Source organism: Methylophilus sp. VKM B-3414, from assembly GCF_032248435.1.
In the GTDB taxonomy this organism is placed as follows: Bacteria; Pseudomonadota; Gammaproteobacteria; order Burkholderiales; family Methylophilaceae; genus Methylophilus; species Methylophilus glucosoxydans.
Map to the genome: position 1 here is coordinate 114,606 of NZ_JAVTLI010000008.1, position 43,365 is coordinate 157,970.

Genomic DNA, 43,365 nt, shown 5'->3' on the forward strand with positions numbered 1-43,365 from the left:
AATGACAATCTGCGTTACCAGTACCGCATCTGGTCTGATACTGAATATGGCTTGTTGCTCAAAATGAGCATGATGGATATGCAAGGGCATACCTTGGAGCAAATTGGGTTTAACCAGGTGTCTATGCTGCATACCAAAGATCTGGATTGGTTTCAGCCCAAGATTGATGCGACCAAGCCTTATGTGATGGATGACACCACCGAGCTTACGCATGTAGAAGACAATCTGGTGGTGCCGAATTTGCCGACGGGCTATAAAAAGGTTGACCAAATCAGTTTAAAAGTGCCCGGCAGGACTGCCCCCGTGCAGCAATGGATTTTTTCTGATGGATTGGCTTCGGTGTCACTGTTTGTCGAGCCGATGGTAAAAGGCATGCAGCCCCGCGTCGGTAAGAAAAATATGGGCTCTACCAATGTGTACGCCCATGTCCTCAATGGCTACCAGCTGGTGGTGGTGGGGGAAGTTCCGGCGCAAACCGTGGAACAGATTGCGCAGCAAGTGACCTTTAAAAAGTAATGGCTGCCTGTCTGTTTGTGCATGCCTTGGTCCCGCCTCCTTGAAATCATGCCGCAATATTTCATTGCTATCCTCTTCAATTCGCTGTTATGGTGTGTTTTGGCGCGTGTCAGTTGGCGCTTGTATTTCTCAGCAATGGCACCATTTACATGCAGTAGCAAACGCATGCTGGTCAGGGATGTTCGGCGTGTACAATCAACAACTTAATTTTTAATAATCATTAAATGATAGGAATAATCATGATGAGACGATGGATGTCTGGCCTCATGTTCGCGTGTGCCATCACATTGACCCAACCAATCTTGCATGCCCAGGCTAAGGACTTGCCTGATTTTACTGAACTGGCGGAAAAACAAGGTCCGGCAGTCGTGAATATCAGCATTACTTCGGTGGTGCATGGCGGCGGTACCATCGGTTTTCCAGGCATGCCCAACGATGAGAACTTGCAAGAATTTTTGCGCCGCTTCGGCATTCCAGGCATGCCCGGGATGCCAGGTCAGGAAGGTGGGCAGGATTATAAAACCCAGTCACTGGGCTCGGGCTTCATCCTGAGTAGCGATGGCTATATTTTAACCAACGCGCATGTGGTGAACGAGGCCGATGAAGTGCTGGTGAAGCTGTATGACAAGCGTGAATTCAAAGCCAAGATTATTGGTGCTGACAAGCGCACCGATGTGGCCTTGATTAAGATCGAGGCGACCGGCTTGCCCAAGGTGACTGTAGGGGACCCGAATGCGTTGAAAGTTGGGGAATGGGTGGCAGCGATTGGTTCGCCATTTGGTCTCGAAAACACAATGACGGCCGGTATTGTCAGTGCCAAGGGTCGCGCCTTACCGCAAGAAAACTATGTCCCGTTTATTCAAACCGATGTCGCCATCAACCCGGGTAACTCGGGGGGGCCATTGTTTAACTTGCGCGGTGAGGTGGTCGGCATCAACTCGCAAATCTACAGCAAGAATGGCGGTTCCATGGGCTTGTCATTCAGTATTCCGATTGATGTTGCCATTGATATTTCCAACCAGCTCAAGGCCAATGGCCGCATTTCACGCGGTTGGCTTGGGATTGGCATTCAGGAAGTGACCAAGGACCTGGCTGAGTCCTTTGGTCTCAAGCAAACCAGCGGTGCCTTGATTGCCGGCGTCGAGAAAAACAGCCCGGCCGACAAAGGTGGGCTGGAAGCCGGTGACATTATTCTCAAGTTTGACGGCAAGCCGATTACGACATCGAGTGATTTGCCTCGTGTGGTGGCAGCCACCAAACCGGGTAAAGTGGTGCTGGTAGAAATCCTGCGTAAAGGTGCCAGCAAAACCTTGCAACTGGGCGTTGGTGAAATGCCGAGCGAGCAACCTGAAGCTGCCGCAACCAGCAAAGAACCCACTAAGGCCGAGTCCAACAAGATAGGCTTGACCCTGCGTGAATTGACGCCACAGCAAAAGAAAAAGCTCAACGGCAAGAATGGCCTGCTTGTGATTGAAAGTGTGGGCGCGGCTGCACAGGCCGGGATCCGTCGCGGTGATGTCATTCTCGGTTTGAATAACAATGAAAGCCAGAGCGTGGATGCCTTTAACAAACAGATCAATGCGGTTGCCAGTGGCAAAACGATTGCTGTTCTGGTGCAGCGTGGAGATAGCACGCTGTATGTGCCGATTAAAGTAAAATAAGGCACGGCTGCTTGCAGTGAACAAAAAAAGACAGGGCGACCTGTCTTTTTTTGTTTTTGAGGTGGGGGATTTAGTAGGCGAGCATGGAAATATTGTCACTGCTGAGTTTTAATTGATTCAGCGCTTCAACCACACTGCGAATATTTTCATGGATGGCACCCTCGTTCGCAATTTTGATGCGAATAAAGCCAATCGCTGAGTCGCTAAACGTCGCAGTGTAGGGCGTAGAAATGATTTTTGAGTAAAGGACTTTTTGGGTTGCGCGTTCTGTCAGGGTGTACTCCACGGCAGCTGTCACTGTCATGTCCAGCCCGGCAACCGGTTGATCCAGGCTTAGTAATTTGGCGTCCAGTGTGTATTTGCTGCTTTGTCCTGAGTTGCTCAGTAACATTGCATTACGCAAAGACTCCTCAAGAGCCTGCTTGAATCCATCATTGCCCACCTTGGAAACCCACAGGGGATTGGTCGATTTCCCGCCAGAGACTGATTGAATGGTGACGTTTTCTTTAAGTTGCGCATTAGGCAAAGAGCTTTGAGTGGTCGGTTTGACTGTCATTTTGTCAATGGCGGCGGGTGAGGCACAACCAGCCAAGAGTGCTGAAGTGAGTACAAGCACGACTTTGTACATAAGATTTACTCCCTGAAATATGTTTTTAGTGAATGCAGCGTCCCCATAAGCGTGGACGTTTGCAAACTTTAATGCAGAACGGTCAGGCGAGCATGCTGTTCGCATTTAAAAAGGGATTAATCGGGAAATTTTCCTGGGTTTGGCTGTGCGCTTTATAGGGCCGCCCGCACTTGCCGCAAACAAAATAAATAACTGATATTCATGCATTTGCTGTAAAATACGCACGATTTGAAAGGCGCTTCAAGCGCCTTTCTTGCTTGTAAATAACGCATAACAGAACATGAAAAATATTCGTAATTTTTCGATCATTGCCCACATTGACCACGGCAAATCCACTTTGGCTGACCGCATTATCCAGTTGTGCGGTGGCCTGGAAGCACGCGAGATGGAAGCGCAAGTGCTCGATAGCATGGATATCGAGCGTGAACGCGGCATTACGATCAAGGCACAAACAGCGGCGTTGCAATACAAAGCCAATAATGGCGAAACCTATTTCCTCAACCTGATTGATACCCCTGGGCACGTTGACTTCAGCTATGAAGTCAGCCGCTCCTTATCGGCCTGTGAAGGTGCATTGCTGGTGGTGGATGCTTCGCAAGGCGTGGAAGCGCAAAGTGTGGCTAACTGCTATACCGCGATTGATCTCGGCGTGGAAGTGACGCCCGTCCTGAACAAGATCGACTTGCCATCGGCAGACCCTGCGCGCGTGTCACAGGAAATTGAAGATGTGATTGGGGTGGATGCCACTGATGCGGTGCGTTGCTCAGCCAAAACCGGCGAAGGTGTGCGAGACGTGCTGGAAGAAGTGGTTGCCAAAGTGCCACCGCCTAGAGGCGATGTGTCGGCTCCATTGAAAGCGCTGGTGATCGATGCCTGGTTTGATAACTATGTGGGTGTGGTCATGCTGGTGCGCGTGGTGGATGGTGTGTTGCGCGCCAAGGAAAAAATCCGCCTGATGGCCACCGGTGCCGAATACCTGTGTGAGCAGGTGGGGGTGTTTACGCCCAAGTCCTTGCAGCGTCAGCAACTGAGCGCGGGTGAGGTCGGCTTTATCATTGCCGGCATTAAAGAGCTGGCGGCGGCCAAGGTCGGTGATACGGTGACGCTTGCCGGGGCAGGGAAATCTGCCACTGAACCACTGCCAGGCTTTAAAGAAGTGAAGCCGCAAGTGTTTGCCGGGCTGTATCCGGTCGAATCCAACCAGTTTGAGTCCTTGCGTACTGCGCTGGAAAAATTGAGCCTGAATGACTCCAGCTTGCAGTTTGAGCCAGAAAATTCCACAGCACTGGGGTTTGGTTTCCGCTGCGGATTCCTCGGTTTGTTGCATATGGAAATCGTACAAGAGCGCCTGGAGCGTGAGTACGATATGGATCTGATTACGACCGCGCCCACCGTGATTTATGAGCTATTGCTCAAAAGCGGCGAGGTCATACAAATCGAGAACCCGTCACGTTTGCCTGAGCCTTCACGCATTGAAGAAATCCGTGAGCCCATGATTGTAGTCAATCTGCTCATGCCGCAAGACTATGTCGGGCCGGTGATGACCTTGTGTAATAACAAGCGCGGTGTCCAGCGTAATATGCAGTATATGGGCCGCCAGGTGATGTTGAGTTATGAAATGCCGCTGAATGAGGTGGTGCTCGATTTCTTTGATAAACTGAAGTCGGTTTCGCGTGGCTATGCCTCGATGGATTACGAGTTTCTCGAGTTCCGTGCGGCCGATCTGGTCAAGCTGGATATCATGGTGAACGGTGAGCGTGTGGATGCATTGAGCCTGATTGTGCACCGCGCCAACAGCATTTACCGTGGCCGCGAACTGGTTTCTAAAATGCGCGAGCTGATTCCACGGCAAATGTTTGATATTGCCATCCAGGCATCGATCGGCGCCAATATTATTGCGCGTGAAACTGTGAAGGCGATGCGTAAAAACGTGCTGGCTAAATGTTACGGCGGCGATATTACGCGTAAGCGCAAGTTGCTGGAAAAACAAAAAGAAGGTAAAAAGCGTATGAAGCAGGTGGGCAATGTGGAAATTCCACAAGAAGCCTTCCTGGCGATCTTGCGTGTAGAAGATAAATAATCACGATTCATCATCACCTCGCGTGATGGTGCTTACTCAGGAAACAAGCATGTATTTTGCAATTTTTATGTTGGTGATTTTGCTGGTGTCAGGGGTGATCTGGCTGCTGGATATCCTGGTGCTGCGCAAGCAGCGCCAAGCCGGTGCGCTCGGAGAGGTGCCTGATCCATGGTATGTGGAATACAGTAAAAGCTTTTTCCCGGTCATTCTGCTGGTATTTACCGTCCGCTCATTTATCGTCGAGCCATTCAAGATTCCTTCCGGCTCGATGATGCCGACGCTGTTGGCGGGTGACTATATTCTGGTCAATAAATTCACCTATGGCCTGCGTGTACCCATCCTCAATAATGTGTTTTACCCCATGGGTAAGCCGCAGCGTGGTGACGTATTTGTGTTTCATTATCCGCCAGACCCATCAATCGACTATATCAAGCGTGTGGTTGGTCTGCCCGGCGACAAGATTCAGTACCGTGACAAACAGCTGACTATTAACGGCAAGGTGATTAGCCTGGATTTTATCGCGCCTTACCAATATGCCTTGAGCGTTAACGACGAAAGCGGCAACGCCCGTGCGGTGGATGTCACCGCCTCACGCCTGAGCGAGCAACTGGGCGACGTCAAGCATGATGTACTGATTCATGACATCATGAACCAATATGGCCCAGGTAGTCTGGGTGACCGCTTCATGCAGGGCGAAACCATTACCGTGCCTGAAGGCGAATACTTTGCCATGGGCGATAACCGTGACAATAGTTCTGACAGCCGTGTCTGGGGCTTTGTCGCCGAAAAACATCTGGTGGGAAAAGCCTTCTTTATCTGGTTCAATTTTGACCAGTGGCGCCGTATCGGGCAACGTATCGGCTAATGCTGCGGTCAGCCGTGGCGAGACGTCTCTTTTTGAGGAAAGCATCTATGAAATACTCAAAGATTTCTGATCAACACGGGATCGGCTTTATCGGTTTTTTACTGGTACTGACGGCATTTGGCATTTTGGGCCTAGTCGCCTTGAAAGCCTTGCCTGCCTATATGGAGTATTTCTCGATTCAATCCACGATTAACCGGATTGCGCATGACCCGCTGTTGCAAAGCGAGCAGGACATGCGTACGGCGTTTGATCGTCAGATGCAGGTCGATAGTATTAAAGACGTTTCCAGCCGTGAGCTCGAAATCAGTGCAGGGGCGGTGGCCATGCGTTACCAGAAAAAGATACCGCTCACTGAGACCATGTCTCTGTTGATTGATTTTGATGCTGCCAGCAAACCCTAGTGGCAAAAGGGATCGTCATTCAATGAGCTTACTGCCTGTCTTACAAACCAGAATTGGTTACCAATTTTCGCAACCTGACTTGTTGCAGCAGGCGCTCACGCACCGCAGCTTTTCGGCCACTAATAATGAGCGGCTGGAGTTTTTAGGCGATAGCGTTTTAAACTTTATTATTGCGCACCAGCTGTTCAATTTGTTTCCTGATATCCCCGAAGGCGATTTAAGCCGACTGCGGGCCAAGCTGGTCAAAGAATCCAGCCTGGCCGAGATTGCCATCAGCCTGCATTTGGGCGATGCGCTCAAGTTGGGCGAGGGAGAGTTGAAAAGTGCTGGTTGGCGTCGCCCGTCTATTCTGGCCGATGCGCTGGAGGCGATTGTCGGTGCTGTCTATCTGGATGGCGGGTTTGACTCTGCGCAGCAGGTGGTGGCGTTGTTGTATCGCGACAAGCTGCAGACCATAGATCCAACATCGATCGACAAGGATGCCAAATCGCAGTTGCAAGAATACCTGCAAAGCAAAAAAATGGATTTGCCTGAATATCAGGTGGTGTCTATCGAAGGCGAAGCACATGCACAAACGTTTACCGTGCAATGTAAAATTAAAAAACTCAAGTTGACGACCACAGGTGTGGGCACCAGCCGCCGCGTGGCTGAGCAACAAGCGGCCAAATTGGCCATGGACAAGATACAATCATGACAGAACAGACAACAGCCTCAGACCATTTCCGTTGCGGCACCATTGCCATCGTAGGCAGGCCCAATGTGGGCAAATCGACCTTGCTCAACCATATTCTGGGCATGAAGCTGGCGATTACTTCGCGCAAGGCGCAGACTACCCGTCACCGTCTGCTCGGGATTCATACCACTGAAGACACGCAGTTTTTGTTTGTCGATACCCCGGGTTTTCAGCAAAAGCATATTAACGCGCTCAATAAGTCGCTTAATAAGACCGTCACCCAGGTATTGACCGAAGTCGATGTAGTGCTGTTTGTGATCGAGCCGATGAAACTGGGCGAGGCCGATGAGCTGGTGCTTAAACTGCTGCCTAAGAACAAACCGGTATTGCTGGTGGTGAATAAAGCCGACCTCATGGGCGACAAAGGCAACTTGCTACCCCTGATTCAGGACTTTGACTTGCTGTTTGACTTTGCGGGCATTATCCCGGTTAGTGCCAAAAAGAATCTTTATCTGGATGAGCTGTTAGCCGCGATTCGCGAGCATCTGCCCGAGCAAGCTGCCATGTATGCCGAAGATGAACTGACGGATAAAAACGAGCGCTTTCTGGCCGCTGAGCTGGTACGCGAAAAAGTGTTCCGCCTGTTGGGTGATGAAGTGCCTTACTCGGTGACGGTAGAAATTGAAAAGTTTGAAACGGTGAAAAACCTGCGCCGCATTTTTGCGGCGATCATTGTCGATAAAGAAAGCCAGAAGCCCATGATCATTGGCAAGGGTGGCGAGAAATTAAAACAGATTTCAACCGAAGCGCGCCAGGACATGGAAAAGCTGTTTGGCTCCAAAGTCTATCTTGAAACCTGGGTCAAGGTAAAAGGTGGTTGGGCAGACGATGCGCGCGCGCTAAAAAGCCTGGGTTTCTAGCCTGGCAGGTTCTTTTCTACTGGCATCCACATGGCAGTAAAACCTTCTGATTCAGGCAGTCACAAACAAAGTCTGCAACCGGTTTTCATTCTTCATACCTACCCCTTTAAAGAAACCAGCCTGGTCGTCGAAATGTTCAGTCGCGACCTGGGCCGCATTGCCGCCGTGGCTAAAGGCGCGCGCCGCCCGCTTTCAGCCATGCGTGGCATGCTGCAATCTTTTCAGCAACTGGCTGGCACCTGGTCGGGTAAAAATGAACTCAAAACCCTGCATGACTTGGAGTGGATGACCGGCCTCACCTTGCTCAGGGGCGATGCGCTGATGTGCGGCTTTTACATGAACGAGCTGTTGCTGCGGCTGCTGCCGCGCGACGATGCCCATGTGCAGCTATTTGAATATTACGCACAAACCGTACAGACACTGTCGGCCCTGCCGATGCCGGTAGATGGCACGCAACTGGCCATGGTCATGCGCAAGTTTGAACTCAAAATGTTGCAAGAACTCGGCTACGCCGTTCCGCTCACCCATGATGAACATGGTGAAATCATCCATGCCGATAGCACCTACCGTTTTGAGGCAGATTATGGCGCTTGTGATCCGTCTGCCACTAAAAACGGCCTGCTGATTCTGGGTAATACGCTCTTACAAATGGCGCGTGGCGACTACAGCGATAGCACCACTCAAGCGCAAAGCAAGCAGTTGATGCGTTATTTATTACAGCATTATCTGGGTGAAAAGCCCTTGCATACCCGGCAATTGCTGGTGGATTTACAAGGGTTCTGAGTCCGTCATTGGCGCGATCTCGCGTTCGACTGGGAATGATCTCGGGGGGTGCAAGGTGAGTGACAGATCAGCACTCACCTTGGCTTGGTGTCCAGTCATAAGCTGACCGGCAGCGCTAGATTCGGCCTTGCTTAATACGTCTCACAAAGCCGGCCTGAATTTAGGCGGCTTTCTGTTGGCGACGTGCCAGCAAGCCAAACACAGCCAAGCCAGCCAGGAGCATGGCGTTGGTTTCTGGCTCAGGAACGGCAGTTGCTTGCTGAACAAAACTGAAATAGCCCGAATTGCTGACCGTGGATAGTCCCTGTGCGGTGAACTCAGAGAAATAGCTATTATCAGGATACAACGTCAGGATAAACGTCGACGCGCCGTTATTGGCTGCAAACGTAAACCCCTGTTTGTCTATGCTAATGCTGGAATCGCTAGAGCGATAGCTGACGTTGTCCAAGGGGTCATTCAGGACAAAGTCCAGCACGCTGAAATTATAGTTTAATGAAAATGGCGCGCTGGTGGTCATGCTGCCAGAGAAGGTTGGGTCGCCATTCACATCATCGACCGCCACAATGTTGTAACGATAATCGGCCAGTGCTACACCGCTACCAGCAAAGGTGAGCGCCAGAAACACTACTAAATATTTAATCAATTGCATCACAAATCCTAAAAAAGTTAAATCAATCAAACGCCCGTCATGTGTCGATGAAGAGGCGCGTCTTGCGCCTCCTATTTCATCTTAACGAACGGAAACGAACACCGGGTTGGAGTAAAACCACAGGCTGCTGTAGTTGCGGTCGTTAATCGCGTTGACACGACCATTGTTATCCACGCCGCCCTGATTGTTCAGTACCCAGGTTTTCTGGTCTGCCAGCGGTTCGCCGTTGTAGCTGAACCCAGGCGCATCCACCGCCAGGTTAGTGCCGCGCAATCTGAAGTACTGGTTTTTGTTGGCGACCAGCTGCACAGTCACCGAGGCAAACCCATCTTTGCCTACTTTCCAGTCGGCTGCGGTGAATCGCTTCAGCACGCGTGTAGACGGGTTGGTGGCAACGTTGTAAGCCGCAGAGTCCGGGCTGGCTTTGGGCGTGACATCACCGACAATTAAGTCCACATGGTTGACCACAGGTTTCATGTTGGCGAGGGTGTTGCCATCAACCGGCTTCAGGTAATTGTTGAGATCCGGGCTCTTGAAGCGCATGGTCAATTTGATTTTTTCACCCGCACCAACCTTGATTTCCTGGCCCATAAATGCGGTGCCAGACGAACCAACGACGCGGAAGTCCAACGCATTGATCAAGTCACCAAACACGCCAAACATGCGGCCTTCACGCAGGCTGGCGATCAAGCCGGTGGCTGTGCCTTTGCCGCTTTCTGGCATCCACACGTAGTTCTTGGCATATTCGCCTGGATAGTAGCCGCTGCTATTGCTGGCTGCATCAATCTTGAAGTGTGAATCGGAGTCTGCGATGTTCCAAACGTGGCGACCTTCGCCTAACAGCGCATCCCATACGCCGCCCACTTTGGCAACAACGGCGTCCACGCCGCCATAGGTGCGGTTAGGCAGGTTCGCGTCAATATAGGCAGAGGTATAGCCGCCACGGTCAGGCTCCATCTGGTTACCGACCATGCCTTCAATCATAAACACGATATCCGGGGCCAAGTCATTCATTTGACGAAAGTCCTTGATCGTATATTTGTTTGGATTGCGAGACGGGTGGTTGATGGTGGCAAAGCTGGTGGTCGGATAATGGGTTTTTAACCAAGCGATCGCGGACAAGGCGTCTGCGCCGGTTTGGTTCGGGCGAATCGAACCATTCCTGTTTTTCCAGGCCGCGACATCCTGCGGGTTAAACAACGATTCAGACAGGGTGGTAAACAGATACTGGAATTCTTTGGCACCATCGGTGGACGTCTCCAGCGTCGATTCATTCTGGAACATGACTACATTGGCATGGTCATGGGTAGGCATATCCCATTCTGCAGCCGAGAGTATCATCTTGTCTGCGTAAGTGCCGCCTGCCTGCATGTCTTTCACGTGCGGAATCTCAATCGACTCCATCGCATAGGCAAATGGCACGGGTTTGGCCAGCAAATTGCCGTTCTGATCATATTTGGAAGAGCGTAAATGATTGCTGAGAATCATCCAGTCCAGTTTGTAAGTACCCAGCGCCTTGTCTAGCAAAAAGTCCAGGGTCTGCGTCGTACGAGAGTCATCAGACTCCACGGTATGGGTATGCAGGTCACCAGCCATCCAGGAACCTTTACCTTCTGTAGGGGCAGGCATAGGCTTGACTTCCAGGCCAGAGACTAACGACACGGCACCGAATGACAGGCCCGCGACAGCGGCCACCATGGCCGTTGATTTAAATACTTTTGATTTATTCACAATTATCCCGCTTGATTAACATCCCCAGGCTGGGGCATGGTAGTGTTGAAAGTGTTTACTACGCGGGCATGATGACGGACGCGGATTAATCTTTAATGACGGCCGAGATATATTCGCGTGACAGCGGCCTAGGCATGCACTGTGGTCCCATTTGCTGGTGATCTACACAGACTGCTCCGCAGATTGATGGTTGATGGCAGCGCTTAATGGTATGGTTTTACACTGTCAGCAGGTAAAATAGGGCTTTGTCCGTTCTCTTATCAGTTAACTATGTTAAAACTAGGCGTCAATATCGATCACGTGGCCACCATCCGTCAGGCGCGTGGCACCAAATACCCCAGCGTGGTGCAGGCTGCATTGCGTGCAGAACAATCCGGCGCTGACAGCATCACGCTACATTTGCGCGAGGATAGGCGCCACATGCAGGATGCGGATATTTTTGCCTTGCGGCCGTTACTGCAAACCAAAATGAACCTGGAATGTGCGGTGACCAGCGAGATGATTGATATCGCCATTCAGGTTAAACCACAGGATGTCTGCCTGGTGCCAGAGCGGCGTGAAGAACGCACGACGGAAGGCGGGCTGGATGTATTGACCCACTATGCCAAAGTCGAACACGCCGTTAAAAAACTGTCTGAGCAAGGTATCCGTGTCTCCTTGTTTATTGCACCCGATCTGGCGCAAATTGATGCCGCCGCCAAGATGGGCGCACCTGTGATTGAGTTGCATACCGGCACCTTTGCCGATGCGGAAACTGAAAAAGCGCAACTGGCCGAACTGGATAAAATTACCACCGCGCTAAACCATGCCAAAGCCGCCGGCTTGGTGGTGAATGCCGGGCATGGCCTGCATTATCACAATGTGCATCATATTGCGCGCTTGCCAGGCTTTGAAGAGCTGAATATCGGCCACGCGATTGTGGCGCATGCCTTGTTTGTGGGCTGGGACCATGCGGTCAGTGAAATGAAATCTCTGATGAAAGAGTTTGCGCCCAGATAATCGGATGGCACTGTAACTGAGGAGTGGCGATGATTTATGGGATAGGCACGGATATTGTCGAGGTCGAGCGGATTCAGTCTTCGCTTGAGCAGTTTGGTGACGCCTTTGCCAAGCGTATTCTGGCAGAGGTTGAGTGGCCGGATTATGAGGCCAGCCAGCTCAAAGCCCGCTTTCTGGCCAAACGGTTTGCGGCGAAAGAAGCCTTTGCCAAAGCCATCGGTACCGGCATTCGCGGTGAAGTCAGCTTCCATAACATCGCGGTGACGCATGATGCCTTGGGGCGTCCCTTGCTGCAATTATCTACCGCCTTGCAGGCTTTTCTCAAACAGCATCATATCCACCAGTCGCATATCAGCATCAGTGATGAGAAAAATCTTGCCCTGGCGTATGTGGTGCTGGAAACAAGCTAGGGGTAATGGATTTGGACTTGTCTGTCGATGTCGAGATGGCGCGCCGCTTTTCCGGCGTGCGCCGCTTGTATGGGGAGCCGGGCCTGGCGCGTTTGCAGCAAGCGCATGTCATGGTGATCGGCATCGGTGGCGTCGGCTCTTGGGCCGCCGAGGCACTGGCGCGCAATGCGGTGGGCAAGCTCACGCTGGTAGACCTGGATAATATTGCCGAATCGAACATGAATCGCCAGATTCATGCACTGTCAGGCAATCTGGGCAAGGCCAAGGTCACAGCCATGCAGGAGCGGATTGCCGAAATTAATCCCGTATGTGTCGTGAACGAGATTGAGGATTTTGTGACGCCGGACAATCTCGCGCAAATGCTGGCCGGGCAACCAGACCTGATTGTGGACTGCATGGATGATACCAAAGCCAAAATTGCGCTGGCTGCTTATTGCAAACAACACCGCTTGCCGCTGGTGATGGTCGGCAGCGCCGGGGGCAAGCTTGATGCGACGCGGTTGCGCCTGGCGGACCTCGCGCATGTGCAGGGTGACCGCATGCTGTCAAAAGTGCGTAATCAATTGCGCCGTGACCATGGCTTTCCCAAAGCCTCGGATCACAAAAAATCAAGCAAGTTTGGCCTGATAGCCGTGTATTCAGATGAGCCCGTGGAACGCCCGCAGGAGGCTTGCGAGACGCCTCAAGCGGGCCTGACTGGCCTGCATTGTGCGGGCTATGGTTCCAGTATCTGCGTGACGGCGAGTGCGGGTTTTATTGCCGCGCAGCAGGCGATTCAACAGCTACTTTCTGCAGTAGCTTCCACTCTGCCAACTTAACTATTCGCCGCTGCGACAGCATGGCTGTCATCAATTGGGTTGAACATTGTCAGTGTGAGGGCGTCTACCAGATAGCAGGCATAAACATTGCATGCAATTCTTTATAGCCTGTGCGGGATAACTGCACTGGATTTCAGTGCGTCATCGCTCTTTTAATGACGGCTATCAATGTTACAGTGTGACATGGCCTAACAATATTCAACCTGAAGGTGATTGCCATGCAATTAGAGGTGTTCTTAGAAAAAGTCTCTGTAAATCACGGCCTGAATGTACTGGTCTCTCATTTGGCCCAGGCGGGCATTGAGATTGCGGCGCTGATCCGCCAAGGGGCGCTGCAGGGCGTGACCGAAAAAATGACCAGCACCAACGTGCAGGGCGAAACGCAGATGAAGCTGGATATCCGCAGTCACGAATTGGCGATTGCGCAATTGCGTGCCTCTGCGGTGGTGGCGGGCGTCCTGTCTGAAGAAGAAGATCATCCGGTGCTGTTTGAGACGCTGGATGCACCATTTTTGGTCAGTATGGATCCGCTGGATGGCTCTTCTAACCTGGCGATTAACGGCGTGGTCGGCAGTATTTTTTCGGTGCTGCCGAATATTGGGGTCTCTACCCTCGGTGAGCAGGCCTTTTTACAACCTGGCCAGGACCAGCGTGCCGCAGCCTATCTCATGTATGGGCCGGCAACGTTGATGGTGCTGACGCTGGGGCAAGGCACCCATGTGTTTACGCTGGATCATGACAGCAATACCTTTATGTTGACCCAGCAAACGGTACAAATCGCCGAGGAGACCTCGGAATTTGCCATCAATGCCAGTAACCAGCGCTACTGGGCGCCTGCCATGCAGCGTTACATCAACGAATGCCTGCAAGGCGCCGATGGTCCGCGCGGTCGCGACTTCAATATGCGCTGGTGCGCCAGTATGGTCATGGATGTGCACCGGATTTTAACCCGAGGCGGCGTGTTTCTTTATCCACACGACCGTAAGCAACCTGTCAGGGCCGGGCGGTTAAGATTACTTTATGAAGCAAGCCCGATGAGCTTGCTGGTAAGCCAGGCCGGGGGCGAGAGCATAGACGGCAAGCAGCCGATTCTGGCTATCCAGCCGGACAGTTGTCATCAACGCGTGCCGGTACTGTTAGGCGCCAAACAGGAAATACAGCGCTTGCGCGAGTATCATTGGCAAGGCAGTGATCATCCGCAAGCTACCGACTAAAGGAGTGTGACATATGGCATTAATTTCGCTCAGACAATTATTGGACCACGCGGCCGAACACAGTTATGGACTGCCCGCCTTCAATATCAACAATATGGAACAGATTCTCTCCATCATGAAGGCGGCAGATGAAGTGGATAGCCCGGTGATTTTGCAGGCCTCTGCCGGTGCGCGCGGTTATGCGGGCGAGTCTTTTCTGCGCAAAATGGTGGAAGCAGCGATTGAGCAGTATCCGCATATTCCGGTGTGTATGCACCAGGACCATGGCGCTTCGCCCAAGGTCTGCCAGATGGCGATCCGTAGTGGTTTTTCCAGCGTGATGATGGATGGTTCGCTCAAAGAGGACGGCAAAACGCCGGCCAGTTATGAATACAACGTCGAGATGACCCGCCGAGTGGTTGAGTTTGCGCATGCGGTGGGTGTCTCGGTGGAAGGCGAGCTCGGGGTGTTGGGTTCGCTTGAAACCGGCATGGCTGGCGAGGAAGATGGCGTCGGCGCCGAAGGCAAGCTGGACGAGTCACAGCTGCTGACGGACCCCGATGAAGCGGCTGCCTTTGTCTCGGCCACCAAGGTCGATGCGCTGGCGATTGCCATTGGGACCAGCCATGGCGCCTATAAATTTACACGGCCGCCTTCAGCCGAAACCTTGTCGATTAAACGCATTCGCGAGATTCACGCCAAAATCCCCAATACGCATCTGGTGATGCATGGTTCCTCCAGCGTGCCACAGTCTTTACTGGAGCAGATCCGGCAATATGGTGGCAATATCAAGGAAACCTATGGCGTGCCAGTGTCTCAAATTGTCGAGGGCATTAAAAACGGGGTGCGCAAGGTCAATATTGATACCGATATCCGTCTGGCAATGACTGCGGCGATCCGCGCACATATGGCCGAGCATCCTGAAGAGTTCGATCCGCGCAAATACTTCAAGGAAGCGATTACCGCGGCGCAGCATTTGTGCAAAGAGCGGTTTGAGGCTTTTGGCAGTGCCGGTCAGGCCAGCAAAATCAAGGTGATTTCACTGGAGAAAATGGCGGCTATTTATTAACCGCCGGTGACACCGGGTTGAACGCATTATCAACGCAAGCAACAAGGTCAGTAAAACGACAAGACAAGTAAAAACATAAGTTGAGCACATCAACAATCCGCACGAGGGGGCATGAATAAAGGAAACATCATGCGACAAAAATTAGTGGTTGGTAACTGGAAGCTACACGGTGGGTTGCTCGAAAACCAGGGCTTACTCAACCGTCTCAAGCAAGAACTGCACGATCTGCAGGGCATGGATGCGGCGGTCTGCCTGCCCTATGTCTACCTGTTTCAGGCGCAAGCCCTGTTGCAGGATTCGGCCATTGCCTGGGGCGCGCAAAATGTCAGCCAGTATACAGAGGGCGCATTTACCTCCTGTATTTCGGCCAAAATGGTCGCCGAGTTTGGGTGCAGCTACACCATTATCGGGCATTCCGAGCGCCGTGCGCTCAAGCTGGAAAGCAACCAGGTTGCCACCAAGCGCATGCTCAATGCCCTGCATGCCGGGCTGACGCCGATTTTTTGTGTGGGTGAAACCCTGGATGAGCGCGATGGCGATATGGCCGAATTGATTGTGCGTAACCAGATGCTGAATGTGGTGTATGGTCTGGATGACGAAGCATTTGCACTGGCCAAAAAATTCAATATGGTGATCGCCTATGAGCCCGTGTGGGCGATAGGCACCGGCGAGCACGCCAGCCCGGATCAGGCACAACGGATGCATGCGTTTATCCGCATGATGATTGCCGAGCGCGATCGCGAATTTGCCGACCAAATCCGCATTGTGTATGGCGGCAGCATGACCCCGCAAAATGCCCACAGCCTGTTGAGCATGCCCGATATTGATGGCGGCTTGCTCGGGCGCGCGGCGCTGATGGCGGAAGACTTTATCGAAATCTGCAAGATTGCCAGCCGTTGCTATCAGCAAAAAAAGGTATTTAAGGAACCATCGGACGCCATTCCAGTCTTTGAGGCATGATTTCAGACTTCAAAGGCAACAAGACACAGCTACCAAGCAAGCTTTGCCAGCAATGTGGCAAGCCCATGACATGGCGCAAGGCCTGGGCTAAAAATTGGGAAAAGGTCAAATATTGTTCTGAACGTTGTCGCCGCCAGCCTCGCACAACACCGTCATGAGGCATCTGGTGATTATTTTGGGTGACCAGCTCACGCTGGATAACCCGGCCCTGCTGGATTTTGATCCTGCGCAAGATCATATTGTGATGGCCGAGGTCAGGCAAGAATCTACCCATGTCTGGTCCCACCGTCAGCGCATTACCCTGTTTCTTTCTGCCATGCGGCATTTTGCCGAGTGCTTGCGTGCACAATCCTTTCCGCTGACCTATTTTGCGCTGGATGATCACACTTATCCCGATTTGCCAGCCGTTTGGCAAGCGATGGTGCAGCAGCATCGGCCTCTCGCCCTCAAAGTATGTGAGCCCGGTGACTGGCGCATCTGGCAGCAATTACAGGCCTTAGCTGAGCAATGTGCTACGCCGCTGCAGGTGCTGCAAGACACCCATTTTATGTGCAGCATCGACCAGTTCAAGCGCTGGGCGGATCACTATGGTGAAAAAAATACTTCTTTGCGCATGGAGTTTTTTTACCGCAGCATGCGTAAAAAATACCAGATTCTGATGGCGGGGGATGCGCCCGAGGGCGGCGACTGGAACTATGACCAGGACAATCGTCAGTCTTTGGGCAAGCTGGGGCCACAAGACCTGCGGCCACCACCTACTTTTGCACCTGATGCTGTGACCCAGGCCGTGATGACCCTGGTCAATCAGAGCTTTCATGATCATCCGGGAGCCTTGAATGACTTTCAATGGGCGGTCACCCGTGAGCAAGCACTCACCTTGCTGGCACATTTTGTTGCAGAAAAGCTGGCGCGGTTTGGCCCATATCAAGATGCGATGTGGCAAGCAGAGCCATACTTGTGGCATTCACTGCTGGCCTCGGCCTTAAACCTCAAATTGCTCAATCCGCGCGAAGTGATTGCCGCCGCTGAGCAGGCTTATCGGCAGGGGCAAGCGCCTTTGGCCAGTGTAGAGGGATTTATCCGGCAGATTTTGGGCTGGCGCGAGTTTATCCGTGGCGTATATTGGCTGGAAATGCCCGCGCTGGAAAAGGCCAATTATTTTAACCATCAAGGGGCGCTGCCCGCCTGGTTCTGGACGGGGCAAACTGGCATGCATTGTTTAGCGCAGTGCATCGGGCAAACTTTGCAGCATGGTTACGCGCATCATATTCAGCGTCTGATGGTGCTCGGCTTGTTTGCCACGCTGGCAGAATTGTCCCCGCAACAGGTTTCGGACTGGTTTTTGGCGGTGTATGTTGATGCAGTGGCGTGGGTGGAGTTACCCAATGTCGCGGGTATGGCCCTGTTTGCCAACGGCGGCCGCTTTACCAGCAAGCCGTATGTGGCCAGTGGTGCATACATCCAGCGCATGAGCAATTATTGCCAGCACTGCAAATATGACCCTAAACAAAAAACGGGGGCGCAGGCTTGCCCGTTCACCACCTTGTATTGGGCATTTTTAATCAAGCATGAGGCATTGTTTGCACGCAATCCGCGGACCAGTTTGATGGTGAAACATGTGGCAAAACTTTCCGCGGCAGAAAAGAGCGAGATCACCACGGCTGCCCGGTTGCGATTGCAACACGTCGCGCAGCTATAAGCGGCTGGTGTGAATTAAGAAAGATGTAATTTCATAAAACTGTCACAATTGAAAGCATTGCAGCCGATACAATATCCGCCATGAAAAATAACACGCCCGCCCTGCTAGACAGAGACCAAAGTATCCTCAGTTTTAATGCCAGAGTGTTGTCTCTGGCTCAGCGAGAGGACTATCCCTTGCTGGAGCGTTTACGCTTTTTGTGTATCGTCACCAATAACCTTGACGAGTTTTTCGAAGTCCGCATGCCTTTGCAGATGGAGGCATATCAGCAAGGCGTGACCAGTGGCCCGGTGACTGCGTCGACCTGCGAGCAAGTAGCGACCATGGCGCATGCGCTGGTGGCCCAGCAATACCAGCTGTTTAACGATGCGCTGATGCCGGCGCTGGCAAAAGAGCACGTACATCTGGTCTCGGGTGGGGTCAGGACCCCAGAGCAAACCACCTGGGTGTCTAATTACTTCAAGCGTGAAGTGTTGCCGTTCTTGATGCCAGTGTCGCTGGACCCTTCGCATCCTTTTCCGCAAGTGGCTAATAAATCGCTCAACTTTATTGTGCGCATTGCCGTCGATGGTGAAGAGAAAATCGCCATTGTGCGTGCGCCGCGTGTGGTTCCGCGCCTGGTGCAATTGCCACCGTCTATCAGCAAGGGTGAACAGTGCTTTGTCTCACTGACCAGCATCATCCGCGCCAATCTGGAAGTTTTATTCCAAGGCGCCAGCATCCTGCATTTTTCCCAGTTCCGCGTCACCCGTAACAGTGACCTTGAGGTGGATGAAGATGATGTGATCAACTTGCGCACAGCGTTACGTGAAGAGCTGGCGCATCGGCAGTATGGTGAAGCGGTGCGGCTTGAGGTGACACAAGAATGCGACGACACGCTGGCTGAGTTTTTACTCAAGCAATTTAACCTGCCGCCACTGGCGTTATACCGCGTGAATGGTCCGGTGAATCTGGGCCGCCTGATTCAGCTGCCAGACATGGCCAAAGGGGATCATCTCAAGTTTGTGCCATTCCAGCCACACTGGCCGCAGCACATCAAAAAGAATGTTTCGCTGCTGACGCAAATGCGCGAAAAAGATTTGCTGATTCACCAGCCTTACGAGAGTTTCGAAGTGGTGATCCAGCTACTGGAAGAAGCGGTCAAGGATGAGCATGTACTCGCCATTCGCATGACCATTTACCGGACTGGGGCGGATCCACGCATGTTGCGCTTGCTGCAAGAGGCGGTGCGCCGTGGCAAGGAAGTGCTGGTGGTGGTTGAACTCAAGGCGCGTTTTGACGAAGAAGCCAACATCAACTGGGCAGAAGCATTGGAGTCGGTGGGCGCGCAGGTGGTGTATGGCGTGGTCGGCCTCAAAACACACGCCAAGATGCTGTTGATTATGCGCCGTGAGGGCAAGGTAATACACCGCTACGGGCATCTTTCCACCGGTAACTACAACCCGAAAACCACGCGTTTGTATACCGACTGGAGTATGCTGACCGCGGATGCCAATCTGACCAAGGAAATGGAAGCCGTCTTCCGTCACTTGACCAGTGAGTTACCGATCCCGACCATGCGTCATCTGCTGGTGGCGCCGTTTACCCTGCAAAACAGCATGATCCGGCAGCTGGAAAAGGCGCAGCGCCTGGCCAGACTGGGCAAGCCCGCCAAGGTGATTGCCAAAATGAATGCGCTGACCGATGTCCCGCTGGTCAATGCACTCATGAAGGCCGCCAGTGCCGGCGTTGAGATTGATTTGATTGTGCGTGGGGCCTGCATCTTGCCGGTCGATGCGCCGTCGGTCAAAGGCCGCATCCGGGTCAGATCCATTGTCGGTCGCCTGCTCGAGCATTCACGTGTGTTTTACTTTGAGCTGGATGGTCAGGTTCAGATGTGGCTGTCGAGCGCAGACTGGATGAGCCGCAACATGATCCGCCGCGTGGAATTGGCCTGGCCAATCAAAGACCCCGCCATGCAGCAACGCATTTACCGCGAAAGTCTGCAGCTTTACCTGCAAGATAATCAGGATGCCTGGCAATTGAGTGAGAATGGGCAATATCAACAGGCCGCGCGGACTGATGCTGCCGAGCCCTTGTCTTGCCAGCACCTGTTACTGCGCCAGTATCATTCTTTATAAAAGTGTGTGATGCCCGTTAAAAACCTGATTTTATGGCGACATGCAGAAGCAGAGGTGCTCATGCATGGGGCCTCTGACCTCGAGCGGCCGCTGACCGCCAAGGGACACAAACAAGCCAAGCAAATGTCCGCCTGGCTCAAAAAATACTTGCCCAAACAAACGTATGTGCTGGTGAGTCCTGCCGTGCGTACGCGTGAAACCGTGGATTACTGGGGAGAGGACTGGCAGGAAGATACGCGTCTGGCGCCGGAAAGGCCGCTAGAGCCGCTACTGCAAATCCTGGCGCAAAGCCCGTTTGAATCGATGATGCTGGTCGGACACCAGCCCTGGATAGGTGAATTGGTCGCGCATGCCTTGGGCTTGCCAGAAGGACAGGTCAGTATCAAGAAGGGCGCAGTCTGGTGGCTGCGCTTGCCCAAATCGGGGCCACCCTACAAGTTATATAGCGTGCAAAGCCCCGAGCTGATCAAGTAAGCGCGTAGTGGCCTGTCGCCACTGTATGCGCCGCGTGTGAACTAACTTATTTCTTTGGTCTGCCGGTTTTAATCACTGGAATGCTGGCCAGTGTCGCTTTCAATGCTGCATCATCCATGGCAGACAGCAGTTTCAGGCCAGCGCGTAACAATTCGCTTTTCTTGACGGGTTTATCCAGCGCTTCAAGGCGTTTTTTCAAAGTCGCGATTTGTGCGTACTCTTCTTTGGGCATGGTAAAGCTGTCACGTTCCATTTTTACCTTGTTGGTTTTTGGTTTGTCCTTGTCGGCCTTGTCTTTTTCAGGTGCCGTGGCGACTTTGTTCACGACCTTGATCGCTGGTGTGCCGCTCGCTTTTTTAGGCGCTGCAGCCGTTTTTAATACCGGTTTGGCTGCTGGCTTGGCTGCTACGGGTGCCACTGGCTTTGCAGCCGTTTTATTGGCAACAGGCGCTTTGGCGGTGGCAGCCGGTTTCGCTGGCGTCGTGGCCGGTTTGTTCTGGATCAAGGGTTTGTTATTTGGTTTGCTGGCCATGAGATTCTCCTGGTTGGGTTCAGTAAAAACAGTTTATACTGTTTTTGTTCAAAATCAATTGTCATAAAAATTTCATATTGATATGGTGTGATATCAGCTGGTTTTCATGACAAAATTCAACACCTTGAAACGGGGAGCGAAGCATGCGCAGGGTATTGGTGGCAAATACCAAAGGCGGCAGCGGTAAAACCACTTTAGCCACGAATCTTGCTGGCTATCTGGCGCAGCTGGGGCATAAGATTGTGCTCGAAGACATAGACCGGCAGCAATCAACCACAGATTGGCTTGCGCGTCGGCCCGCACATGTCGCCACTGTTTACAATGCCGATGATCTTGGCAAGTCCGCCCTGCAAAAGGCCGACTGGGTAATTATCGATTCCCCGGGTGGTTTGCGGGACAAAAAAATTTCTGATGCAGTGACTGAAGCCGACCTGGTACTGGTACCCGTGGCGCCTTCTGCATTTGATATCGGGGCGACGCAAGACTTTTTGCAATTGCTGGCAGAAGAAAAAGCCGTCCGTAAACATAAAACATTTGTGGGTCTGGTTGGCATGCGGGTGATGCCGCGTACGCGTTCCGCGGAGCGTCTGTTGACCTTTATGGATGAGTCAGGCTTTTCTGTGCTGTCCATGCTGCGTTCTTCGCAGATTTACGTCACTGCCGCCGAAGAAGGCCTCAGTATTTTTGAATTGTCGAATACCTTGAAAGAGGTCGACATTGCACAGTGGAATCCGGTCACCGACTGGATTCTGCAAAACAGCTAAATCCGGTCTGTTTAAACAGCCGGATAGTAGACAATCAAAGGGAGTCCTATGAAAGACAAGGTCAATCCAGTGTATCTGGATAAAGTCAAACAATTACCTGCCGATGAGGCTGAGCGTATTCTGTCCCGCATGGGAGGTAAATTACCCAAACGCTTCATCAAGGAAAAGCTGAGCCAGGAAGAAGCCCTGGCCTTGCAGCTTGAAATTGAAGACGAGCAATTGCAAGAGTGGCGCGAAAAAATGGCCAAGCTCAAAGAAGAAGACGAGAAAAAAGAGAAAAAGAAAAAAGATTAAGTTTTGATCAAAAAAACGGGCCTGGCGCCCGTTTTTTTACGTGTGTCGAATCTCTAATTGCCAGCCCAGTTTTTGCCACAGCAGGCACTCTTCCTCCAGCAGGTAATGCGTCTGCGGATGCTGGTTTGCCCATTGCGTGGACAGCGCCAGAATAAACTGCTGTTTATGGCGTTCCAGCTGCAGGTGCTTGAGCGAGGGCATGCGGCGGGAATGGCAAAAGATTACGGCCAGACGCAATGCCATGAGCTGGCAAACCAAATCCTGATTATCAAAGTCTGCATCCAGTTTGCGTAACTTGCCTTGATGGCCGAGCACCAGCAGGCTGATGGTATGCAGTTCACTTTGCGCAAAGCCCATCAATTCGGTGTTATCCAGAATATAGGCGCCGTGTTTGTTGCAATCGGTATGTGAAATCGCCCAGCCAATTTCATGGCACAGCGCCGCCCAATGCAGCAGTGGCTTCTGCGTATCACAGGCCAGCATGGCGTCGTAAAAATACAGCGCCATTTTGCTGACGTTGTTGGCATGTTCCATTTCGACACCAAATTGCTTGCACAATCTGGCAATCGACGCAGTACGCAAATCTTCGGTGACATCTTCCGGGTTTAGCATGTCATAAAGCACGCCATGCCTTAACGCGCCGTTAGCCACCATCAGCGTGTCAATTTTCAAGGTATCAAATACTGCGGTCAGTACGGCCAGGCCACCGCCAATCACTGCACGCCGGTCATCCTTGAGGCCTTCCATGTTCAGCCGGTCTGGAGATTTGGCTTTGATCAGTGTCTGCTTTAGCCACTCCAGCTGCGCGCGTTCAATGCGGTCAGCCGCGAAGCCTGCGCCTGCCAACACATCGGCGACCGCGCCCACCGTGCCCGAGGCACCATAGGCCACTTCTGCTTTTCCGACATAGCGGTTGGCAATCATGTCGATAATCGACTCGGCGGCAATTTCGGCGCGTTCAAAATTACGTTCGCTAAACTGGCCATCGGCAAAATATTTTTGTGACCAGCCCACCGAGCCCAGGCGCAAGGATTCCGTTACCGTGGCGCGGAAGTGTTGACCCAAAATAAACTCGGTAGAGCGTCCGCCAATATCCACCACCAGACGCTTTTCGTCCGATTGCGGCAACATGCGGCTGACGCCCTGATAAATCAGCCTGGCCTCTTCGACGCCAGAAATAATCTCAATGGGATAGCCCAGGACTTTTTGTGCCTGGCGGATAAAATCTTCGCTATTGGTAGCTTCACGCAGGGTTTGCGTCGCGACAGCGCGCACATGTTCTACCGGGAAATCTTTCAGACGCTCGCCAAAGCGGGCCAGGCATTTCAGGCCGCGCTCAAACGCCTGCGGTTTCAGATTTCGGTCTTCGTCCAGGTCCCCGCCCTGGCGGACCGCCTCTTTCAAATAATCCACGCGCAGAATCTGGCCATCGACCACGCGCCCGATCTCGAGACGAAAACTGTTGGAGCCCAAATCTACAGCGGCGAGCTGGGTGTCATGATTAATATTTAGCATGCGTTAATACGGAGGTGATTACTTAAGATAGCGTTGTATGGCCTGTGGGTACTCTGGGAAATAGCGCTCAATCACGCTTAAATCAAAGCTTCTCAAAATGCTGGTGTTCGATTCCCGGTCAAGCAAAAACTGAAACGAGGCACTGACCAGTTCTGCCACCGTTTGGCTGGCATCAAGCAATGGTTGGGCATAATCTGGCTTGACATTCACTTGATGTGAGGTGGTTTGTGTCCCATGCACCGTGACAGAAAATGAATTGGGACTGGTCTCAGTCACCTCAATTGTTGCCATCATTGCCTCCCCAGACACATCGTTCAAACAGTATAAATTGTTATGTTGGCAGAGGCCAGTGAAAGTAATATGAAAAAATCAGCGATGACCAGCGCGCTGGCGTGCGCCTTTCGCAAAGGCGAGCAAATACAAGGCTCTGCCCAGTCATGACGGTGGTTCGCATTCTAAAAAAATAAAAATTTAATCGCGATCCTGGGTGTTTTTGTATTTTTTCTGCTGGACTCCATCTCGTCCATGCCATAGCACTTAGATAAACGGGGTGGGCGGCACTGATTAAGGGCGGCCAGCGGCAATGCATACTCACCGCCTGCCATGCTTGGGAGCACTTTAATCTTGCAGGCAAGCGGCGGAGACGCTCGCCTTTGCTTATTTCAACAAGATGATACGGTTGATCTGCCCCAATCGATACGCAGTCTTGCTCAATTTGCCCCCTTTCAGTGCAAGGGGCCGAATCGGGCAGGGCGGGATACGCCGTCCATCTTCTAGCAAGGTGTCGTCCTCTGCCGTAGATTGCCAGACACCGCCATTGACGGGCCGGAATTGCCAGCGGATATACCCAACTTTGGCACCGAGGTACAACATTTCGTCACGGTCTGGGGCATCGCTGACCAGCAGTTCGTCTTCCAGCACTTCATCATATTTACCAAACGCCTGTTTGCAGGCCAGCGCTTCCTGCTCGCTGGCGCCGACCCAGGTGCAAGCGCGGTGCTCTTCACGTTGCACGTCCCAGGCGCCCAGTTGCCAGGCCGCGTCCAGCACGGCTTCATCGACCACTTCCGGTTGCCGCCAGCGGTCATTGATTTGCAAGGCCGAGCCAGGCACTGGCTGCAGCGTCGGTTTAAGCATGGGCAGGGCGGGCGTCGGCTGTTTGCGAAAGCCATGCCAATGCAACATGAGCAACACCGGGGTATCTGCCCGCGGGACGGCGGTCAAGGTGACTGCATATAGCGGCAGTTTCATGACCTGCATTTGCTCGATTAACGTGTGAAAGAGATTCATACACTACGCTCCTTACCTGACATCAGAACAAAGAATGCTGCGTTAAAAAATAACTAGCAAAAACTATGCAAATAAATCGGTTTTAATTGGCTGAACAACGCCTTGTTTATTGGCCTCAACGCCGCAATCCGGTTGCCAGTCATGGTTTTAAATGATGGTTTGTCATAGATCCCCGCCTGTTTCACAATCTCCCCTCTTGAAAAACGGTTTTTGCTTCCCCATCTAGGGTTAAATTTTGTGTTTAACCCTGTTTTTTGGAGGATCTGTCATGACAACTGCGACAGCAGAATCGCAATCCAAGCAGACCATGGGCTTTCAGGCCGAGGTCAAACAATTACTGCAATTGATGATTCATTCGCTCTACAGCAATAAAGAAATTGTCTTGCGCGAATTGATTTCCAACGCTTCTGACGCGGCTGACAAGTTGCGTTTTGAAGCCATCTCAAATGCTGCTTTGTATGAAAATGACAGCGAGTTAAATATTCGAGTTTCATTTGATAAAGCTGCCCGCACGCTGACCATTTCTGATAATGGTATCGGCATGCGCCGTGAAGAAGTGATCAACAACATTGGTACCATTGCCAAATCTGGCACCAAGGAATTCTTCCAGAACCTGACCGGTGACCAGGCCAAAGATGCCAACCTGATTGGCCAGTTTGGTGTGGGTTTTTACTCCAGTTTTATCATTGCCGATAAAGTCACCCTGATTACCCGCCGCGCAGGCGAGACTGAAGCCGTGAAGTGGGAGTCGCACGGTGAAGGCGATTTCACCATTGAAGCGACTGAAAAAGCCGGTCGCGGCACCGATGTAATTTTGCATCTGCGCGAAGGCGAAGACGAATTCTTGAACGACTGGAAACTGAAAACCATCGTCCGCAAATACTCTGACCACATCACCCTGCCGATTGTGATGAAAAAATCAGAATGGAAAGACGGCGAACAAGTCCCCACCGATGAGGACGAAACCGTTAACAAAGCTTCTGCCTTGTGGGCACGCAGCAAAAACGACATTAGTGAAGAAGAGTACAACGAGTTTTATAAACACGTTTCGCACGACTTTGAAAATCCGCTCGCCTATACCCACAGCCGCGTAGAAGGCAAGCAAGAATACATCTCGCTGCTCTACGTGCCAGCCAAAGCACCGTTTGATTTATACGACCGCGATCGCCGCCAGGGCATCAAGCTCTATGTGAAGCGCGTGTTTATCATGGAAGACGCCGAAAAACTCATGCCGCAATACCTGCGTTTTGTGCGTGGCGTGATTGACTCAGCCGACCTGCCACTCAACGTCTCGCGCGAGATTCTGCAAGACAGCCGCGATGTTGAGGCAATTAAAAACGGCTCCGTGAAAAAAGTGCTGGGCCTGCTCGAAGACCTGGCTGAAAACAAACCCGAAGACTACGCCAAGTTCTGGGGACAGTTTGGCCGCGTGCTTAAAGAAGGCCCCGGCGAAGACTTTGCCAACAAAGACAAAATTGCCAGCCTGTTGCGTTTTGCCTCTACGCACACTGACAGCGAAACCCAAAATGTCTCGCTCAAGGCCTACATCGAACGCATGAAGCCCGAGCAAGAAGCGATTTACTACATCACAGCCGATACGTTTGCTGCGGCGAAAAACTCACCACACCTGGAAATCTTCCGCAAAAAAGACATTGAAGTGTTACTGATGTCCGACAAGGTGGATGAATGGTTGCTGGGCAGCCTGACTGAGTTTGAAGGCAAAAAACTGCAATCCATCGCCAAAGGTGATTTGGACTTAGGCAAGCTGGAAGACGAAGCCGACAAAGAAGCGCAAAAACAGGTTGAAGAACAAGCCAAAGATCTGGTCGAGCGTATTAAAACCGCGCTGGGCGAGAGCGTGAAAGAAGTGAAAGTGACGCATCGCCTGACTGATTCCCCCGCTTGTTTGGTGGCTGGCGAGCATGACTTGTCCGGCAACCTGGCACGTATCCTCAAAGCGGCTGGTCAAAAAGCACCTGACAGCAAACCGATTTTAGAGATTAACCCGACCCACCGTTTGGTTGAAAAACTGAAAGCTGAAAGCGACGATGCCAAGTTTGCCGATTATGCGCATGTGCTGTTTGATCAAGCGTTGCTGGCGGAAGGTGGGCAATTGGAAGATCCTGCTAGCTTTGTGAAGCGGATGAATAGTTTGATTTTGTAGTTGTTTTGATTGTTAGTAAATGAGAAAGCCACCTGCGTCAGGTGGCTTTTTTATTTTGTATGTCAAAACGAGTATCTAATCTTCGTCATACCCGCGAAAGCGGGTATCCATTGTCTTTCCGTTAGCATTTAAAACAATAAACTTTTTCCCATGGCATGAAAAAATATTTTTTGCTGGTTTTTTTAACACTTATGGCATTATTTCAACCATGTAAACAAGTCGGAATCGATTGATGATTTTGCTGATTAAATCACGCCCTCTATTTTTATTTAGGTATATGGTTTGATTAATAAAATGAAAAAAGTAACGCTCTCTTACGCGCTCTAATTAGGACTGCTACTTAATAGTTGTGCAACAAGGAACAATTTATGACAATTTGGCATAACAGCAAAATGTCCACTCTCTACTATTCCGATGAACCATCCTCGGAAGACTACCCTTGTATCGTTGAAATTAATGAAAACAAGATTAGCGTCAAATATGACGATGAAGAGTTAGTTGAGTATCAAGGCAAAAACCATGGGAATGGTCACTTTGAGTTGTCAGCTCCAGAAATTGGAGGTAAAGCATCACTCCATATGTTCCCTAATTCACTTATATTAGAAGGTTATTGGATTGAAGATAGCTATAGAGGTATGTGGAGAATTCTGCTTGCCTAAACCATCATTCAAGCGCGACACGCTGAAACGCGCCCTTAACTTCAAACGTTATTATGCTCTGTGGAAGCCAGCCCCTTGAAAATACTAACGATGTGCATGGAGTGCCAAAAAGAGTTGGGTCATCCATCTTTCGAGCCGATAGTTGCTGACTATTATGAAGAAGCTCTAGCTTATATAGAATGTTCAAAAGGTCACAAATCAGCAATTCTACTTCAAAGTCAAAAATTTGAAGTATTACTTGAGTCCGCAGCGAATGCTCTAATTGAAGGCTATACGCTCGAAGCTGCATCAAGTCTTTCATCTGCCTACGAGCGTTTTTTCGAGTTCGCGATAAATGTATTTTGCAAGAAAAGCAATACCTCTAAAGAGGCTTTAGAGGAAACATTTAAGCAAGTTTCAAAACAATCAGAGCGTCAGGTTGGCGGCTTTTTATTCCTCCACCTTCTAACGTTCGGAACTCACTACACGCTTAACAAAAAAATCCCAGAGCTCAGAAATAGAGTCATACATCAAGGTTATATACCGACGCCTGATGAAGTAGTCAGCCTTGGCGAGCTTATATATAGCGAAATATTCACGATTACAGCCCTAATAAAATCCAGCCTTTCAAATGAAATGCAGCAAGTTATAATGGATACATTACAAAGGCGAAACGAAAAAATACCCCAAGACATACCACGCGCAACTACAACAGGCACAATGTTCTTCTCCTTGGCCATGGCAGAGCAAAAAAGCAGCTTCCAAGAGGCTCTTGTTAGCTACAAAGAGGCACGGGAAACAGTTAATGGATCGGTGCCTTTCTTACGTTCTTTAAGTAAATTAGTTGCGCTCTTCTCCAAACCTAATAATCCCGTATAACAATGCGCTCAAATCATTCGCTTCGCTCACTGGTACCGGCTAAAGCCAAGTAGTAGAGTTGGGTGGGCAACTTGTTGCCCGCGCGATGAAGTCACTGAAGCTCGTATTTCGTTACCTGACAGAGAGTCTTTGTGATTTAAGTGATGGTGTTTATTGGCACAGCTGAATTCTTTTGTTGGATTGTTACGCGTGGGAAGAAATTGCCCACCCTATCGGACTATCTAGAGAGCTTCGCTAGACTTAACATGCTTGTAATGTGCAGTCAGTAGGATGATTGAAAAAAATTATCAGGGAATCTCTAGTGAAGAGACATATACTATTTTTTGTGGTGATGCTGACCACGTTCAACATGTCGACGCAAGCGCAAGCTGGTACCCTTTGCGTTTCTGGATACGTTTGTGATGATCGCCCATTAGCACCAGCATTACCTATTCAGCCACCTCTGAACACACCAATAGTGTTTCAGCCATCCCCCATCGTGCTAGTGCCATTTCAGGACTCAACTGGCTGGAATTATGGGTTTGCAGCACCGCTTGAGGCTAAAACGGTTGTCATGCCTTACTTCACTGATAGCAGCATTTTCTCGGTGAGGATGCCAGATGGCTGGACTTATACTGTAGACAAACAAGGCGCTGATAGCAGAACTACGGTGATTTGGCAGAGTGTCTCCGCCTCCTCAACGACTCTTGGATATTTCTCCTTTAGGTCGAGCTACTCACCAGCTGAGGCGATTTATCAATTCAATTTTGAAAACGGATCGACGCGGAACTACCAGTTATTTATTCCGTTCTCGCCCTTAGCTAAAGCGTCCGGCTACACAAGTTTTTCAGCCTCAGTGCCTGAGCCGTCTTCAATCTACATGTCAGCATTTGGTTTCTTTATGTGTATTGTTGCCACACGACGTCGCAAAAATGGTTAACTGAGTGTTCAAGAGCCAAGCAAGGGGTAAGAAGCTTCCCGCCCAAGATCGCTTGATCAAATTGTCAGCTATAAAAACCCGCGCCGCGGGCTTTTATATTTTTAAGTTATAAATATATTTTTATATATTATTTATTGGAATTTTAATCGCTTGATATATTGCAATCCAACAAGGTTATTGAAGGATTGAGATGTATCAGTGGTCAAAAATTATTCCGGTAGCCATCGCTTTTTCGTTTGGTAATGCGTGGGCGACCGATGGTTATTTTTCGCATGGCTATAGTGTTCGCTCTCAAGGCGTGGGTGGTGTGGGCATCGCATTGCCACAAGATGCGCTGGCGGCGGCAGCCAACCCGGCGGGCATGGGTAAAGTGGGGAGCCGTGTGGATGCGGGCGTGACTTGGTTTAGGCCTGTGCGTGAATCGGAGATTGAAGGCAGTGGTGCGCCAGGAGCCAATGGGACTTACAAAGGCAATGATAGCCAGAATTTTTTTATTCCAGAGTTTGGCTACAACACGCAATACTCTGAGGACGTCACGCTGGGCGTGAGTGTTTACGGTAATGGCGGCATGAATACCGATTACAAAAAAGGTATTCCGCTGTTTAACAGTAATGGTCGACGCACGGGGGTGGATTTGGCGCAGGTGTTTGTGGCGCCGACCGTCACCTGGAAGGTGCAGGAGCATCACACCCTAGGAGTTTCCCTGAATCTGGCTTATCAGCGGTTTGAAGCCAAGGGACTGCAAAACTTTAGCAATGCCAGTAGTTCAGCTGCTAACCTGACCAACAATGGTCATGATGATTCTTATGGGGCGGGTGTGCATATTGGCTGGTTGGGCGAAATCACAGATGCCGTGACGCTGGGGGCCACTTATCAGAGCCGTACTTATATGAGCCGGTTTGACAAGTACAAGGGCTTGTTTGCCGAGCAGGGGGATTTTGATATCCCCTCCACCTATGGTGTAGGTGTGGCGGTCAAAGTAACGCCGGCATTGACGCTGGCCGCGGATTTTCAGCGTATCAATTACAGTGAGGTCGATGCGGTGGGTAACGCCTCTTTATCTAACTTGAGCAATGGCTTGGGTAACGATAATGGCGCCGGGTTTAACTGGCAGGATGCCAAGGTGTATAAGATCGGTGCGTTGTATCAATATAGCCCGGCGTTGATTTTACGTGCAGGCTATAACCATGTGGACCAGCCGATTAGAGCGGGCGATACGCTGTTTAATATCTTGGCGCCGGGCGTGGTGAAAGATCATGTGTCGATTGGCGCGACTTGGGTGTTGAGTCCTGCGTCGGAAGTGTCGTTTGCTTATACACATGCCTTTGAAAATACGGTACGCGGTCAAAATTCGATCCCCGCTGGATTTGGTGGAGGGGATGCCAATGTGCGTATGTATCAGGATGCACTAGGCGTTGCTTATACCTGGAAACTTTAGGTTTCGTGCTTCTCTCTGCCGGGGTCGGCAGTATAATTCAAAGCCACAATGAGAATTTTGTGGCTTTTTTTATGTCTGACACATTCTTGCTGTAGGCTTGCTTTTTGCTTTTGCTAACTGAAAGCAATTCAATGAATCAAACTCAAGGGGAAGATGCATGACTGCCAATGTGAAAAAAACACCTAAATCCAAGACACCCGTAGAAGCTGCGCAACCGGTTGAAGAGTTTTTGCTGGAGCAATTGCCTATCCCCCAGGCGTTGCGTAACCACCTGACTTTTTCTATTGGTAAATCAAACTCTTGGGCCACGGCACGTGACTGGTATCAAACCGCCGCTTTTACCGTGCGCGACCACTTGATGAGCCGCTGGGTGAATACACGTGATGCTTATCGAGACGCCAATACCAAGCGCGTTTATTATTTATCTCTGGAGTTTTTGATTGGCCGCATGCTGTCAAATGCCGCACTGAATTTGGGCATTGCACCCGATCTAAGCGGAGGCTTGCAGGAGATTGGCCAAAAGCTGGAAGGCGTGGCCGAGATGGAGCCCGATGCGGCGTTGGGTAATGGCGGCCTGGGCCGCTTGGCTGCCTGTTTTGTCGACTCGATGGCGACCATGGATATTCCGGCTACCGGCTATGGCATCCGTTACGACTACGGCATGTTTAGGCAAACCATCGAGAAAGGCCAGCAAAAAGAAAATCCTGATAACTGGTTGCGGTATCAGAATATCTGGGAGATTCAGCGCCCCGAGCATACTTGCGAGGTGAAGTTTTATGGCCGCGTGTTGCATGTACACACCGAACGTGGCGTGGAACATCACTGGGTCGATCATGAATCGGTGGTCGCCATGCCTTATGACGTACCTGTGCCTGGCTATGGCACGCAGACTGTGAATAATCTACGCTTATGGTCTGCCAAGGCTACCAATGAGTTTGACTTGAAATCGTTTAACGAAGGTAACTACGAAAAATCGGTAGAAGGCCGTCACGGTGCCGAAACCATCTCGCAAGTGCTCTATCCAAATGACACCTCCGAGTCGGGCAAGGTGTTGCGCCTCAAGCAGCAATACTTCTTTGTTTCCGCCTCTACACAGGATATTTTGCATCGCTTTACCAATTACAACTCGGATTGGAACACCTTGCCTGACAAGGTCTCCATTCAGTTGAATGATACCCACCCAGCGATTGCCGTGGCCGAAATGATGCATCAATTGGTCGATCATTATCACTTGCCTTGGGACCGTGCCTGGACGCTGGTCACCAAGATGTTTGCCTACACCAACCACACCTTGATGCCAGAAGCCCTGGAAACATGGTCGGTGGACATGTTCGGACAATTGTTGCCTCGTCATCTCGAGATTATTTATGAGATCAATCACCAGTTCCTGCAAATGGTGAATCAGCACTTCCCGGGCGATACCGGCTTGTTGCAGCGTGTGTCCATTATTGACGAAACTCACGGCCGACGTGTGCGCATGGCGCATCTGGCGATTGTCGGTAGCCATACCGTGAACGGCGTGGCCGAGCTGCACAGCGAGTTGTTGAAAACCACGCTGTTTGCTGACTTCAACAAAATTTATCCTGGCAAGTTCACCAATGTGACCAATGGCATCACGCCACGCCGCTGGTTGAATCAGGCCAACCCGTTGCTGACAGAGTTGTTGACCAAGCATATCGGCACCGGCTTTCAGAAAGACCTGAGCCTGATCAAGCAGATTGAGCCGTTTGCCGAGAATGCGGCGTTCAGAAAAGCGTTCCGCGAAGTGAAAAAAGCCAATAAGCAGCGCCTGGCCGACAAGATTTTGCAGAAGACGGGTATTGCGGTCAGCGCGGATGCCTTGTTTGACGTGCAAATCAAGCGTATTCATGAGTACAAGCGCCAGTTGCTCAATGTGCTGCATGTAATCACGCTGTATAACCGGATTCGTAGCGGTCATGCCAGCCATCACACGCCGCGTGTGATCATTTTTGCGGGCAAGGCAGCACCGGGCTACTGGTTGGCCAAGCAGATCATCCGCCTGATCAACGATGTAGCGGTGATGATCAATAACGACCCGGCGGTCAAAGACCAGTTAAAAGTGGTGTTTTATCCTAACTACGAGGTGAGTGCAGCAGAAATCCTGTTCCCAGGCGCCGACTTATCCGAGCAGATTTCGACCGCAGGTACCGAGGCCAGTGGCACCGGCAATATGAAGATGGCGCTCAATGGGGCCTTGACCATAGGCACGCTGGATGGCGCCAATGTTGAAATCGAGGAAGAGGTCGGCGGTGAAAATATCTTTATTTTTGGCCTGACCACACCAGAAGTGGCGCAGCTGAAAGCCAGCGGCTACAACCCGTGGGATTATTACCACGGCAATGCCGAACTCAAGCAGGTAATCGATATGATCGCCAATGGCTATTTCTCGGTAGAGGAGCCATCACGCTACCAGGCCATTATTGATACCCTGTTGCACAAAGGCGATCAATACTTGTTACTGGCCGATTATGCCGCGTATGTTACCGCGCAGGAGAAAGTGGCTGCCCTGTATCAAGATCAGGAAGCCTGGTCGCGTATGGCGATTTTGAATGTGGCGCGGATGGCTAAATTCTCAAGCGACCGCACCATCGGTGAATATGCTGAACGTATCTGGAATGTGAAACCGTTCAAAGCGTAAGCGCCCGGCTTTTGCGCAAGCCCACACAAAGCAAGTCCGCTGGACTTGCTTTGTGTTTTCTGGGTACACTGCGCTCAACTTGATGAAAGAACGAACAGCATGAAAATGAAAGCCAAGGTGATATTGACTGCACTGCTCATGAGCAATGCAATCGGGATGCAGGCGCAGGCATTGGACCTGAAGGCGCTGGGCGACATGGTAGAAAAAGAGGTAAACAGTGCTGCCAGTGGCCGTAGCGAGAACGGGGCGGTGAGCCAGCTCAGCGAAAAGGAAACCAGTGATGGCTTGAAACTGGCGCTGAGTCAGGGCGCCAGCAAAGCGGTGAGCATGCTGGGGGCGACGGATGGCTTTATGGGTAACCAGGAGGTCAAAATTCCGTTGCCGGATTCATTAAAGAAAATCGAAAAAGGCATGCGCATGATAGGCATGGGCAGTCAGGCCGATGATTTGGTGCTGAAAATGAATCGTGCCGCAGAACAAGCCGTGCCAGAGGCAAAGGCCTTGTTGCTAAATTCGGTCAAGCAAATGTCGCTGACTGATGCCAAGGGGATTTTGACGGGTCCGCAAGATGCTGCCACGCAATATTTCAAGAAAACCACCGCGACTGACATGGCGGCCAAGTTTTTGCCCATCGTGCAAAAAGCCACGGCTAACGTGAAGCTGGCAGATACTTATAACAAGTATGCTGAAATGGGCAGCCAGTTTGGCCTGATCAAAAAAGAAGATGCCAATATCAACCAGTATGTGACACAAAAGGCACTGGACGGCGTCTACCTGATGATTGCCAAAGAAGAAGCTGCGATCCGTCAGGATCCGGTGGGTCAAGCCAGCAATCTGCTGAAAAAGGTCTTTGGCGCGGTCGCGCAATAACTCTGTTTGGTCCGGCCTAGCGGTTACGGGGCCGGGCTGACACAATTTGTTCATCTTGGCTTAATCAAGTCGTCATGATCTGCATCTATCCTGCGTATTAGTCGCAGGTGATGCATATGATCAGAGAAACTCATTCAACTCAAACATTCGTGGTTTGGCGTTTGCTGGATGGCAAACCAGGACATCAGCATCAGTCGCAAGGACTGGTTCAGGCCTTGCAGGCCAGATTAGCGCTACAGGTCTTTGATCTCCAGATCAAGGACGCGGGTCACGGCTGGTTGTCGTGGTTGCTGGGGCAATGGCCGGCAGGCGAGGGCTTGCCTGCACCGGATCTGATTATCGGCGCCGGTCATGCGACCCATGCCCATATGCTGGCTGCCAAACGTGCGTATGGCGGCAAAACTGTTTGCATGATGCAGCCTAGCCTGCCAGCCGAATTGTTTGATGTGTGTCTGATCCCCGAGCATGACCAATATCGCGGATTTGCCAGCTTTATTGAGACCCGTGGAGTGATCAACCATATCCAGCCTGCCAGCAAAGTGCAGCAAACCGAGCAGGTCCTGATCATGGTCGGCGGGCCCAGCAAACATTTTGAATGGGATGAGCTGGGCGTGGTGGCGCAAGTCTACGACCTGGTACGCAAGCATCCTGATCAGCATTACGTATTGACCACCTCCAGACGCACGCCGACCAGTTTTATTTCAGCCATGCAGCGTGTTCGCCTTGCCAATCTCGAAATTGTGGCGATCACAGACACCGGGCCAGGCTGGTTGCCCGCCAAGCTGGCAACGGTTTCTGCGGCCTGGGTGACCGAGGATTCTGTTTCCATGGTGTATGAGGCGCTGACAGCACAGGTTGCCGTCGGCATCATTAATCTGACCGCCAAACGTGCCAGCCGGGTCAGTCGCGGCATCGAAAAACTCATAGACCGCCAACTGGTCACGCGTTATGACCCTTATGGCTTGTATCGCCAATTTATGCGTCCGGTGCTGGGGTTTAATGAAGCCAGCCGTTGCTGCGACTTGTTACTGGCCCATTTCAACCGTCCTGCATCCAGCCGTCTGGTCTCACGATTAATCTAGTTGTTGAAGTCTGCTTTTGCGAAAACTCACGGTTTTACAAGTGCTGCCTGCCTTGCAATCTGGCGGTGTGGAGCGCGGCACCCTGGAGGTGGCTGCAGCACTGGTGGCACAAGGGCACCGCTCGCTGGTGATGTCCGCGGGCGGGCGCATGGTGGCCGAGCTTGAGGCGGCTGGCAGTACGCACTTGACCTGTCCGGTCGGACGTAAGTCATTACTGACCTTGTTATGGATTCCCAAATTACAACGCATTTGGCGGCAAATGCAGGTGGATATTGTCCATGTCCGTTCGCGCTTTCCAGCCTGGGTGGTGTATTGGGCCTGGAAAACCATGCCACGTGCACAGCGTCCGCGCTTGGTGACGACAGTGCATGGGTATTATCGGCCTGGCCGGTATAGCCGGATCATGACCGCGGGCGAGCAAGTGATTGTGATCTCAAAAACCATACAAGCCTATGCGCAAACGCACTACCAGCTTGAAAACCATAAGATGACGCTGATCTACCGCGGGGTGGATACCACTCAGTACTTCCCGGGCTACCAGCCAGAGGCGGACTGGAAGCAGCAATGGTTTGCCCAATATCCGCAGACCCAGGGCAAACGCCTGCTATTACTCCCGGCCAGAATTTCGCGCTGGAAAGGCGCGGAGGATTTTGTCGAGCTGGTGGGGGTGGTTTGTCGTCAACATAAAGATATTCATGCTTTGCTGGTGGGGGAGGTCGATACTGGCAAGCAGGCATTCGCAGCGACTTTGCAACATCAGATTGCGCTGGCCGGCCTGAGCGATTGCGTGACGATGACCGGTTATCGCAAAGACGTGAAAAATATCATGGCGATTTCCGAGATCGTCTATTCGCTGTCTTTAGCGCCTGAGGCGTTTGGACGGACCACGCTGGAGGCATTGAGTCTGGGTGTGCCGGTGATTGCGTATGATCATGGTGGCGTGGCGGAGCAAATGGCTGCCTTATTACCGGAGGGGGCTGTGCAAGTGGGCAATATTGCTGAAGCGGCGATTCTGACCCTGAACTGGTTGGAAGAGCGGCCTGCGGTGCGCCCGAATACCCTGTTTACCTTAGCCGACATGCAACAGAAAACGCTGGACGTTTACCAGCGCGTCATGGCTCAGCCTTTGGATGTGAACTCATGATGTTTGCACGTACAATGTTTAAAGTCTGGCCTTCAGGATGGGCAGACAGCACTGCGGTGCGGATGCCGCCGGGCTTGGCTTGGGCTTGTACCTTGCTGGCGGTGATGATGATCGCCTGGAGTCCGTTTTCTGGCGGGGCCCGATTGCCCACCGCTTTGCTGGCCATGGTAGGCGTGTTTTTATGCTTTAGGTCGGGAGTGGCAATATTCAGGCAGTCTGTAGTGCGTCGCTGGAGTGCAGTCTTCTTGCTGCTATGGTTGCCGATGTGGCTGTCGTGCTTGCAGGCTGAACATCCCCAAGCCAGTTTGGCGGCGATAGCCTGGTTTAGCCTGCTGTATTTTGCAGCGCTCCCATTATTGCTGACATTCCAGGTGACCCGCTATCGCCAGCTGTTTGCGCAATGGGTGACGGGCATCATGCTGTTGTGGATGCTGGATAGCAGTATTCAATATCTTTTCGGCGTCGATCTGCTTGGTATTGCCAAAACACCGGAAGGCCGCATTACCGGCATGTTTCATGACTTGCACCAAGGGATTCTGATGTTACCCATGTTGCCGCTGCTGTTTTATCACTGGTTGCCCCAGCGTCCCTGGTTGGCGTGGGGACTGGTGCTAGGCGTTGGCGTGGTGGTGACGCTCTCTGGTGCCAGAGGATACTTGTATATATTTTTGCTGATGTTGTTACTGGCCTTGTGGCAGCAGCGGGCAAGCTGGAAAGTGTGGGCCGCGGTACTTTGTATGCCCTTGCTGGCTGTGGCATTGGCTGGTGCGTTGAGCCCGCAACTGGCCAAATATAAACTGCAGCATACGCAGGCGATTGCGGATACGCAGCAGTCGACGTTTGACCGCGTGAATCATGCGTTAAGCTACCGCCTCAATTTGTGGGAAACCGGGCTACACATGTGGCAGGCGCACCCGCTTACCGGTGTCGGCAGCAATCACTTCAAGCGTGTTTATGCCGAGTATGCCACGCGCAGTGATGACCCTTTTGTGGCTCACCCTACCCATACGCATAATATTTATGTTGAGTGGCTGGCCGAAACCGGCCTGGTGGGTGGCATCGGCCTGATCGCGATTATGGGGTTATGTGTGGCCTGGTTCAGGCAAGCGGCGCGTCCGCTACAACAGCAAGCCTGGCCTTATGCCTTACCACTGATGGTGATTTATTTTCCACTCAACACCACGCAACCCATGCTGGTGCCTTGGTGGTTTCCAGTGCTCATGCTATTGGTCTGCCTCATGATTGCAAGTCTGCAAAGGGATCAGGATGCACAAGCAAGCTAGGCTAAAGAGTTATCTGGATGCTGACTGTCTGTCGGATTCACTCGATCAGACTGTGGTCTGCGATTTGCCCGCCCGTCAGGAGATCAAACGTATCCTCATCATTAAATGGGGGGGGATGGGGGATATTGTGATGAGCACAGCCGCCATCGAAGATATTCACCAGGCGTTTCCACAGGCTGTCTTGCATTTAAATACCTTACCAGCCTGGCAGTCCCTGTTTGCAGATGATCCTCGATTTGAGCGCATCTGGTGCTTGAATCTGCAGCAAAAATCAGGGCGTTGGCGTATTTACCGGCAGTGGCTGGCTGAAGTGGCAGCCATGCAGTATGACTTGATCATTGATTTGCAAACCAATGATAAAAGCCGGCTGTTACTGAGCCTGTTGCGATTGAGTGGTCGCGCGCCCAGGTGGCTGTTGGGCAATCATGCGCGCTTTCCTTACACGGTACGTCAAATTCATGCATTGTCGCAAGCGCATAGTTTTCAAATCTTGCAGCAGACCTTAATCACAGCAGGCATCCCCGCCCTGACCACTGGACCAACATTGGCTGTGAGTGCTGCTGCGCAAACGGCTGCCCAGCAGTTGTTAAGCCAGCATGGGCTGACGTCTCAGCCTTTTGCGGTATTTTTATGTGGTAGCCACGCCGGGATGGCGACCAAGCGCTGGTGCGCCGAGCACTATGCTGCGCTGGTGGCACATTGTATTGCGCGTGGGGAGCGTGTGGTATTGCTGGGCGGGCAAGATGAGGCCGAGACGTGTCAGCAGATTGCCAGCCGTCATCCTGCGCAGGTGGTGAATTTATGCGGGCAAACCAGCTTGCTGGCCGTGCCCGCTATTTGTGCGCGGGCGCAATATATTGTTGCTAACGATACCGGAACTGCACATTTGGCGGCAACCACCCCTACGCCCATGGTGGTGCTTTGTGGGCCGACCAATCCACTGCGGGTCAAACCGGTAGGCGCGCAAGTTGTCGCCTTGCAACTCGATTTGCCTTGTAAAAACTGCTATACCAAGCAATGCAGCCATCACTCCTGCATGCGACAGTTGACGCCCGCGCAGGTATTCCCTTATTTGCCAGAAGTGAAGCGCCATCATGCCTAAGGTGATTTGGTGGGGGCGTTCAGACCTCAATTATTCCCGCAACCGTATCAGTCGGCAATTGCTGCAGGCCTTGGGCTGCCAGCTCATCGACTTCAGGCCACATCTGAGTGGCTGGGGGGATGTTGAAGCGCAGTTAAAAGGCCTGCCTACGCCCGACCTGGTGTGGGTGCCCTGTTTCAGGCACAGAGATGTTGAAGCCGCCAGCCGCTGGGCGCGCAGACGCGGTGTGCCGCTCGTATTTGACCCCTTGATCAGTGCCTGGCAAAAGCAGGTGTATGAACGGAACAAGTTTGCTGAGCAGAGCCCGCAAGCACAGCGCTTGCTCAGCACCGAGACAAAGTGCTTGCAGTTGGCGGATATGGTGTTGCTGGATACGGCGCTGCAACAGCAGATGTTTATTGAACGTTTTGGCTTGTCAGCAGAAAAAACCGCGGTGGTCTATGTAGGCGCGGAGCAGCCACTGTTTTCGCCGGTGTCGCTGGTTAAGCCCCGACCCCTGAGCACAGAAGTCTTGTTTTATGGCAGCTTTATTGCGCTACATGGGGTAGAAACGGTGATTGAAGCCGCCAGACTGACGGCGGCTCAACCGCATCTGCGTTGGGTGTTGTTGGGCGATGGCCCGACCAAGGCGGCGGCACGGCAGCAAGCGGCGGGCTTGGCTAATGTGCATTTTGAAGACAGTTTGGCCTATCCCAATTTGCCAGGCCGGATCGCCAAAGCGGATATCGTGCTGGGCGTGTTTGGCGGCTCGCAAAAGGCCGCGCAGGTCATTCCTAATAAAGTGTTTCAGGGCCTGGCCTGTGGCCGTCCTGTCATTACGCGCAGCAGTGACGCTTATCCGGCGGCGATGCCCAACGGGCCGTTGAGCGGTTTGTGGCAGATCGAGGCAGCGAATCCTGCCGTCCTGGCCGATGCGGTCATGCAATGCGTGAATAGCCAGCAGGACAAAAAAATGGCAGCACGTACTTTATATACGCAGTACTTTTCGCCTGCGCAGTTAGAACAGCAACTCAAAGAGGCGCTGGGCAGACTCGGCGTGTCCTTTGAGTGCAGGTAAGCAAGCATGATGACCTGCGCTCAACCCCGTATCCTCATGATTACGCTGTCCAATATTGGGGACGCCATCCTGACGACGCCGGTACTGGCAGCCCTGCATGCGCACCTGCCAGAAGCGCGCATAGACCTCGTGAGTGATGTCCGTTCTTCAGCCTTGTTTGACCCCTGTCCTTATATTGACCGTATTTTCGTGCGCGACAAACGTTCAGGCTGGGCGGGCTATGTGCAATTGATTCGCTTGTTGAGAAAAACCCGGTATGACGTCCTAGTCGATCTGCGCACGGATTTTTTGCCTTATCTGCTGCGGGCAAAGCAAGTGTTTAAAAAACGTTCCAATGCCAGCACCATGCACCTGCACTCGGCAGAAAAACATTTGGCGGCCGTGCAGACGTTAGTCGGCGATCTGCGGCCCAACGCAACCTTGTGGGCCAGCGAGCAAGATCATGCCTTGGTTGCAGACCTATTTCCCATGCTGGGCCAAGGGCGCTGGTTGGCGATCGGGCCGGGCGCAAATTTTGCCGGTAAAATCTGGCCAGTCGAGCGTTATGCAGCGGTGGCCAATGCGCTTGCAAATGCAGTCTCTGGCGTGGTGTTGCTGGGTTCGCAGGCGGATGCCGCCCTCGCACAACGCTTTGTTGCACTGGCTCAGCTGCCTGTGCAGGTGGCGTGCGGACGATTAAGCTTGCCGCAGTCTTATGCCTTGCTGCAAAAGTGTGATGGCTATCTTGGCAATGACTCCGGGCTCGGGCATATGGCCGCCGCGGCGGGTTTGACGAGCCTGACCTTGTTTGGCCCGGGTTCGCCGGTCCGTTATTTGCCCTGGTCTCCACACGCGCACTTTATTCAAGATGCACAACAGGATATTCTCGGGATTGGTGTAGAGGCCGTGGTGGCTCGTCTGCAGGGCTTGTTGGCCGAGATGACTGTCGATGCCCAAGTCCAATCTCATATAGGCTCCTCTGATTCAAGGTCGCCCAGCGCTCATAAAAACCATTAGTCTTTACCATGATCAATCACACTCCCAGCGCGTATGCGCAACTGACCCGGCTCATGGCCTATCTCAAGCCTTATTGGGCCACTTTTTGTCTGGCGCTGGTTTGCCTAGTAGTCTTGTCCGCCAGTAATACCGGTTTTCTCAGTACCATCAAGCATGTGACGGATGAAGGGTTCACCACGCAGACACAGACCTATGCGCGCTTGACGCTGGCAGCGATGCTGGGTGGCTTGTTGTTGGTGCGTGCATTGGCAGGCTTTGGCTCCAATTACCTGATCAGGATTGTCGGCCGCCGCGTCATCGAGGATGTACGCAATCAGGTTTTTGCACACATGCTGAAGCTGCCCACCAGTTTTTTTGATCAGCACGCCATTGCCAATATCACCACCAAAATGACGTTTGATTGCGAGCAGTTATATAGTGCGGTCACCAAAGTCATCATCTCCTCCATTCGCGATAGCTTGACCATTATTGGCATCGTCTCTTATATGCTTTATCTGGATTGGAAACTGACGCTGGTGTTTTTGCTGCTGTCGCCGCTGATTGCCCGATATCTGAAAAAAATGACACCTAAATTGCGTAACTCTGGCCGTCAGGTGCAAGCCAGCATGTCAGACATGACACAGGTGATTGAAGAGGCCGCCAGTGGACAGCGCGTGGTCAAGGTGTTCAGTGGCGAGCAGTATGAGTATGAACGCTTTAGCCATATCGTTGCCACTAACCGGCAAATGATGGTCAGGTTAGGGCGCATCTCTGGTTTAAACAGTATGTTTGTCGAGATGCTGGCCGCCATTGCGTTAGCCATGGTGATCTATTACTCTGCCGGCCAGTTTACCGCTGGTGAGTTTGCGGCTTTTATTGGCGCCTTGCTCATGCTGATTGGTCCGGTGAAAGCGATTACTTCTGTGAATGAAGATGTGCAAATTGCGATTGCCGCCTGCCAAAGTGTGTTTGCCGTGCTGGATACGCCTGCCGAAAACAATCAGGGTCAGGTGGTTTTGGCTGAGCCCATCCGCCAAATTCGCTTTGAGCAGGTCACTTTTCAGTATCCGCACGCGAACAGTCCGGCGCTAAAAGAGCTCAACCTGACCATCCATGCTGGTGAAACGGTGGCCTTGGTTGGCATGTCAGGGGGCGGCAAGTCTACACTGGCGCATTTGTTGCCCCGTTTTCATGAGGTGCAACAAGGGCAGTTACTGATCAATGATCTCCCTATCCAGCAACTGGCGCTGGCTGAGCTGCGCCAGCAGTTTGCATTCGTCAGTCAGGAAACCGTCTTGTTCAATGACAGCATTTACCACAACATTGCCTACGGCAGTTTACGTGGGGCCTCTAAAGAGGCGGTGATTGCAGCAGCAAAGGCGGCACATGCCTGGGAGTTCATCGAAAAACTGCCACAACAACTGGACACGCATATTGGTGACAGGGGCTTGCGGCTCTCCGGCGGCCAACGTCAAAGACTGTCGATTGCGCGCGCCATGCTTAAAAATGCCCCCATCTTAATTTTGGATGAAGCGACGTCCGCGCTCGATAATGAATCCGAACATAACGTGCAGGCCGCACTGACCCAGCTCATGCAGGGCCGAACCACCATCATGATCGCGCACCGCCTCTCCACCATTCAGCATGCCAGTCGAATAATCGTCATGGATGGTGGTCGTATCGTTGAAGAAGGTGTGCACGAGCAACTCATGCAGGCCGGCGGCAAATATGCCACGCTCTACCATCTCTATGGAAAAAGCAAATAACAGTTGACACTGTTTTTGAAAGTTTGCTATAGTCTCACCTCTCGACGCAACACATGTTTTATTAGTCGATTCGGACGCGGGATGGAGCAGTCTGGCAGCTCGTCGGGCTCATAACCCGAAGGTCACAGGTTCAAATCCTGTTCCCGCAACCAAGCAAAAATACGTTTTAAAATTAAATGAATTTGATGCTTGACCGAACGAAAAACCTCTGTATAATGCGCGCTTCGCTTGAAACGTTGGAAGTTAAAACGGAAGAGCGAAAAGCCTTCGAGGCACTGTTCTTTAAAAATTAGGATGACTGATAAGTGTGGGTGTTTGTAGTTGGGTGTGAACGCATTTGATGCG

42 protein-coding genes and 1 tRNA gene (1 of these 43 cut by a window edge) are annotated in these 43,365 nt (G+C 51.8%); 35 read left to right on the forward strand and 8 right to left on the reverse strand.

Translation table 11 applies throughout. From position 1 onward, the window contains the following. Together Q9292_RS09310 and Q9292_RS09315 are read left to right on the forward strand one after the other, a co-directional pair. Positions 1-516, forward strand: the 3' portion of a protein-coding gene (locus Q9292_RS09310) for a MucB/RseB C-terminal domain-containing protein (RefSeq protein ID WP_313987216.1). 438 nt of this gene lie to the left of the window's left edge; only the last 516 of its 954 coding nucleotides appear in the window; its start codon lies off the left edge, out of view; it ends in the stop codon at positions 514-516. A gap of 239 nt (positions 517-755) precedes the next feature. Then, entirely contained in the window at positions 756-2,177 is a 1,422-nt protein-coding gene (locus tag Q9292_RS09315) for a DegQ family serine endoprotease (RefSeq protein ID WP_313987218.1), read from the forward strand. Between the two features lie 70 nt (positions 2,178-2,247). Here the strand turns inward: Q9292_RS09315 and Q9292_RS09320 are convergent, their stop codons facing one another. Further along, the gene (locus Q9292_RS09320) at positions 2,248-2,805 is read right to left on the reverse strand and encodes a hypothetical protein (protein ID WP_313987220.1); all 558 of its coding nucleotides are present in this window, start codon (positions 2,803-2,805) and stop codon (positions 2,248-2,250) included. Between the two features lie 280 nt (positions 2,806-3,085). On the opposite strand from Q9292_RS09320, the gene lepA reads away from it, so the two are divergent. Genes lepA through recO form a run of 6 tightly spaced genes read left to right on the forward strand, consistent with a single transcriptional unit; the run spans position 3,086 to position 8,527 of the window. Beyond that, positions 3,086-4,885: a translation elongation factor 4 gene (gene lepA, locus Q9292_RS09325; protein WP_194749477.1), complete on the forward strand. Its 1,800-nt coding sequence runs from the start codon at positions 3,086-3,088 to the stop codon at positions 4,883-4,885. A gap of 49 nt (positions 4,886-4,934) precedes the next feature. Next, on the forward strand, positions 4,935-5,750 hold the full coding sequence (gene lepB / locus Q9292_RS09330) for a signal peptidase I (RefSeq protein ID WP_194749478.1): 816 nt from the start codon (positions 4,935-4,937) through the stop codon (positions 5,748-5,750). Between the two features lie 47 nt (positions 5,751-5,797). After that, a complete protein-coding gene (locus Q9292_RS09335) occupies positions 5,798-6,151 on the forward strand; it encodes a DUF4845 domain-containing protein (protein WP_194749479.1) in 354 nt (117 codons plus the stop codon). A 22-nt stretch (positions 6,152-6,173) separates the two neighbouring features. Further along, a complete protein-coding gene (rnc, locus tag Q9292_RS09340) occupies positions 6,174-6,845 on the forward strand; it encodes a ribonuclease III (RefSeq protein WP_313987224.1) in 672 nt (223 codons plus the stop codon). Next, positions 6,842-7,744 (forward strand): GTPase Era, encoded by a 903-nt coding sequence (gene era / locus Q9292_RS09345; protein ID WP_194749481.1) that lies wholly within the window; start codon positions 6,842-6,844, stop codon positions 7,742-7,744. The genes rnc and era overlap by 4 nt, the downstream gene beginning before the upstream one ends. A 30-nt stretch (positions 7,745-7,774) precedes the next feature. Then, positions 7,775-8,527, forward strand: a complete 753-nt coding sequence (gene recO, locus Q9292_RS09350; protein ID WP_194749482.1) for a DNA repair protein RecO — start codon at positions 7,775-7,777, stop codon at positions 8,525-8,527. Between the two features lie 160 nt (positions 8,528-8,687). Here recO and Q9292_RS09355 read toward each other — a convergent pair whose 3' ends face one another. Continuing rightward, positions 8,688-9,176 carry a PEP-CTERM sorting domain-containing protein gene (locus Q9292_RS09355; RefSeq protein WP_313987229.1) on the reverse strand — a complete coding sequence of 163 codons (489 nt, stop codon included), beginning with the start codon at positions 9,174-9,176 and terminating at the stop codon, positions 8,688-8,690. 81 nt (positions 9,177-9,257) lie between these two features. Next, positions 9,258-10,907: a hypothetical protein gene (locus Q9292_RS09360; protein ID WP_313987232.1), complete on the reverse strand. Its 1,650-nt coding sequence runs from the start codon at positions 10,905-10,907 to the stop codon at positions 9,258-9,260. 270 nt (positions 10,908-11,177) lie between these two features. Here Q9292_RS09360 and pdxJ point away from each other — a divergent pair, with 270 nt between their 5' ends. From pdxJ to Q9292_RS09410, 10 genes are all read left to right on the forward strand, one after another. Then, positions 11,178-11,906 (forward strand): pyridoxine 5'-phosphate synthase, encoded by a 729-nt coding sequence (gene pdxJ / locus Q9292_RS09365; protein ID WP_313987234.1) that lies wholly within the window; start codon positions 11,178-11,180, stop codon positions 11,904-11,906. 29 nt (positions 11,907-11,935) lie between these two features. Then, entirely contained in the window at positions 11,936-12,316 is a 381-nt protein-coding gene (gene acpS, locus Q9292_RS09370; RefSeq protein WP_313987237.1) for a holo-ACP synthase, read from the forward strand. Between the two features lie 5 nt (positions 12,317-12,321). Beyond that, positions 12,322-13,134 carry a tRNA threonylcarbamoyladenosine dehydratase gene (locus Q9292_RS09375; RefSeq protein ID WP_313987239.1) on the forward strand — a complete coding sequence of 271 codons (813 nt, stop codon included), beginning with the start codon at positions 12,322-12,324 and terminating at the stop codon, positions 13,132-13,134. A gap of 218 nt (positions 13,135-13,352) precedes the next feature. Beyond that, the gene (locus tag Q9292_RS09380; RefSeq protein WP_313987241.1) at positions 13,353-14,348 is read left to right on the forward strand and encodes a class 1 fructose-bisphosphatase; all 996 of its coding nucleotides are present in this window, start codon (positions 13,353-13,355) and stop codon (positions 14,346-14,348) included. Between the two features lie 13 nt (positions 14,349-14,361). Continuing rightward, the gene (gene fba, locus Q9292_RS09385; RefSeq protein WP_313987244.1) at positions 14,362-15,396 is read left to right on the forward strand and encodes a class II fructose-bisphosphate aldolase; all 1,035 of its coding nucleotides are present in this window, start codon (positions 14,362-14,364) and stop codon (positions 15,394-15,396) included. A gap of 129 nt (positions 15,397-15,525) precedes the next feature. Continuing rightward, complete coding sequence (gene tpiA, locus Q9292_RS09390; protein ID WP_313987247.1) at positions 15,526-16,356, forward strand: triose-phosphate isomerase; 831 nt, start codon at positions 15,526-15,528, stop codon at positions 16,354-16,356. Continuing rightward, entirely contained in the window at positions 16,353-16,514 is a 162-nt protein-coding gene (locus Q9292_RS14330; RefSeq protein ID WP_409934490.1) for a DUF2256 domain-containing protein, read from the forward strand. The genes tpiA and Q9292_RS14330 overlap by 4 nt, the downstream gene beginning before the upstream one ends. Beyond that, complete coding sequence (locus tag Q9292_RS09400; RefSeq protein WP_313987250.1) at positions 16,511-18,055, forward strand: cryptochrome/photolyase family protein; 1,545 nt, start codon at positions 16,511-16,513, stop codon at positions 18,053-18,055. The genes Q9292_RS14330 and Q9292_RS09400 overlap by 4 nt, the downstream gene beginning before the upstream one ends. 80 nt (positions 18,056-18,135) lie before the next feature. Beyond that, positions 18,136-20,175, forward strand: coding sequence for a polyphosphate kinase 1 (ppk1, locus tag Q9292_RS09405; protein ID WP_313987253.1), 2,040 nt, complete (start codon positions 18,136-18,138; stop codon positions 20,173-20,175). A gap of 9 nt (positions 20,176-20,184) precedes the next feature. Then, complete coding sequence (locus tag Q9292_RS09410; protein ID WP_194749501.1) at positions 20,185-20,649, forward strand: SixA phosphatase family protein; 465 nt, start codon at positions 20,185-20,187, stop codon at positions 20,647-20,649. A 46-nt stretch (positions 20,650-20,695) separates the two neighbouring features. On the opposite strand, the gene Q9292_RS09415 is transcribed toward Q9292_RS09410, so the two are convergent. Then, positions 20,696-21,181, reverse strand: coding sequence for a hypothetical protein (locus Q9292_RS09415; RefSeq protein WP_275356775.1), 486 nt, complete (start codon positions 21,179-21,181; stop codon positions 20,696-20,698). A gap of 143 nt (positions 21,182-21,324) precedes the next feature. Between Q9292_RS09415 and Q9292_RS09420 the strand changes: the two genes are divergently transcribed. After that, entirely contained in the window at positions 21,325-21,945 is a 621-nt protein-coding gene (locus tag Q9292_RS09420; protein WP_313987259.1) for a ParA family protein, read from the forward strand. A 48-nt stretch (positions 21,946-21,993) separates the two neighbouring features. Further along, positions 21,994-22,239: a hypothetical protein gene (locus Q9292_RS09425; protein WP_194749504.1), complete on the forward strand. Its 246-nt coding sequence runs from the start codon at positions 21,994-21,996 to the stop codon at positions 22,237-22,239. A 36-nt stretch (positions 22,240-22,275) separates the two neighbouring features. On the opposite strand, the gene ppx is transcribed toward Q9292_RS09425, so the two are convergent. From ppx to Q9292_RS09440, 3 genes are all read right to left on the reverse strand, one after another. Continuing rightward, the gene (ppx, locus tag Q9292_RS09430; protein ID WP_194749505.1) at positions 22,276-23,754 is read right to left on the reverse strand and encodes an exopolyphosphatase; all 1,479 of its coding nucleotides are present in this window, start codon (positions 23,752-23,754) and stop codon (positions 22,276-22,278) included. An 18-nt stretch (positions 23,755-23,772) separates the two neighbouring features. Further along, entirely contained in the window at positions 23,773-24,048 is a 276-nt protein-coding gene (locus tag Q9292_RS09435; RefSeq protein ID WP_228518934.1) for a hypothetical protein, read from the reverse strand. Between the two features lie 363 nt (positions 24,049-24,411). After that, entirely contained in the window at positions 24,412-25,044 is a 633-nt protein-coding gene (locus tag Q9292_RS09440) for a diguanylate cyclase (RefSeq protein WP_275356776.1), read from the reverse strand. A gap of 268 nt (positions 25,045-25,312) precedes the next feature. Between Q9292_RS09440 and htpG the strand changes: the two genes are divergently transcribed. The 15 genes from htpG (at position 25,313) to Q9292_RS09515 (ending at position 43,172) form a co-directional block, all read left to right on the forward strand. After that, positions 25,313-27,208, forward strand: a complete 1,896-nt coding sequence (htpG, locus tag Q9292_RS09445; RefSeq protein ID WP_313987266.1) for a molecular chaperone HtpG — start codon at positions 25,313-25,315, stop codon at positions 27,206-27,208. Positions 27,209-27,576: 368 nt separating this feature from the next. Continuing rightward, positions 27,577-27,867: a hypothetical protein gene (locus Q9292_RS09450; protein ID WP_313987268.1), complete on the forward strand. Its 291-nt coding sequence runs from the start codon at positions 27,577-27,579 to the stop codon at positions 27,865-27,867. 96 nt (positions 27,868-27,963) lie between these two features. Then, entirely contained in the window at positions 27,964-28,725 is a 762-nt protein-coding gene (locus Q9292_RS09455) for a hypothetical protein (RefSeq protein ID WP_313987271.1), read from the forward strand. Between the two features lie 274 nt (positions 28,726-28,999). Continuing rightward, positions 29,000-29,644, forward strand: coding sequence for a hypothetical protein (locus Q9292_RS09460; RefSeq protein WP_313987273.1), 645 nt, complete (start codon positions 29,000-29,002; stop codon positions 29,642-29,644). A 190-nt stretch (positions 29,645-29,834) separates the two neighbouring features. Continuing rightward, the gene (locus Q9292_RS09465) at positions 29,835-31,082 is read left to right on the forward strand and encodes an OmpP1/FadL family transporter (RefSeq protein ID WP_313987276.1); all 1,248 of its coding nucleotides are present in this window, start codon (positions 29,835-29,837) and stop codon (positions 31,080-31,082) included. Between the two features lie 157 nt (positions 31,083-31,239). Beyond that, positions 31,240-33,741 (forward strand): glycogen/starch/alpha-glucan phosphorylase, encoded by a 2,502-nt coding sequence (locus tag Q9292_RS09470; RefSeq protein WP_313987279.1) that lies wholly within the window; start codon positions 31,240-31,242, stop codon positions 33,739-33,741. 99 nt (positions 33,742-33,840) lie between these two features. Further along, positions 33,841-34,611, forward strand: a complete 771-nt coding sequence (locus Q9292_RS09475; protein WP_313987281.1) for a DUF4197 domain-containing protein — start codon at positions 33,841-33,843, stop codon at positions 34,609-34,611. Between the two features lie 116 nt (positions 34,612-34,727). Beyond that, a complete protein-coding gene (locus Q9292_RS09480) occupies positions 34,728-35,693 on the forward strand; it encodes a mitochondrial fission ELM1 family protein (RefSeq protein WP_313987284.1) in 966 nt (321 codons plus the stop codon). Between the two features lie 16 nt (positions 35,694-35,709). Beyond that, a complete protein-coding gene (locus tag Q9292_RS09485; protein ID WP_313987287.1) occupies positions 35,710-36,837 on the forward strand; it encodes a glycosyltransferase family 4 protein in 1,128 nt (375 codons plus the stop codon). Further along, positions 36,834-38,120: an O-antigen ligase family protein gene (locus Q9292_RS09490; protein ID WP_313987290.1), complete on the forward strand. Its 1,287-nt coding sequence runs from the start codon at positions 36,834-36,836 to the stop codon at positions 38,118-38,120. The genes Q9292_RS09485 and Q9292_RS09490 overlap by 4 nt, the downstream gene beginning before the upstream one ends. Then, positions 38,104-39,222, forward strand: coding sequence for a glycosyltransferase family 9 protein (locus Q9292_RS09495; protein ID WP_313987293.1), 1,119 nt, complete (start codon positions 38,104-38,106; stop codon positions 39,220-39,222). The genes Q9292_RS09490 and Q9292_RS09495 overlap by 17 nt, the downstream gene beginning before the upstream one ends. Then, positions 39,215-40,279: a glycosyltransferase gene (locus Q9292_RS09500; RefSeq protein ID WP_313987295.1), complete on the forward strand. Its 1,065-nt coding sequence runs from the start codon at positions 39,215-39,217 to the stop codon at positions 40,277-40,279. Before Q9292_RS09495 ends, Q9292_RS09500 begins: the two co-directional genes overlap by 8 nt. Before the next feature lie 6 nt (positions 40,280-40,285). After that, complete coding sequence (locus tag Q9292_RS09505; protein ID WP_313987298.1) at positions 40,286-41,275, forward strand: glycosyltransferase family 9 protein; 990 nt, start codon at positions 40,286-40,288, stop codon at positions 41,273-41,275. An 8-nt stretch (positions 41,276-41,283) separates the two neighbouring features. Next, entirely contained in the window at positions 41,284-43,020 is a 1,737-nt protein-coding gene (gene msbA, locus Q9292_RS09510) for a lipid A export permease/ATP-binding protein MsbA (RefSeq protein ID WP_275356790.1), read from the forward strand. Positions 43,021-43,095: 75 nt separating this feature from the next. Further along, positions 43,096-43,172 (forward strand) — tRNA-Met (locus Q9292_RS09515). Here the strand turns inward: Q9292_RS09515 and Q9292_RS09520 are convergent. After that, the coding region (locus tag Q9292_RS09520; protein WP_313987301.1) for a hypothetical protein at positions 43,143-43,365 on the reverse strand (223 nt) is incomplete at its 5' end. The genes Q9292_RS09515 and Q9292_RS09520 overlap by 30 nt on opposite strands.

Coding starts and splice junctions, on each gene's coding strand:
- Q9292_RS09315 (WP_313987218.1), top strand. CDS start 756: ATGATGAGACGATGGATGTCTGGCCTCATGTTCGCGTGTGCCATCACA.
- Q9292_RS09320 (WP_313987220.1), bottom strand. CDS start 2,805: ATGTACAAAGTCGTGCTTGTACTCACTTCAGCACTCTTGGCTGGTTGT.
- lepA (WP_194749477.1), top strand. CDS start 3,086: ATGAAAAATATTCGTAATTTTTCGATCATTGCCCACATTGACCACGGC.
- lepB (WP_194749478.1), top strand. CDS start 4,935: ATGTATTTTGCAATTTTTATGTTGGTGATTTTGCTGGTGTCAGGGGTG.
- Q9292_RS09335 (WP_194749479.1), top strand. CDS start 5,798: ATGAAATACTCAAAGATTTCTGATCAACACGGGATCGGCTTTATCGGT.
- rnc (WP_313987224.1), top strand. CDS start 6,174: ATGAGCTTACTGCCTGTCTTACAAACCAGAATTGGTTACCAATTTTCG.
- era (WP_194749481.1), top strand. CDS start 6,842: ATGACAGAACAGACAACAGCCTCAGACCATTTCCGTTGCGGCACCATT.
- recO (WP_194749482.1), top strand. CDS start 7,775: ATGGCAGTAAAACCTTCTGATTCAGGCAGTCACAAACAAAGTCTGCAA.
- Q9292_RS09355 (WP_313987229.1), bottom strand. CDS start 9,176: ATGCAATTGATTAAATATTTAGTAGTGTTTCTGGCGCTCACCTTTGCT.
- pdxJ (WP_313987234.1), top strand. CDS start 11,178: ATGTTAAAACTAGGCGTCAATATCGATCACGTGGCCACCATCCGTCAG.
- acpS (WP_313987237.1), top strand. CDS start 11,936: ATGATTTATGGGATAGGCACGGATATTGTCGAGGTCGAGCGGATTCAG.
- Q9292_RS09375 (WP_313987239.1), top strand. CDS start 12,322: ATGGATTTGGACTTGTCTGTCGATGTCGAGATGGCGCGCCGCTTTTCC.
- Q9292_RS09380 (WP_313987241.1), top strand. CDS start 13,353: ATGCAATTAGAGGTGTTCTTAGAAAAAGTCTCTGTAAATCACGGCCTG.
- fba (WP_313987244.1), top strand. CDS start 14,362: ATGGCATTAATTTCGCTCAGACAATTATTGGACCACGCGGCCGAACAC.
- tpiA (WP_313987247.1), top strand. CDS start 15,526: ATGCGACAAAAATTAGTGGTTGGTAACTGGAAGCTACACGGTGGGTTG.
- Q9292_RS14330 (WP_409934490.1), top strand. CDS start 16,353: ATGATTTCAGACTTCAAAGGCAACAAGACACAGCTACCAAGCAAGCTT.
- Q9292_RS09400 (WP_313987250.1), top strand. CDS start 16,511: ATGAGGCATCTGGTGATTATTTTGGGTGACCAGCTCACGCTGGATAAC.
- ppk1 (WP_313987253.1), top strand. CDS start 18,136: ATGAAAAATAACACGCCCGCCCTGCTAGACAGAGACCAAAGTATCCTC.
- Q9292_RS09410 (WP_194749501.1), top strand. CDS start 20,185: ATGCCCGTTAAAAACCTGATTTTATGGCGACATGCAGAAGCAGAGGTG.
- Q9292_RS09415 (WP_275356775.1), bottom strand. CDS start 21,181: ATGGCCAGCAAACCAAATAACAAACCCTTGATCCAGAACAAACCGGCC.
- Q9292_RS09420 (WP_313987259.1), top strand. CDS start 21,325: ATGCGCAGGGTATTGGTGGCAAATACCAAAGGCGGCAGCGGTAAAACC.
- Q9292_RS09425 (WP_194749504.1), top strand. CDS start 21,994: ATGAAAGACAAGGTCAATCCAGTGTATCTGGATAAAGTCAAACAATTA.
- ppx (WP_194749505.1), bottom strand. CDS start 23,754: ATGCTAAATATTAATCATGACACCCAGCTCGCCGCTGTAGATTTGGGC.
- Q9292_RS09435 (WP_228518934.1), bottom strand. CDS start 24,048: ATGATGGCAACAATTGAGGTGACTGAGACCAGTCCCAATTCATTTTCT.
- Q9292_RS09440 (WP_275356776.1), bottom strand. CDS start 25,044: ATGAATCTCTTTCACACGTTAATCGAGCAAATGCAGGTCATGAAACTG.
- htpG (WP_313987266.1), top strand. CDS start 25,313: ATGACAACTGCGACAGCAGAATCGCAATCCAAGCAGACCATGGGCTTT.
- Q9292_RS09450 (WP_313987268.1), top strand. CDS start 27,577: ATGACAATTTGGCATAACAGCAAAATGTCCACTCTCTACTATTCCGAT.
- Q9292_RS09455 (WP_313987271.1), top strand. CDS start 27,964: ATGGAGTGCCAAAAAGAGTTGGGTCATCCATCTTTCGAGCCGATAGTT.
- Q9292_RS09465 (WP_313987276.1), top strand. CDS start 29,835: ATGTATCAGTGGTCAAAAATTATTCCGGTAGCCATCGCTTTTTCGTTT.
- Q9292_RS09470 (WP_313987279.1), top strand. CDS start 31,240: ATGACTGCCAATGTGAAAAAAACACCTAAATCCAAGACACCCGTAGAA.
- Q9292_RS09475 (WP_313987281.1), top strand. CDS start 33,841: ATGAAAATGAAAGCCAAGGTGATATTGACTGCACTGCTCATGAGCAAT.
- Q9292_RS09480 (WP_313987284.1), top strand. CDS start 34,728: ATGATCAGAGAAACTCATTCAACTCAAACATTCGTGGTTTGGCGTTTG.
- Q9292_RS09490 (WP_313987290.1), top strand. CDS start 36,834: ATGATGTTTGCACGTACAATGTTTAAAGTCTGGCCTTCAGGATGGGCA.
- Q9292_RS09495 (WP_313987293.1), top strand. CDS start 38,104: ATGCACAAGCAAGCTAGGCTAAAGAGTTATCTGGATGCTGACTGTCTG.
- Q9292_RS09500 (WP_313987295.1), top strand. CDS start 39,215: ATGCCTAAGGTGATTTGGTGGGGGCGTTCAGACCTCAATTATTCCCGC.
- Q9292_RS09505 (WP_313987298.1), top strand. CDS start 40,286: ATGATGACCTGCGCTCAACCCCGTATCCTCATGATTACGCTGTCCAAT.
- msbA (WP_275356790.1), top strand. CDS start 41,284: ATGATCAATCACACTCCCAGCGCGTATGCGCAACTGACCCGGCTCATG.